At 69.4% G+C, this 55,436-nt stretch carries 53 protein-coding genes and 3 pseudogenes (1 of these 56 running past the window's edge); 35 read left to right on the forward strand and 21 right to left on the reverse strand.

The annotated features are described in order from the left end of the window. Window positions 1–77: 77 nt before the first annotated feature. Together G5B31_RS14785 and G5B31_RS14790 are read right to left on the reverse strand one after the other, a co-directional pair. Window positions 78–587, reverse strand: coding sequence for a GNAT family N-acetyltransferase (locus G5B31_RS14785; protein WP_205911958.1), 510 nt, complete (start codon window positions 585–587; stop codon window positions 78–80). Window positions 588–590: 3 nt separating this feature from the next. Then, a complete protein-coding gene (locus tag G5B31_RS14790) occupies window positions 591–893 on the reverse strand; it encodes a DUF1778 domain-containing protein (RefSeq protein ID WP_165018972.1) in 303 nt (100 codons plus the stop codon). 277 nt (window positions 894–1,170) lie between these two features. Between G5B31_RS14790 and G5B31_RS14795 the strand changes: the two are divergent. Beyond that, window positions 1,171–1,530 (forward strand): annotated as a pseudogene (locus tag G5B31_RS14795) (ArdC-like ssDNA-binding domain-containing protein); the annotation flags it as partial. Beyond that, window positions 1,527–1,835: pseudogene (gene radC, locus G5B31_RS14800) on the forward strand (DNA repair protein RadC); the annotation flags it as partial. The pseudogenes G5B31_RS14795 and radC, both read left to right, overlap by 4 nt. Window positions 1,836–2,077: 242 nt before the next feature. Here the strand turns inward: radC and G5B31_RS21525 are convergent. Next, window positions 2,078–2,320, reverse strand: a pseudogene (locus tag G5B31_RS21525) (hypothetical protein); the annotation flags it as partial. Beyond that, entirely contained in the window at window positions 2,272–2,469 is a 198-nt protein-coding gene (locus G5B31_RS14810; protein WP_165018974.1) for a hypothetical protein, read from the reverse strand. The gene G5B31_RS14810 and the pseudogene G5B31_RS21525, both read right to left, overlap by 49 nt. Window positions 2,470–2,768: 299 nt before the next feature. Between G5B31_RS14810 and G5B31_RS14815 the strand changes: the two genes are divergently transcribed. Both G5B31_RS14815 and G5B31_RS14820 read left to right on the forward strand, forming a co-directional pair. After that, window positions 2,769–3,023: an antitoxin gene (locus G5B31_RS14815; RefSeq protein WP_165018975.1), complete on the forward strand. Its 255-nt coding sequence runs from the start codon at window positions 2,769–2,771 to the stop codon at window positions 3,021–3,023. Continuing rightward, on the forward strand, window positions 3,020–3,343 hold the full coding sequence (locus G5B31_RS14820; RefSeq protein WP_165018976.1) for a type II toxin-antitoxin system RelE/ParE family toxin: 324 nt from the start codon (window positions 3,020–3,022) through the stop codon (window positions 3,341–3,343). The genes G5B31_RS14815 and G5B31_RS14820 overlap by 4 nt, the downstream gene beginning before the upstream one ends. Window positions 3,344–3,837: 494 nt before the next feature. On the opposite strand, the gene G5B31_RS21240 is transcribed toward G5B31_RS14820, so the two are convergent. After that, the gene (locus G5B31_RS21240; protein ID WP_240904434.1) at window positions 3,838–4,158 is read right to left on the reverse strand and encodes a hypothetical protein; all 321 of its coding nucleotides are present in this window, start codon (window positions 4,156–4,158) and stop codon (window positions 3,838–3,840) included. Between G5B31_RS21240 and dusA the strand changes: the two genes are divergently transcribed. The 3 genes from dusA (at window position 4,144) to G5B31_RS14840 (ending at window position 7,194) form a co-directional block, all read left to right on the forward strand. Then, window positions 4,144–5,139, forward strand: a complete 996-nt coding sequence (gene dusA / locus G5B31_RS14830) for a tRNA dihydrouridine(20/20a) synthase DusA (RefSeq protein WP_165018977.1) — start codon at window positions 4,144–4,146, stop codon at window positions 5,137–5,139. The two genes, G5B31_RS21240 and dusA, sit on opposite strands and share 15 nt — an antisense overlap. 487 nt (window positions 5,140–5,626) lie before the next feature. Then, a complete protein-coding gene (locus G5B31_RS14835) occupies window positions 5,627–6,442 on the forward strand; it encodes a sulfite exporter TauE/SafE family protein (RefSeq protein WP_165018978.1) in 816 nt (271 codons plus the stop codon). Next, complete coding sequence (locus G5B31_RS14840) at window positions 6,436–7,194, forward strand: hypothetical protein (RefSeq protein WP_165018979.1); 759 nt, start codon at window positions 6,436–6,438, stop codon at window positions 7,192–7,194. The genes G5B31_RS14835 and G5B31_RS14840 overlap by 7 nt, the downstream gene beginning before the upstream one ends. A gap of 65 nt (window positions 7,195–7,259) precedes the next feature. Here the strand turns inward: G5B31_RS14840 and G5B31_RS14845 are convergent, their stop codons facing one another. The 3 genes from G5B31_RS14845 to ccmI are packed head-to-tail and all read right to left on the reverse strand — an operon-like array spanning window position 7,260 to window position 9,189. After that, a complete protein-coding gene (locus G5B31_RS14845; RefSeq protein WP_165018980.1) occupies window positions 7,260–7,502 on the reverse strand; it encodes a DUF1289 domain-containing protein in 243 nt (80 codons plus the stop codon). Then, complete coding sequence (ruvX, locus tag G5B31_RS14850) at window positions 7,499–7,975, reverse strand: Holliday junction resolvase RuvX (RefSeq protein ID WP_165018981.1); 477 nt, start codon at window positions 7,973–7,975, stop codon at window positions 7,499–7,501. Before ruvX ends, G5B31_RS14845 begins: the two co-directional genes overlap by 4 nt. After that, window positions 7,972–9,189, reverse strand: coding sequence for a c-type cytochrome biogenesis protein CcmI (ccmI, locus tag G5B31_RS14855; protein WP_165018982.1), 1,218 nt, complete (start codon window positions 9,187–9,189; stop codon window positions 7,972–7,974). The genes ruvX and ccmI overlap by 4 nt, the downstream gene beginning before the upstream one ends. 204 nt (window positions 9,190–9,393) lie before the next feature. Here ccmI and G5B31_RS14860 point away from each other — a divergent pair, with 204 nt between their 5' ends. The 7 genes from G5B31_RS14860 to G5B31_RS14890 all read left to right on the forward strand — a co-directional run bounded on the left by G5B31_RS14860 (window position 9,394) and on the right by G5B31_RS14890 (window position 16,892). Then, window positions 9,394–10,641 (forward strand): sarcosine oxidase subunit beta family protein, encoded by a 1,248-nt coding sequence (locus tag G5B31_RS14860; RefSeq protein ID WP_165018983.1) that lies wholly within the window; start codon window positions 9,394–9,396, stop codon window positions 10,639–10,641. A gap of 205 nt (window positions 10,642–10,846) precedes the next feature. Continuing rightward, window positions 10,847–11,191, forward strand: coding sequence for a hypothetical protein (locus G5B31_RS14865; RefSeq protein ID WP_165018984.1), 345 nt, complete (start codon window positions 10,847–10,849; stop codon window positions 11,189–11,191). A gap of 122 nt (window positions 11,192–11,313) precedes the next feature. Further along, a complete protein-coding gene (locus G5B31_RS14870) occupies window positions 11,314–11,637 on the forward strand; it encodes a sarcosine oxidase subunit delta (protein WP_165018985.1) in 324 nt (107 codons plus the stop codon). Continuing rightward, window positions 11,634–14,645: a sarcosine oxidase subunit alpha family protein gene (locus tag G5B31_RS14875; protein ID WP_165018986.1), complete on the forward strand. Its 3,012-nt coding sequence runs from the start codon at window positions 11,634–11,636 to the stop codon at window positions 14,643–14,645. The genes G5B31_RS14870 and G5B31_RS14875 overlap by 4 nt, the downstream gene beginning before the upstream one ends. Beyond that, entirely contained in the window at window positions 14,638–15,213 is a 576-nt protein-coding gene (locus tag G5B31_RS14880) for a sarcosine oxidase subunit gamma (protein WP_165018987.1), read from the forward strand. Before G5B31_RS14875 ends, G5B31_RS14880 begins: the two co-directional genes overlap by 8 nt. A 135-nt stretch (window positions 15,214–15,348) precedes the next feature. After that, window positions 15,349–15,951 carry a superoxide dismutase gene (locus G5B31_RS14885; protein ID WP_165018988.1) on the forward strand — a complete coding sequence of 201 codons (603 nt, stop codon included), beginning with the start codon at window positions 15,349–15,351 and terminating at the stop codon, window positions 15,949–15,951. A 155-nt stretch (window positions 15,952–16,106) separates the two neighbouring features. Then, complete coding sequence (locus tag G5B31_RS14890; protein WP_165018989.1) at window positions 16,107–16,892, forward strand: class I SAM-dependent methyltransferase; 786 nt, start codon at window positions 16,107–16,109, stop codon at window positions 16,890–16,892. Between the two features lie 4 nt (window positions 16,893–16,896). On the opposite strand, the gene G5B31_RS14895 is transcribed toward G5B31_RS14890, so the two are convergent. After that, window positions 16,897–17,448 carry a TIGR00730 family Rossman fold protein gene (locus tag G5B31_RS14895; RefSeq protein ID WP_165018990.1) on the reverse strand — a complete coding sequence of 184 codons (552 nt, stop codon included), beginning with the start codon at window positions 17,446–17,448 and terminating at the stop codon, window positions 16,897–16,899. Window positions 17,449–17,551: 103 nt separating this feature from the next. Between G5B31_RS14895 and G5B31_RS14900 the strand changes: the two genes are divergently transcribed. Then, window positions 17,552–19,030 (forward strand): LysM peptidoglycan-binding domain-containing protein, encoded by a 1,479-nt coding sequence (locus G5B31_RS14900; RefSeq protein ID WP_240904436.1) that lies wholly within the window; start codon window positions 17,552–17,554, stop codon window positions 19,028–19,030. Between the two features lie 279 nt (window positions 19,031–19,309). Here G5B31_RS14900 and G5B31_RS14905 read toward each other — a convergent pair whose 3' ends face one another. Beyond that, a complete protein-coding gene (locus tag G5B31_RS14905) occupies window positions 19,310–19,660 on the reverse strand; it encodes a helix-turn-helix transcriptional regulator (RefSeq protein ID WP_165018991.1) in 351 nt (116 codons plus the stop codon). 92 nt (window positions 19,661–19,752) lie between these two features. Here G5B31_RS14905 and G5B31_RS14910 point away from each other — a divergent pair, with 92 nt between their 5' ends. The 5 genes from G5B31_RS14910 (at window position 19,753) to der (ending at window position 29,186) form a co-directional block, all read left to right on the forward strand. Beyond that, complete coding sequence (locus G5B31_RS14910) at window positions 19,753–21,600, forward strand: ABC transporter ATP-binding protein/permease (RefSeq protein ID WP_240904437.1); 1,848 nt, start codon at window positions 19,753–19,755, stop codon at window positions 21,598–21,600. A 437-nt stretch (window positions 21,601–22,037) separates the two neighbouring features. Beyond that, window positions 22,038–25,409 carry a caspase family protein gene (locus G5B31_RS14915; protein WP_165018992.1) on the forward strand — a complete coding sequence of 1,124 codons (3,372 nt, stop codon included), beginning with the start codon at window positions 22,038–22,040 and terminating at the stop codon, window positions 25,407–25,409. Window positions 25,410–25,553: 144 nt separating this feature from the next. Beyond that, on the forward strand, window positions 25,554–26,255 hold the full coding sequence (locus tag G5B31_RS14920) for a hypothetical protein (protein ID WP_165018993.1): 702 nt from the start codon (window positions 25,554–25,556) through the stop codon (window positions 26,253–26,255). Window positions 26,256–26,292: 37 nt separating this feature from the next. Next, the gene (locus G5B31_RS14925) at window positions 26,293–27,666 is read left to right on the forward strand and encodes a PQQ-binding-like beta-propeller repeat protein (protein ID WP_165018994.1); all 1,374 of its coding nucleotides are present in this window, start codon (window positions 26,293–26,295) and stop codon (window positions 27,664–27,666) included. A 47-nt stretch (window positions 27,667–27,713) separates the two neighbouring features. Then, on the forward strand, window positions 27,714–29,186 hold the full coding sequence (gene der / locus G5B31_RS14930; protein ID WP_165018995.1) for a ribosome biogenesis GTPase Der: 1,473 nt from the start codon (window positions 27,714–27,716) through the stop codon (window positions 29,184–29,186). A 54-nt stretch (window positions 29,187–29,240) separates the two neighbouring features. Here der and serS read toward each other — a convergent pair whose 3' ends face one another. Then, window positions 29,241–30,533 carry a serine--tRNA ligase gene (gene serS / locus G5B31_RS14935; RefSeq protein ID WP_165018996.1) on the reverse strand — a complete coding sequence of 431 codons (1,293 nt, stop codon included), beginning with the start codon at window positions 30,531–30,533 and terminating at the stop codon, window positions 29,241–29,243. 183 nt (window positions 30,534–30,716) lie between these two features. On the opposite strand from serS, the gene G5B31_RS14940 reads away from it, so the two are divergent. The 11 genes from G5B31_RS14940 (at window position 30,717) to G5B31_RS14990 (ending at window position 38,706) form a co-directional block, all read left to right on the forward strand. After that, window positions 30,717–31,667, forward strand: coding sequence for an acyltransferase (locus G5B31_RS14940; RefSeq protein WP_165018997.1), 951 nt, complete (start codon window positions 30,717–30,719; stop codon window positions 31,665–31,667). A 363-nt stretch (window positions 31,668–32,030) separates the two neighbouring features. Beyond that, window positions 32,031–32,363, forward strand: a complete 333-nt coding sequence (gene yajC, locus G5B31_RS14945) for a preprotein translocase subunit YajC (protein WP_165018998.1) — start codon at window positions 32,031–32,033, stop codon at window positions 32,361–32,363. Between the two features lie 73 nt (window positions 32,364–32,436). Further along, the gene (gene secD / locus G5B31_RS14950) at window positions 32,437–34,104 is read left to right on the forward strand and encodes a protein translocase subunit SecD (protein ID WP_165018999.1); all 1,668 of its coding nucleotides are present in this window, start codon (window positions 32,437–32,439) and stop codon (window positions 34,102–34,104) included. 13 nt (window positions 34,105–34,117) lie between these two features. Further along, window positions 34,118–35,086, forward strand: a complete 969-nt coding sequence (gene secF, locus G5B31_RS14955) for a protein translocase subunit SecF (protein WP_165019000.1) — start codon at window positions 34,118–34,120, stop codon at window positions 35,084–35,086. A gap of 3 nt (window positions 35,087–35,089) precedes the next feature. Then, window positions 35,090–35,446 carry an Mth938-like domain-containing protein gene (locus G5B31_RS14960; RefSeq protein WP_165019001.1) on the forward strand — a complete coding sequence of 119 codons (357 nt, stop codon included), beginning with the start codon at window positions 35,090–35,092 and terminating at the stop codon, window positions 35,444–35,446. 103 nt (window positions 35,447–35,549) lie between these two features. Then, window positions 35,550–36,176 (forward strand): heme ABC exporter ATP-binding protein CcmA, encoded by a 627-nt coding sequence (gene ccmA, locus G5B31_RS14965; RefSeq protein WP_165019002.1) that lies wholly within the window; start codon window positions 35,550–35,552, stop codon window positions 36,174–36,176. Then, complete coding sequence (gene ccmB / locus G5B31_RS14970; RefSeq protein WP_165019003.1) at window positions 36,173–36,829, forward strand: heme exporter protein CcmB; 657 nt, start codon at window positions 36,173–36,175, stop codon at window positions 36,827–36,829. The genes ccmA and ccmB overlap by 4 nt, the downstream gene beginning before the upstream one ends. Window positions 36,830–36,883: 54 nt before the next feature. Further along, window positions 36,884–37,612 carry a heme ABC transporter permease gene (locus G5B31_RS14975; RefSeq protein WP_165019004.1) on the forward strand — a complete coding sequence of 243 codons (729 nt, stop codon included), beginning with the start codon at window positions 36,884–36,886 and terminating at the stop codon, window positions 37,610–37,612. Next, window positions 37,609–37,770, forward strand: a complete 162-nt coding sequence (gene ccmD / locus G5B31_RS14980; RefSeq protein WP_165019005.1) for a heme exporter protein CcmD — start codon at window positions 37,609–37,611, stop codon at window positions 37,768–37,770. Before G5B31_RS14975 ends, ccmD begins: the two co-directional genes overlap by 4 nt. Continuing rightward, window positions 37,763–38,293 carry a DsbE family thiol:disulfide interchange protein gene (locus G5B31_RS14985; protein ID WP_240904438.1) on the forward strand — a complete coding sequence of 177 codons (531 nt, stop codon included), beginning with the start codon at window positions 37,763–37,765 and terminating at the stop codon, window positions 38,291–38,293. The genes ccmD and G5B31_RS14985 overlap by 8 nt, the downstream gene beginning before the upstream one ends. Beyond that, window positions 38,290–38,706, forward strand: a complete 417-nt coding sequence (locus G5B31_RS14990; protein ID WP_165019006.1) for a hypothetical protein — start codon at window positions 38,290–38,292, stop codon at window positions 38,704–38,706. The genes G5B31_RS14985 and G5B31_RS14990 overlap by 4 nt, the downstream gene beginning before the upstream one ends. Window positions 38,707–38,855: 149 nt before the next feature. On the opposite strand, the gene G5B31_RS21405 is transcribed toward G5B31_RS14990, so the two are convergent. The 3 genes from G5B31_RS21405 to acnA all read right to left on the reverse strand — a co-directional run bounded on the left by G5B31_RS21405 (window position 38,856) and on the right by acnA (window position 42,286). Beyond that, the gene (locus G5B31_RS21405; protein ID WP_276616191.1) at window positions 38,856–38,984 is read right to left on the reverse strand and encodes a hypothetical protein; all 129 of its coding nucleotides are present in this window, start codon (window positions 38,982–38,984) and stop codon (window positions 38,856–38,858) included. Window positions 38,985–39,078: 94 nt separating this feature from the next. Then, the gene (locus tag G5B31_RS14995) at window positions 39,079–39,396 is read right to left on the reverse strand and encodes a TM2 domain-containing protein (protein WP_205911961.1); all 318 of its coding nucleotides are present in this window, start codon (window positions 39,394–39,396) and stop codon (window positions 39,079–39,081) included. A 136-nt stretch (window positions 39,397–39,532) separates the two neighbouring features. Next, window positions 39,533–42,286 carry an aconitate hydratase AcnA gene (gene acnA / locus G5B31_RS15000; RefSeq protein WP_165019007.1) on the reverse strand — a complete coding sequence of 918 codons (2,754 nt, stop codon included), beginning with the start codon at window positions 42,284–42,286 and terminating at the stop codon, window positions 39,533–39,535. A gap of 319 nt (window positions 42,287–42,605) precedes the next feature. Here acnA and G5B31_RS15005 point away from each other — a divergent pair, with 319 nt between their 5' ends. Beyond that, complete coding sequence (locus G5B31_RS15005; RefSeq protein WP_165019008.1) at window positions 42,606–43,301, forward strand: thioredoxin family protein; 696 nt, start codon at window positions 42,606–42,608, stop codon at window positions 43,299–43,301. Between the two features lie 324 nt (window positions 43,302–43,625). On the opposite strand, the gene G5B31_RS15010 is transcribed toward G5B31_RS15005, so the two are convergent. Then, window positions 43,626–44,534 carry a lysophospholipid acyltransferase family protein gene (locus tag G5B31_RS15010; RefSeq protein WP_165019009.1) on the reverse strand — a complete coding sequence of 303 codons (909 nt, stop codon included), beginning with the start codon at window positions 44,532–44,534 and terminating at the stop codon, window positions 43,626–43,628. Further along, window positions 44,534–45,415, reverse strand: a complete 882-nt coding sequence (locus G5B31_RS15015) for a DMT family transporter (protein ID WP_165019010.1) — start codon at window positions 45,413–45,415, stop codon at window positions 44,534–44,536. Before G5B31_RS15015 ends, G5B31_RS15010 begins: the two co-directional genes overlap by 1 nt. Window positions 45,416–45,544: 129 nt before the next feature. Between G5B31_RS15015 and G5B31_RS15020 the strand changes: the two genes are divergently transcribed. Further along, entirely contained in the window at window positions 45,545–46,525 is a 981-nt protein-coding gene (locus G5B31_RS15020) for a M23 family metallopeptidase (RefSeq protein WP_205911962.1), read from the forward strand. Between the two features lie 426 nt (window positions 46,526–46,951). On the opposite strand, the gene G5B31_RS15025 is transcribed toward G5B31_RS15020, so the two are convergent. The 3 genes from G5B31_RS15025 to purB form a co-directional block, all read right to left on the reverse strand. Continuing rightward, entirely contained in the window at window positions 46,952–48,031 is a 1,080-nt protein-coding gene (locus G5B31_RS15025) for a FliG C-terminal domain-containing protein (RefSeq protein WP_240904443.1), read from the reverse strand. 67 nt (window positions 48,032–48,098) lie between these two features. Further along, window positions 48,099–48,260: a hypothetical protein gene (locus G5B31_RS15030; protein ID WP_165019012.1), complete on the reverse strand. Its 162-nt coding sequence runs from the start codon at window positions 48,258–48,260 to the stop codon at window positions 48,099–48,101. A 478-nt stretch (window positions 48,261–48,738) separates the two neighbouring features. Beyond that, entirely contained in the window at window positions 48,739–50,040 is a 1,302-nt protein-coding gene (gene purB / locus G5B31_RS15035; protein WP_165019013.1) for an adenylosuccinate lyase, read from the reverse strand. Between the two features lie 187 nt (window positions 50,041–50,227). Between purB and G5B31_RS15040 the strand changes: the two genes are divergently transcribed. Together G5B31_RS15040 and G5B31_RS15045 are read left to right on the forward strand one after the other, a co-directional pair. Beyond that, the gene (locus G5B31_RS15040) at window positions 50,228–50,839 is read left to right on the forward strand and encodes a TetR/AcrR family transcriptional regulator (protein WP_165019014.1); all 612 of its coding nucleotides are present in this window, start codon (window positions 50,228–50,230) and stop codon (window positions 50,837–50,839) included. Beyond that, the gene (locus tag G5B31_RS15045) at window positions 50,836–51,705 is read left to right on the forward strand and encodes an endonuclease/exonuclease/phosphatase family protein (RefSeq protein ID WP_165019015.1); all 870 of its coding nucleotides are present in this window, start codon (window positions 50,836–50,838) and stop codon (window positions 51,703–51,705) included. The genes G5B31_RS15040 and G5B31_RS15045 overlap by 4 nt, the downstream gene beginning before the upstream one ends. Before the next feature lie 411 nt (window positions 51,706–52,116). Here the strand turns inward: G5B31_RS15045 and dddP are convergent, their stop codons facing one another. Together dddP and G5B31_RS15055 are read right to left on the reverse strand one after the other, a co-directional pair. Then, on the reverse strand, window positions 52,117–53,457 hold the full coding sequence (dddP, locus tag G5B31_RS15050; RefSeq protein WP_165019016.1) for a dimethylsulfonioproprionate lyase DddP: 1,341 nt from the start codon (window positions 53,455–53,457) through the stop codon (window positions 52,117–52,119). A gap of 151 nt (window positions 53,458–53,608) precedes the next feature. Beyond that, window positions 53,609–55,436, reverse strand: partial view of an elongation factor G gene (locus G5B31_RS15055; RefSeq protein ID WP_165019017.1) — the 3' portion only. It continues 215 nt past the right edge of the window; the window shows 1,828 of its 2,043 coding nt (coding positions 216–2,043); its start codon lies off the right edge, out of view; the stop codon is at window positions 53,609–53,611.

The raw sequence follows: 55,436 nt of genomic DNA on the forward strand, positions 1-55,436 counted from the left end.
CATCAATCACCTGACCGGAGATAGGAAGGGCAAGGCTCCCACTGGCCGGGCCGGGCTGCTGCGGCCGGAAATCTCCTTCACCTGAACAACGCCTCGATATCGGACATCGGCCGGAACAGCTTCATCGGCTGGTCCAGAAACGGCAGGAAGCTCTCGCGCTCGTAGAAGCGCTTCGCATTCTCGTCCTTGGCGTTCACGATCACTGCGAAGGATGCGATCTCGCTGCGCAGGGACCGATAGAGTGCATCCGCGAGCAGAAACCGGCCGTAACCTCTGCCCTGGTAGCGCTGATCGACCGCAAGGCGCCCCAGCAAGATCGCCGGGATCAGAGGATAGCGTGGCAGTTTGCGGACCACGGTCTCCGGCAGTTCGGGAAGCTGCACCGCGGTCGACGAGAGCGTATAGTATCCGGCGATGCCGCCATCCTGCAGCACAAGGATGAAGCACGCCGCCATCTTCTTCCGGGCGTCCTGTCCGGCCTGCATCCGGAAGTAACGATCGAGCGGCTCTACACCGCTTGCGAACCCTGATCGGTCATGTTGCGGGCCGAGAAGCTCGACCCGCAGGATATCATCCGTTCCCCCCACGCGTCAGACGCCTGTTCTCTCGCGATAGCGGCGAACGGTGTCGCGCAGCCGCGCGTTGACCGGCTGCGGTTCGATCAGGGCCTGGACGAATGCTTGGCTGTCCCGCAGCGAAAGCTCCATATGCTGATGTTCCTCGATGGCCCGACGTGCAGCGTCCTGGACGCTGGTCAGGACGAAATCCGTCAAGGATCGGCCCTGCAGGGCGGCGGCATGTTCGATCAGACGCTTCTGGTCGGCGGTTACGCGTGTCTCGAGGCGTTCACCCCGGACGCGGCCGGTCGTTGACCTCTTTGCTGCTTCGGCCATTTTTGATCTCCGATCTATCGGGAATATGTACGGCCAATGGCCGGAGAAATCAAGATGCGGGCCAGCCAGAGAACTAGGTAGATTTCGTTGATCGGCTAGTGGTCACGTCGGTGGGGAAAGCTTTCCCCCTGGGCCGGCGCTGCGTTGCCGGTACACCCCCTTCTGCGGGGAGGACCCCGGCAACGCCCCCCCCTTAGAGGCAGAGTGCGGGCCGGGTTTGCCGTGACGGGTTGAGGGCTGGAGAGCGGGTCTCCGGCGCCCGTCGCGGAGAACCGCGATGTCGAGACATGACCGCAGCCTAGGCTTCGGCTCCGACCGGACCAGCCTCTATAACGAGATCACCGGCAGGATCATCGCCGAGCTGGAGGCCGGGCGTTTTCCCTGGGTCCAGCCTTGGGGCAAGGCCGCTGCCGTGGCACCCCTCGGCCTGCCGCGGAACGCCAGCACCGGCCGCAGCTACAGCGGCATCAACATCCTGATCCTCTGGGGCGCCATGGTCCAGCATGGCTATCCCGGCCAAGGCTGGTTCACCTTCCGCCAGGCGCAGTCGCTCGGCGGCTCTGTCCGCAAGGGTGAGCGCGGCACCACTGTCGTCTATGCCGACCGCTTCACCCCCGAGGAGGAGAAGCGCCGCGCTTCCATGTCCTCTATCTCGACCGGAAGAACCGGCTGGTCTCGGATGAATGCCTCGCCATCGGCACGGTCGATCACGTTCCGGTCTATCCGAGGGAAGTGCTGAAGCGCAGCCTCGCGCTCGGCGCCATGGCGCTGATCCTCGTCCACAATCACCCCGCCGGGGATCCGGAACCCTCCGCCGCCGATCTGGCGATGACGAGGGACATCGAGAAGGGATGCAGGATCCCCGGCATCACCTTGCATGACCATATCATCACCGGCGCGGGCCGGGAGGTCAGCCTGCGCCAGCGCGGCGATCTGGGGTGACGGGTTGGCAGGTCAGTCGGCTCGCCCCGCGGGAAGCCCGCGATACCCCGCAGGCCAGAAAGAGGAGGGCTGGGAGGTCTGCGACGGGTCAGGGGGCGAGAGTGGGTCTCGGCCGCCCGTCGCGGAGAACCGACATGGCAAATGCCGTTCAGAAGATCACCCTCGCGACCTCGCGCGACATTCCCTTCAACAAGCTGCGCGGTCCAAAGGCGCGGGGTTTCTTCGACCGGCAGCAGAAGCTCGTAGCCGAGTTCGCCGGTAAACCCCAGGCGGCTAACCTGCATCGGGATACCGGCGATGGAGACATCGGTGCGGAAGGAATAATAGGGCAGCGCAGCGTTGGAGAAATCTTCCCCCGTCAGCCCCTGCAGCAGCGCTCGCGACTTCGGCCCCTGCACCGAGATTTGGGCATAGTCCGACCGGCACTCGCGAACGGTCACACCCGATCCGGCAGCACGCTGCGCGAGAAGACCCGGTCGACGCATTCGGTAGCGCCTGGGCCGGTGACATCGTATTTCAGCAGCATCGAGAATTCGATCACCGCGACATCGTTGCGGATGGCGAAATACTCGGCCGCCGGATCGCCCCAGGTCACCGGGATGACGAAGCCGAAGACATCCATCCATTCGACCACGCCCTACGGCTTTGCCTTAGAGCGATGGTCGGCGGGCGTGCTCGCCTATTATGACGCTTTGTTCGGGTGCCTCCCGGCCAAGCTGGAACCGGGCTCTGGTCCTGCGGACGGGAGCCTGCAGTGCAGTTTACCCCCATGCGGGCAACGATCTCTGGCGCGGGCCGATTTCTCCGCCGAACGGGTGGTCTTGGTGTTCGACCGACATCCTGCGAATATGTGTGAAACCGCCATTGCGGCGCGGTTGGCTGGGATGCCACTATGTGCTAATGTGGGTTTGTGGGCAACCCGAGGAGCTTCGCATGAGTCGTCTCACCATCGACATGACCGAGCAGCAGCACCAGAGCCTGAAGGCCCTGGCGGCGCTGGAGGGCAAGACGATCAAGCAATATGCGATCGAGCGGCTGTTTCCTGGGGACGAAGATGCCGACCGGGCCTGGCAGGACCTGCGGGATCTGCTGAAGACCCGCGTTCAGAACGGCCTGGCCGGGAAGGTCACCTCGAAAGGCATTGCTGATCTTCTCGGCGAAGACCTGGCCGGAGGCGGCCGGGGTTGAGCCGCATCTACATCCTGACGGAGGATGCTGCCGAGGATATCCGGGGCATCATCCGCTATACGAGAGAGACCTGGGGAACCGCCCAGGCCAGCCGCTATATGGCCGATCTGGAAGAGGGCATCATCCGGCTGGCTGGCAATCCCACGAGGTTCCGGGACATGAGCGCACTCTATCCGGCGTTGCGCATGGCGCATTGCGAGCACCACTATGTCTTCTGCCTGCCACGGGACGACGCACCAGCCCTGATCGTCGCGGTTCTGCACGAACGGATGGATCTGATGGTCCGGCTCGCCGACCGCCTGAACAGGCCCGAGAACTAGCCCCGGCTCCGCGCAATCGGCCGTGGATTCCTGTTGTTGGCTTCACCCCCTGCACTGCGGGCGTGGCCAGATGGGCATTGGCTCTCTCCTTTCTCGCCGGAATATGGCGCTGGAGAGCGGTGCCCCATGCTCGGACCGTCTTCATGGCCCTGATCCTTGCGGTCGCGGATCAGCAACATGCGGCGGTCGACGTCGAGGCGGTTGCGACCGCGAACTGCACGATGCGCGACATGGGCAGCGTCAGACGTGCATTGCCGTCAAAGCACCGGAAGAGGCGGTTCAATTCGGCCATCGTCGGACGTCGGTCCCGCTCGACACCCTTGCCGATCAACCCGAGGCGCTTCAGCGCAACGCGGGCCAGATCGACTGGCTCCGGTGAAATCTCCAGCCCATGGACGGCAGCGGCATGGTCAGGATCATCTTGATCACGCCGATGTCGATGTCCAACGTCAACGAACCGGCCCCCTGGTCCGCACGCTTGCGGCCGTAGTCGATCAGCTTGTGGCGAGGTGACCGATCTTCTCCTTGCCGAGATCACCCTTCAGAGTTGCGAGGGTGGCGGCCTTGCTCCTGCGGGGTGGTTTCCCTACGGCGCAGATATCGGCTATATGAAGGTCGACCAGATCACCGAAGGTGTGCAGGCGGGCGACGGGCGATCGGTTGGGCGGCAGTCCCTGATCGACCAGGGTTTCGGCTTGACGGGTCCATTTGCGGGCATCGTCGCGGCGAAGGAATGTCTCGCTCGCGATCTGGGGAATTTCGGGGATATCGGGGCGCAGTTCGGCGAAGATACTATAAAAATGCAGGAAAATCAATCATATAAACTGTCCGTCGCCCCGATGATGGACTGGACCGACCGGCATTGCCGGGTCTTCCACCGGCGGATGACCCGCCGGGCGATGCTCTATACCGAGATGGTGACGGCCCCGGCGGTGATCCATGGGCCGAAGGCGCGGCTGCTGGATTTCGGCGCGGAGGAGCATCCGGTGGCGTTGCAGCTCGGCGGCTCGGACCCGGGGGAGCTGGCGCGGGCGACGGGGATCGCGCGGGACTGGGGCTATGACGAGATCAACCTGAACTGCGGCTGCCCCTCGGACCGAGTGCAGTCGGGCTGTTTCGGCGCGGTGCTGATGGAGCGGCCGGCGCTGGTGGCCGACTGCGTCGCGGCGATGCGGGGGGAAAGCGACGTGCCGGTGACGGTGAAATGCCGGATCGGCGTGGACGAGCAGGACCCGCAGGAGGTGCTGCCGCGGTTCCTGGAGACCGTCGCGGCGGCGGGCGTCAGGCATTTCATCGTCCATGCCCGCAAGGCCTGGCTGCAGGGCCTGTCGCCGAAGGAGAACCGCGAGATTCCGCCGCTGGACCACCCGCTGGTGCTGCGGATGAAGCGGGAATTCCCCGAGCTGACCATCTGCCTGAACGGCGGGGTGACCTCGCTGGAGCAGGCCCGCGACCTGCTGGCGCAGGGGCTGGACGGGGTGATGATCGGCCGGGCGGCCTATCACGACCCGGGCCATGTGCTGATCGGGGCGGACGGCCTTTGGGGTATGGACCATGCGCCTGCACGGGAAGAGGTGGTGCGCGCCATGCTGCCCTATATCGAGGCGCATCTGGCGGGCGGCGGGCGGCTGCATCAGGTGACGCGGCACATGCTGGGGCTGTTCCACGGCCTGCCCGGCGCGCGCGGCTGGCGGCAGGTGCTGTCGGCCGAGGCCGGCCGGGGCGGCGCCGGCGTGGAGGTGGTGGAACGTGCGCTGGCCCGGGTGACGGGCGAGACGGAGCGGCTGGCGGGGTAGGGGGGCCTCCCTGCGGCCGGTCGCGACCGATGGTGCAGCTTGGTCTGCGGTTCTTGGGCGGTTCGTCCTCCCGCACGATACAGGTTCTGGCCGTGTCCACGCTCGGTCGGGCGGGATCAGGCGAGGCGCTGCCTCGCCCCCGCCCGTGCGAAAGGGTTGCACCCGGAGACGGTGGCGACACGAGACCGGGAGAGGCCAGCGCCCGACCGGGCGGGCGTGAAGCGCCCGCCAAAAGGCGGGCGGGCGCTGGCCGGGCCTTTGGGGCCCGGCCGGACAAGGGGAAGCGTCGTGCTGTGGCGAAGGCACGCGCCTTCGCCAAAAAAAAGCCCGCGGAGGTGAGGAGCCCTCTGACCAGCTCACCGTCCCGCCGCTCCGTTGCGCATGGAACTCCTACCCGAAGCCCGACCCCTCGCCCCCGGCATTTTCCGTCCCCCTCTGGCCCCCGGCGCGCCGGGCGGCTAAGCAGGGGCAACCCGGAGGTGCCGCGATGACCGAGCTGTCCACCCTGCTGCCGATGCTGCTGGCGCTGATCGTGATCGGCGGCTTCGCCGGGGTGGTCGGCGGCCTTCTCGGCGTCGGCGGCGGCATCGTGCTGGTGCCGGCCTTCTTCTACGCCTTCACCGCGCTCGGCTACGGCGGCGGGCAGGTGATGCAGGTCTGCGTCGCCACCTCGCTGGCCACCATCGTCGTCACCTCGATCCGCTCGGTCTCGGCGCATCACCGCAAGGGGGCGGTGGACTGGACGGTGCTGAAGAGCTGGGGGCCCTGGCTGGTGGCCTCCTCCGCCGTGGGGGTCTTCGTGGCGTCCCGGGTGCCCTCGGCCGCCCTGCAGGCGGTGTTCGGGGTGCTGGCGGGGCTGGCCGGGCTGTGGATGGCCTTCGGGCGCGACTCGGCCCGGCTGGGGCAGACGATGCCGGGCGAGCCCCTGCGCGGGGCGATGGCCTCCGGCGTCGGCTTCTTCTCGGCGCTGATGGGGATCGGCGGCGGCACCTTCGGGGTGCCGCTGATGACGCTGTTCGGGATGCCGATCCACCGGGCGGTGGCGACGGCCTCGGGCTTCGGCGTGCTGATCGCGGTGCCGGCGGTGCTGGGGTTCCTGATGGTCCGGGCCGAGGGCGCGCCGCCCTGGACGCTGGGGGCGGTGAACGGGCCGGCCTTCCTGGTGGTGATCGGCACCACGCTGATGACCACGCCCTGGGGGGTGCGGCTGGCCCATGCGATGAACCCGAAGCCGCTGAAGCGCGCCTTCGCGGTGTTTCTGACGCTGGTGGCGCTGAACATGCTGCGGAAGGTGCTGTGGTAGCCGGGATCGGCCCGGCGGGCTGGCGGAGGATCGGCCCCGACCCGCGGATCGCCGCCTGGGCCGCGGCGGCGCTGCCGGTGGCGCGGGCGGCGCTGGCGGCAAGCGCCGAGCCCTGGCGCTGCGGCGGCACCTGGTTCGTCGGCGTCGATGCGCTGCCGAACGGGCCGGATGGGCGCATGGGCGAGACGGCCTTCCCCTGGGGCGCCTTGCCGCTGGAGCCGCTGCCGCTGCACCGGGCGCAGTTGTCGACCGTCCGGCCCGGCTATCCGCAGCCCTCGGCCGAGGAGGATGCGGCGGCCTGGGGCTTCCGCCTGCGCCGGGACGCGGCGCATCTGGACGGGCTGTTGCCGGTGGGGCCGCGGCGGCAGCGAATGGTGAAGGAACCGCACGGCTGGATCCTCGGTCTGCCGCTGAACGCCTGCGCGCCGGGCGCCGCGCCGCTGGTGGTCTGGGAGGGCAGCCACGAGATCGTGCGCCGGGCGCTGGCGGCGGCCTTTTCCGGGCATCCGCCGGAAGGCTGGGGCGATCTGGACCTGACGGCGGCCTACAAGGCGGCGCGGGCCGAGGTGTTCCGGCGCTGCCCCCGGGTGGAACTGCCCTCCGCCCCGGGACAGGCGGTGTTGCTGCACCGCCACCTGATCCACGGCGTCGCCCCCTGGGCCGAGGAGGAGGAGGCGCCGGAGGAGGGCCGGATGGTGGCCTATTTCCGGCCGCTGCTGGGATCGGTGGCGGAGTGGATGCGGCTGCCCTGACACACGGGAAGATTCGATTTTTCGGCGAAAAATCGGGGTGTCCGGCGGGTGCATAAGGAAGGGGGCTACTCCGCCGCGCGGGGCAGGCGGGCGCTGCGGCCGCCGCGGCGTTTCGCCAGGCGGGGGGCGCGGGCGGGAAGCTCGGCCATCACCGCGGCGCGTTCCGCGGCCGTCATCCGCGACCAGCCGGAGATTTCGGCGATGGAACGATAGCAGCCGACGCAGATGCGTTCTTCCGGGTGGACGACGCAAAGCTTGATGCAGGGCGACTGGATCTCGTCGCGTTTCCAGACATCCTCGTCCTTCACGACCCGTTTCCTTGCCATGCCATGCGGTCCAGCGCTCCTTGCAGGATATATCCTGCCGCCACCGCATCGATCACCTCTTTGCGACGTTTTCGAGACGCATCCGCCTCCAGAAGCGCCCTTTCGGCGGCGACGGTGGAAAGCCGCTCGTCCCAGAAGGCGATGGGAAGGTCGGTCAGCCGCGTCAGGTTGCGGGCGAAGGCCTGGGTCGATTGCACCCGCGGACCGGCGGTGCCGTCCATGTTCAGCGGCAGGCCGAGCACCAGGCCGCGGATCTCGCGCTCGGCCAGGATCTGCATCAGCCGGGCGGCGTCTTCGGTGAATTTCACCCGGCGGAGGATGGTGGTCGGCGTGGCGACCCGGCGGCGCAGGTCCGAGATGGCGATGCCGATGGTCTTGTCGCCGTAGTCCAGCCCGGCGATGGCGCCGGAAGCGGGCAGGGCGGCCGCGAAACCGGCGATGTCGTCGCAGATCACGGCGCCAGCCCCGCGGCGGCGGCGGCCTCGGCCAGCGCGGCGAGGTCGCCCTCGCGGCCCGCGAACCGCGTCTTCGCCTCGTCGTAGATCGCCTGCGCCTGGTCCCTGCGGTCCAGCGTGGCAAGCGCCGCGATCAGCCGCGCCCATTCCGCAGCGCTGCCGCCCTCGGTCGTCAGCCGCTCCTGCAGCTGCGCCACCATGCCCTCGACCATCTGCTGCCGCTCTTCCGGCGTCATTCCGGCGGCGGCCTCCATGTCCTCGATGGTCGGGCCGGAGGCGGCATCGGGCAGCTGGTAGGGGATGCCGGCGCGCATCGCCACATCCTCGATCTGGGCGCGGATCGGCCCGACCCAGGGCGCGCCGGGCGGGCTTTCCTCCAGCAAGGGCCGCCAGAAGGCGAAGGCGCGGTCGAAGCGGCCCCCTTGCGCGAACATCAGGCCGGAGAAATAGCGCGCCATGCCGTCGCGCGGGTCGCGCTCCAGCGCCGCGATCAGCGCCTGCTCGGCCTCGGGCGAGATATAGCCGCCGGCGGCGAGGATCATCATCTCGGCCAGGGTGGCGTAATCCTCGGCGGTGGCCTCTTCGCCCTTCACCTCCACCAGCCGGGCCTGTGCCGCCTTGGCGGCGATGAAATTGCCCAGCGTGGCCTCGTTCCGCGCCAGCAGGTCCAGCCCGCGCAGGTCGGTGGCGGTGGCCGGATCGACGGCGGCGCGCAGCTTCTCCATCAGCGCCAGGAACTCGGCATCCGGCTGGGCGGGCGGCGGCGGCGCGGCGGCGGCTTCGGCCTCGGCCTGCGAGGGGCGGCCGGCCATCGCCGCATCGGCCATGGCGAGGCGCTCGCGGATCGGCAGGTCGGGATACCAGGGCACGCCGACGCGGGAATAAAGCGCCAGCGCCGCGGCCATCGCCGCCAGCACCAGCGCCATCGCCGCCCATGGCATCCGCGCGGGCGCGCCGGGGGCGGCGGCGCTCAGCGCACGGTCGGCCTCCAGCAGGCGGCGGGCGATCTCGGTCTTCACCCGTGCGGCCTCGGCCTCGGTCAGGGTGCCGCGGGCGAGGTCGCGGTCGGCCTCGGCCAGCTGGTCGCGGTAGACCTGGATGTCCTGCGCCGCCGCCGGCGCGGCCGCATCGCCGCGCATCAGGCCGCGGACCAGCCAAGCGGCGACCAGCACCGCCATCGCCGCCGCCACCGTCCAGAACCAGAAAGTCTCCATCCGCCCGCCCGCGCCTTGCCCGTTTCCCGCCCGATGTAGCCCTTCGGCGACGCCGGCAAAAGGGTCCTGGTGCCGCAGGGGCGGCGCGGCTTTCGGCCCCCGATCCGCCCCATGTCGCAATTTTCCCGATTGTGCCGCTGGAGGGAGGGGATAAAGCTTTGCCCCGTTCCATGACAAAGCCAGATCCTGCACCGGGAGACGCATATGAGACGCTATTCGGTTTTCGCCATCGCCCGTGAGGCCATGCGCTACCACACGGGCTGGGAAAAGGCCTGGGCCGCGCCCGAGCCGAAGGCGAAATACGACGCGGTGATCGTCGGTGCGGGCGGCCACGGGCTGGCGACGGCCTATTACCTGGGCAAGAACCACGGCATCCGCAACGTGGCGATCATCGAGAAGGGCTGGCTCGGCGGCGGCAACACCGGGCGGAACACCACCATCATCCGCTCGAACTACCTGCAGGACCCTTCGGCGGCGATCTACGACAAGGCGCTGCAGCTTTACGAGACGCTGAGCCAGGACCTGAACTACAACGTGATGTTCAGCCCCCGCGGCCTTCTGATGCTGGCGCAGACCCATCACGAGGTCCGCGGCTACATGCGCACCGTCCATGCCAACCTCCTGCAAGGGGTGGAGACGAAGTGGATCACCCCGGACGAGGTGAAGAAGCTGGTGCCGATCATGAACATCGGCGGGCCGCGCTATCCGGTGCTCGGCGCGCTCTACCAGCCGCGCGGCGGAACCGGCCGGCATGACGCGGTGGCCTGGGGCTATGCCCGGGCGTGCAGCGACATGGGAATGCACATCATCCAGAACTGCGAGGTGAAGGGGGTCCGGTCGGAAAACGGCGTGGTGACCGGGGTCGACACCACCAAGGGCTTCATCGGCTGCAGCAAGCTGGGCATGGTCGTCGCCGGCCATTCCGGCCAGCTGGCCGAGATGGCGGGCTTCCGGCTGCCGATCGAGGCGGTGGCCCTGCAGGCGCTGGTCTCCGAGCCGATCAAGCCCTGCATGGACGTGGTCGTCATGGCCAACACCGTGCACGGCTACATGAGCCAGTCCGACAAGGGCGAGATGGTGATCGGCGGCGGCACCGACGGCTTCAACAACTACACGCAGCGCGGGTCCTGGCACCATATCGAGGAAACCCTGCGCGCGCTGGTCGAGACCTTCCCGATGCTCAGCCGGCTGAAGATGCTGCGGCAATGGGGCGGCATCGTCGACATGACCGGCGACCGTTCGCCGCTGATCTCGAAGACGCCGCTGGGGAACTGCTTCATCAACTGCGGCTGGGGGACGGGGGGCTTCAAGGCCATTCCCGGCTCCGGCTGGGCGATGGCCGAGCTGATGGCGAAGGGAGAGCCCGGGCCTCTGGCTGCCGAATTCAACATGTGGCGCTTCAAGGAAGGCAAGTTCATCGACGAGTCGGTGGCCGCCGGGGTGGCGCATTGATGCGGAACTCCGATTTTTCGACGAAAAATCGCGGGCTCCGGGTTTTCGGTGAAACCTCGGGGGCGGGCCGTCGCGGCCTGCGCGCGCGGTTTTCCGCGGACGGGCGGCCGCCGGATCGCCGGATTTCCGCCGGTCCCGCCGCCGGGCGGAACCATCCCTTCCGCGCAGCCGTTCCTTCATCGTCCGCAACAACGGAGATGAAGCAATGGCCTACGAACAAGATCGCATCACCGGCAGGCCGGGCGAATACCGCGAGGTGCGCACCACCGACACCAGCAACGGCGGTCTCATCGCCGCTCTGGTCGTTATCGTCGCCATCGTCATCGGCGCCATCGCCCTGTTCTCGGGGAACCAGCCTGCCACCGTGCCGGCAACGCCCGAACCGGCGACCCAGCCGCTGGCAACCGAGCCGGCGCAGCCGGTGGTGCCTGACGCCGTGCCGTCGACGCCCGCTCCCGATGCCGGTGCCCCGGCTGACGGCGCCGGCAGCGATGTCGGCGACCCGGCTGTTCCCGGCGTTCCCGCCGAGGACGCGGCTCCTGCCGACTGACCTGTCCCGCAAGGGACCGACCGTCCATCCGGGCCGGGGGGCTTCGCGCCTCCCGGCCCTTCTTCGTGCGCAAATGCAGGGCCGGATTTTCGGCGAAAATCCGGAAGGAAAAGGAGGCCGCGTTGCTGCTGCTTGAATGTCCCTATTGCGGCGTCAAGGCCGAGGAGACCGAGCTTGCCCCGGGCGGCGAGGCGCATCTGAAGCGCTTCGGCCCCGGCTCGGCCCCGGAGGAATTCGAGGCCTACATGTTCGCCCGGAAGAACCCCAAGGGCGTGCATTTCGAGCGCTGGCGCCATGCCTATGGCTGCGGCAAGTGGTTCCTCGCCGCGCGCGACACCGCGACGCTGGAGGTCTTCGGCACCTATCCGGCGCAGACCAGCGAACCCCCCGCCGACCTGGTGGAGAAGATCCGGGCCAGGCGGCCTGACTGGAAGGGCTACAAATGAGCACGCGGCTTTCCAAGGGCGGGCGGCTGATCGACCGCACGGCGGCGATGGAGTTCAGCTTCAACGGCAAGCGGATGCGCGGGTTCCGCGGCGACACGCTGGCCGCGGCGCTGCTGGCCAACGATCAGATGCTGGTCGGGCGGTCGTTCAAGTATCACCGCCCGCGCGGCATCGTCGCCTCCGGCGCCGAGGAGCCGAACGCGCTGGTGAACATGGGTGCGGGCGGCCGGTTCGAGCCGAACCAGCGCACGACCACGACCGAGTTGTTCGACGGGCTGGCCGCCACCAGCCAGAACCACTTCCCCAGCCTGGACTTCGACGTGGGGGTGGTGAACAACTACGCCGCGCGCTTCCTGCCGGCGGGGTTCTACTACAAGACCTTCATGCACCCGCGGCCGTTCTGGAAACATGTGTTCGAGCCCATCGTCCGCCAGTCCGCCGGTCTCGGCAAGGCGCCGAAGGAGCGGGACGAGGACCGCTACGAGCAGGCCTATGCCTTCTGCGACCTGCTGGTCGTCGGCGGCGGCATCGCCGGGCTGCAGGCGGCGCTGATCGCCGGGGCGGCCGGGGCGCGGGTGATCCTGCTGGAGCAGACGCCGCATTGGGGCGGCCGCGCGCCGGTGGACGGCGACGTCATCGACGGGGCGCCGGCAGAAGCGTGGATCGACGCCACGCTGGAAGCGCTTGGAAAGATGGAGAATGTCACGCTGAAGGCCCGGACGATGGCTTTCGGCTCCTACGACCACGGCTATGTGCTGGCCGAGGAGCGGGTGGCAGACCATACCCCCGGCGACGGGCGGCCGAAGAAGCGGCTCTGGCGCATCCGGGCGGCCAAGGTGCTGTCGGCGCAAGGTGCGATCGAGCGGCCGCTGTCCTTCGCCGGCAACGACATTCCCGGCGTCATGCTGGCCTCCGCCGTGCGCGACTATGTGGTGAACTGGGCGGTCTCGCCCGGCGACCGCACCGTGGTCGTCACCAACAACGACGACGCCTACCGCACCGTCCTCGCCTTGAAGGGGGCGGGGCTGGAGGTTGCGGCGGTGGTGGATGCAAGGGCGCAGGTCACCGGCGCGCTGCCGGCGCAGGCGCGGGCCATGGGCATCCGCATCGAAACGGGGCGCGGCGTGGTCAAGGTCAAGGGCGGCAAGCGCGTGACCGGCGTCTGCATCGGGTTGCAGGCCGGCGAGGGCGCGGTGCTGGACGAGATCGCTTGCGATGCCGTCGCCATGTCCGGCGGCTGGTCGCCGGTGGTGCATCTGTGGAGCCATTGCGGCGGCAAGCTGCACTGGGACCGCCGCCACCACATGTTCCGCCCCGATCCCGCCCGTCCGCCAATCACCCATGACGGCAGCCCGATGGTCATCCCGGCCGGGGCCGCCAATGGCGCGCTTTCCGCGGCCGAGGCGCTGTCCGATGCGGCCGAGCAGGGCGTGGCGGCGGTGAAGGCCCTGGGTCTGAAGGGCAGGACCACGCCGCTCGGCAAGGCCGATCCGGTGGAAGAGGCGGCGATGGAGCCGGTCTGGATCATGCCGCAGGGCGCCGGGCCGAAGCTGAAGATGAAGATGTGGCTGGACTACCAGAACGACGTGAAGGTGTCGGACGTGCAGCTGGCCGCGCGCGAGGGCTATACCTCGGTCGAACACACCAAGCGCTACACCACGCTCGGCATGGCGACGGATCAGGGGAAGCTCAGCAATATCAACGGTCTGGCCGTTCTTGCTGATGCTTTGCATGAAGACATCCCGGCCGTCGGCACCACCACCTTCCGCCCGCCCTACACGCCCGTCACCATCGGCGCGCTGGCCGGCGAGTCGCGGGGCGAGATCTTCCAGCCGCTGCGCCGCAGCCCAATGCACGAATGGCACGAGGCGCAGGGCGCCTATATGGAGCCCGTGGGCCTCTGGCGCCGGCCCTATTGCTACCCGCGCGCCGGCGAGACGCATGAACAGGCGGTGCATCGGGAAATCCTGAACACCCGGGCGAAGGTGGGGATGTTGGACGCCTCCACCCTCGGCAAGATCGTGGTCCGGGGGCCGGATGCCGGCCGCTTCCTCGACATGCTCTACACCAACGTCATGTCCACTTTGCCGGTGGGCAAGTGCCGCTATGGCCTGATGTGCAACGAGCAGGGGTTCCTGTCGGACGACGGCGTGGTGGTCCGGCTGGCCGAGGACACCTGGCTCTGCCACACCACCTCGGGCGGCGCCGACCGCATCCATGGCTGGATGGAGGACTGGCTGCAATGCGAATGGTGGGACTGGCAGGTCTTCACCGCCAATGTCACCGAGCAATACGCCCAGATCGCCGTCGCCGGCCCCGACGCCCGCAAGGTGCTGGAGAAGCTCGGCGGCATGGACGTCTCGAAGGAGGCGCTGCCCTTCATGACCTTCGTCGAGGGGCATCTGGGCGGCCTTCCGGCGCGGGTGCACCGGATCAGCTTCTCGGGCGAGCTTTCCTATGAGATCGCCGTCCCCGCCAGCCACGGCCTTGCGCTGTGGCAGGCGCTGATCGCGGCCGGCGCCGACTACGGCGTGATGCCCTACGGCACCGAGGCGATGCACATCATGCGGGCCGAAAAGGGCTTCATCATGATCGGCGACGAGACCGACGGCACGGTGATCCCGCAGGACCTGGGCCTCGACTGGGCGATCTCGAAGAAGAAGGCCGATTTCCTCGGCAAGCGCGGACAGGAGCGCAGCTTCCTCGCCAGCCCCGACCGCTGGAAGCTGGTCGGCTTCGAGACTCTGGACGGTTCCGTCATCGAGGACGGCGCCTATGTCCCGGAAGAAGGCGTCAACGGCAACGGCCAGCGCAACGTGCAGGGCCGGGTGACCTCCACCTACTACAGCCCGACGCTGAAGAAGGGAATCGCCATGGGCCTGTTGAAGAACGGCCCGGCGCGGATGGACGAGGTGGTGGAGTTCACCCGCATGTCGGGCGGCACCACCAAGGCGCGGGTGGTGAACCCGGTGTTCCTGGATCCGAAAGGGGAGAAGCAGGATGTCTGATCTTTCCGCGAAACCCGTCTCCGCCCTCGGCGGCGCTTCGTTCGACGGCTTTGCGAAAGTGCGCGAGATCGGCCCCCTGGGCATGATCACGCTGCGCGCCAAGCCCGGCACCAAGGGGCTGGACCAGGCGGTCAAGGCCGCGGTCGGCACCGGCCTTCCCGCCGTCCGGCGGATGGAATGGTCCGGCCCGGCCGATACCGGCCGCGGCTGCGGCTGGATGAGCCCGGACGAATTCCTGCTGATCCTGCCCTATGCCGAGGTCTCCACCGCCCTGGCCGCGCTGGAACAGGCGCTGAAGGGCGAGCACGCCCTCGCCGTCGACGTCTCCGACGCCCGCGCGGTCTTCCGCATCGAGGGCGAGAAGGCCGGCCAGGTGCTGGCCAAGCTCTGCCCCGCCGACATCGACAGGCTGGAGCCGGGCGAGCTGCGCCGCACCCGCGTGGCGCAGGTGGCGGGCGCCTTCTGGGCCGGCGAGGGCGGCTATACCCTGGTCTCCTTCCGCTCGGTCGCGGGCTATGTCATGGGGCTGCTCAGCCATTCCGCCATGGCGGGCAGCGAACTGGGCTGAGGGCGGAACCGCAGCCTGCCCCTGTGCGTTGGCGCAGAGGGCAGGTCCGCGCCGCATTCCGTGTGCGGGCTTGACCTTGCCGCCCGTTGCGCCTGTATTCCCAAGGCAACGCAATCCCGAACAGGAGTGAGTCCCATGGCTTTCACGCTTCCCGATCTTCCCTATGCGCATGACGCGCTGGCCCCCCTCGGCATGTCGAAGGAGACGCTGGAGTTTCACCACGACATCCACCACAAGGCCTATGTCGACAACGGCAACAAGCTGATCGCCGGGACCGAGTGGGAATCGAAGTCGCTGGAAGAAATCGTCAAGGGCACCTACCAGGCCGGCGCCGTGGCGCAGAACGGCATCTTCAACAACGCCAGCCAGCACTGGAACCACAACCTGTTCTGGGAAGTGATGGGCCCGGGCGAGGGCAAGAAGATCCCCGGCGCGCTGGAGAAGGCGCTGACCGAAGGCTTCGGCTCGGTCGAGAAGTTCAAGGAAGACTTCTCGGCGGCCGGCGCGGGCCAGTTCGGCTCCGGCTGGGCCTGGCTGGTGAAGGACAAGGACGGGTCGCTGAAGGTGACCAAGACCGAGAACGGGGTGAACCCGCTCTGCTTCGGCCAGACCGCACTTCTGGGCTGCGACGTGTGGGAGCATTCCTACTACATCGACTTCCGCAACAAGCGCCCGGCCTATCTGACCAACTTCCTGGAGAAGCTGGTGAACTGGGAAGCCGTCGCCGCGCGGCTGTAAGGTCGGCGGAACCTCAGGATGCGGGCCCGCGGAGCGATCCGCGGGCCTTTTCCTTATGGGCCGCAGCCGCGAAACGGGATTGACCTTCCCCTGCACGCGCGGGAAGAATCGGCAGGCAAGGCAGCCGGGCAAGGCGGCCGGGCGCAGGAGGCGATATGGCGACGAAATCCGCGGTGAAGAGTGCAGCGAAGGGCAAGATGACGAGTGAGGCGGCTGCGGCGGCCGGACCGGAGGCTACAAGCGGCGGCAAGGCCGAGAAGGCGGGCCAGACCGGGCTCTACCGCCAGGCGACCGAGGAGGCCGAGCGCATCGGCAAGCCCGAGCGCAAGGAAGGCGCGGGCTATGTCCTGCACGAATACCCCAGCTACGAGACCTATGTCGAAGTGCAGACCGCCGGCAACAAGGCCAAGCTGCGCCGCCAGTTCGTCAAGCGCAGCCATGTCGACCGACTGGCGGCCTATCTGCGCGAACGGGGGGTGGCGGTGACGGCGGGGATCTGCCACGGCACCCGCGCCGGGCGCGAGCAGCGCTGGTTCCGCAAGGCACTGGCCTGCGACGGGATCTTCGGCACCGAGATTTCGGAGACCGCAACCGGGTTTCCCTTCACCGTGCAATGGGATTTCCATGACGTGAACCCCGAGTGGGTGGGGCGGTTCGACTTCGTCTATTCCAACTCCTGGGACCATGCCTTCGACCCGCAGCGGGCCTTCGCCGCCTGGCTGGGGCAGTTGCGTCCGGGCGGGCTCCTGATGCTGGACTACACCCGCGGCCAGGCTCCGTCGGCGGCCAATGCGCTGGACCCGTTCGGGGCCGAGCTGCCGGCGCTGGTGGAGATGCTGGAGGGCCTCGGCCGCACCGAGGGGGCGGAACTGCTGGAGGTGCTGGACTGCCGCGATAATGCCGAATACCGGGCGCAGGTCCTGGTGATGGCGAAGCGCTAGCGGATCAGCCCAGCAGGGCCTGAAGCTCCGCCTCGGCGGCGGCCACGTCGGGGACGGTGCGGAACAGCTCCAGCGTGGCGGCGCCGGCGAAACCCTCGGCCACGATGTGATCGAGAAGGGCGATCAGCGGCTGCCAGTAGCCCTGGATGTCCACCAGCAGGATCGGCTTGCGGTGCAGGCCGATCTGCGCCCAGGTCAGCACCTCGAAAAACTCGTCCAGGGACCCCGCGCCCCCGGGCAGCACCACGATGGCGTCGGAGTTCATGAACATCACCTTCTTGCGCTCGTGCATGTCCTCGGTGACGACGAAGGTGGTCAGGTCGCGCTTGCCCTTCTCCAGCCCCAGGAGATGGGTCGGGATCACCCCCATGCAGCGGGCGCCGGCGGTCTGCGCGGCGCGGGCGACCTCTCCCATCAGCCCCACGTCGCCGGCGCCGTAGACCAGCCGCCAGCCGCGGCGGGCGATGGTCTCGCCGAAGGCGCGGGCAGCCTCGGCATGGGCGGGATTGCGGCCGGGGCGGGCGCCGCAGAAGACGCAGATCGAGGGGGCGGGCATGGAAGGGTCCTCAAATCTGTTGCCAAGCCCGCTGTAACCCTGTTCCCATGCGAGGGAAAGCCGGGAAGGGGACGGTTCCGGGAAGGACGGGGGAAGGCGACGGATGGGGTTCTGGGCGGGCTTGGGCGCGGGCGGGCGCGCGGCGGTGATGGCGGCAGGCGGCGTGGCGGTGGCCGGCGGCGGCTACGGGCTGTGGCGGCTGTCGCAGCCCGCGCCGGTCGCGGAGCCTGCGGCCCTGGTGCCGGAGGTGGCGCCGGAGCCGGAGACGGCGGCTTCGGTCGAGGCGGAAGCGGCGGCCGAACCCGAGGCGGCCGCCGAAGCGGCGGAGGCGGCGGCTCCGGTTGAGGCCGAAGTTGCGCCGGAGGCGGCGGCAGAGCCCGAAGTGCCAGTCGAGGTGCCGGAGGCGGCCCCTGCGCCCGAGGTGACGGTGGACACCTGGCGGGTGGCGGCGGATGGCGCGGCCACGGTGGCCGGGCGGACCGCGCCCGAGGCGCTGGTGCGGATCCTGGTCGACGGCGTGGTGGTGGCCGAGGCCAGGGCCGGCGCCGGCGGCGAGTTCGCGGCGCTGTTCACCCTGCCGCCCAACCCCGCGCCCTCGCTGATGACGCTGGTCGCGGTGCTGGCGGACGGGGCGGAGGTGGCGACCAAGGCCGCCATCGCCCTCGGCCCCATCGCCGGGCCGCAGGTCGCCGCGGCGGAGCCGGCGGAGGAGCCGGTGGCGGTGATGCTGACCGAGGAGGGCGCCGCGGTGGTGCAGGCGCCGGAACCGGAACCGGAGCCGGTGGCCGAGGCTGCGCCGGAGCCGGCCGCGGTGGCCGGGGTCAGCATCGACACCATCAGCTACACCGCCTCGGGCGCGGTGCAACTGGGCGGGCGCGGGCAGCCGGGGGCCTTCCTGCGCTTCTACCTCGACAACGCGCCGTTGCAGACCGTGCTGATCCCGGACGGCGGCCAGTGGTTCACCACGCTGAAGGAGGTGCCGCCGGGCCTCTACGTGCTGCGGGCCGACCAGCTGGACGATGCCGGCAAGGTGACCGGCCGCTTCGAGACGCCGTTCAAGCGCGAGACGCTGGAGGCTCTGGCCGCCGCGGCGGCAAGCCCGCGGGTGACCGAGGCCGCGCCGGAGGCGACACCGGCGGCGGAAGCGGAGGCGGCGCCGGAAGGGGCGGTGGCGGTGGCCGATGCCGGGGAGGCCGGGGTGCGGCCGGAACAGGCGGAGACGCCCGCCGAGGCCGCGCCGGAGCAGCCGGAAGTCGCGGAGGCGGAACCTGCGGAGGCCGCGCCCCCGCCGGAGGAGCCGGAGCCGCCGCAAACCGCCGAGGCCGCGCCGACCCCGGAGCCCGCGCCGGAGACCGTGGCGATCTCCGAACCGGAACCGGCGCCGGAGCCCGTCACTGCGCCCCCGCCGCCTGCGCCCGTCACGGTGACGGTGCAGCCCGGTCACACCCTCTGGGCCATCGCCAAGGGCGAACTCGGCGAGGGCATCCTCTATGTCCAGGTCTACGAGGCCAACCGCGACGCCATCCGCGACCCGGACCTGATCTATCCGGGACAGGTGTTCACCATCCCCTCGGGCGGTTAGAGGTCCCATCTCGGACAGCGGACTGGCGAAGGCCATCGCCTTCGCCACAGTGCACCATTTCAACCAGACCGGCCGGGACCATAAGTCCCGGCCAGCGCCCGCCCCGCCCTCGGCGGGCGCTTCTCGCCCGCCGGGTCGGGCGCTGGCCTCGCGTGGTTTAGCGCTGCCACCGTCTCCGGGCGATATATCACGCACGGGCGGGGGCGAGGCAGTGCCTCGCCTTTCCCCGCCCGCCCGGCCGGCGTCGGGGTAGGGCGGGGTTCACCCCGCCGATCCGTCTTACAGGACCGGCGTCTCCGCTTCGGCCTCTTCCCGGCCATGGCGGCAGCAGGCCACCACTTCGGGATGCGCCATGCAGCAATCGCTCAGCAGCCAGCCGATCGCCCCGCCGATCCCCGCCGCATCGACGGCGTAGAACACGTTGCGCGCCACCCGGCGCGAGGTCAGCAGCCCGGCCCCCTCCATCGCCGACAGATGGAAGGACAGCCGCGAGGACGACAGTCCCAGCCGCCGGGCGATCTCGCCCGCGGGCAGGCCCTCGGGGCCTTGCGGCACCAGAAGGCGGATCAGGTCCAGCCGCGCTTCGTGGGAAAGCGCCGAGAAGGCGGCGAGGGCTTTACTCCGGTTCATGGTTCAACTACTCATGCAGCGTTGAAATGGACCCTAGACCACCGGGCGGGGCCGATCAATCCGCAAATCCGTGATCCAGACGAAGGCCCGCCATGCGCCGCACCACCGCATCCGCACCGAACAGCGATACCGCCCCGCCGGCTTCGGGCTGGCAGACCATGGCGCGGATGCTGCCCTATCTCTGGCCGCAGGGGCAGGCCTGGGTGAAGCGGCGGGTGGCGGCGGCGCTGCTGCTGCTGCTGGCGGCCAAGGCGGTGTCGATCATCACACCCTGGATCTACAAGCTGGCGGTGGACGCGCTGACCGCCCGGACCGGCGGCGACCCCGCCGCGACGCTGGCGCTCGGCGCGGTCGGGCTGACGGTGGCCTACGGGCTGGCCCGGCTCGGCTCGGTCGCTTTCGGGGAATTGCGCGATGCGGTCTTCGTCCGCGTCGGCCAGCGGGCGCTGCGGCGGTTGGCGCTGGAGACCTTCACCCATATCCACCGGCTGTCCCTGCGCTACCACATCACCCGCAAGACCGGCGGCCTCAGCCGCATCATCGAGCGGGGGGTGAAGGGCGTCGATTTCCTGCTGCGCTTCATGCTCTTCTCCATCGGGCCGCTGGTGATCGAGCTGACGCTGGTCTCGGTGATCTTCGCGGTCTGGTTCGGCTGGACCTATGCCGCGGTGGTCGTCGTCACCATCGCGCTTTACGTCGCCTTCACCTTCAAGGTCACCGAATGGCGGGTGAAGATCCGGCAGGAGATGAACGACCTCGACACCGATGCCAACCAGAAGGCCATCGACAGCCTGCTGAACTACGAGACGGTGAAGTATTTCAACGCCGAGGCGCGCGAGGCCGGCCGCTACGATTCCGCCATGCGCGGCTACGAGGCGGCGGCGGTGCGCACCGGCATCTCGCTGGCCTTCCTGAACATGGGCCAGACCTTCCTGATCACCTCCGGGCTGGTGGGGGTGATGGTGCTGGCGGCGCGGGGCGTGCAGGCCGGGGAACTGACCGTGGGCGACTTCGTCATGGTCAATGCCTATATGCTGCAGATCACCATGCCGCTGAACTTCCTCGGCACCGTCTACCGGGAAATCCGCCAGGCGCTGGTCGACATGGGGCAGATGTTCGGCCTTCTCGCCCAGCCGGCCGAGGTGGTGGACGCGCCCGACGCCAGGCCGCTGGCGGTGACGGGCGGCGAGATCGTGTTCGAGGAGGTCCGCTTCTCCTACGAGCCGGGGCGCGAGATCCTGAAGGGGCTGTCGTTCCGCGTCGGCCCGGGGCAGAAACTGGCGCTGGTCGGCCATTCCGGCAGCGGCAAGTCCACGGTGGGGCGGCTTCTGTTCCGCTTCTACGACGTGACCGGCGGCGCGATCCGCATCGACGGGCAGGACATCCGCGAGGTGGCGCAGGCCAGCCTGCACGCGCAGATCGGCGTGGTGCCGCAGGACACCGTGCTGTTCAACGACACCATCCGCTACAACATCGCCTATGGCCGCGACGAGGCCGACGAGGCCGATGTGGTGGCGGCGGCGAAGGCGGCGCGCATCCATGATTTCATCATGTCGCTGCCCGACGGCTACGACACCACGGTGGGCGAGCGCGGGCTGAAGCTCTCGGGCGGCGAGAAGCAGCGGGTGGGTATCGCCCGGACGCTCTTGAAGAACCCGCCGATCCTGATCCTGGACGAGGCGACCTCGGCGCTGGACACCCAGACCGAGCGGTCGATCCAGGACTCCCTGGCCGAGATGGGGCAGGGCCGCAGCGTCATCGTCATCGCCCACCGGCTGTCCACCATCGCCGACGCCGACCGCATCCTGGTGCTGGAGGCGGGCCGGGTGATCGAGGAGGGCACCCACGACGAGTTGCTGGAGACCGGCGGCCGCTATGCCGCGATGTGGGCCCAGCAGATCGCCGAGGAGGAAGAGGACGAGGCGGTGGCGGCGGAGTAGGGGCTGCGGTTTGGGGCGCGGCGGGGTGAAACCTGCGGCCACGGCCGGCCATTGCCCGCTGGACTGATGGGAAACGGTTCCCGTAAGGCGGGGTTCACCCCGCCGATCCGACGATGCAATGGCGAAGGCGCGTGCCTTCGCCACGGCGCACCATCTCAACCGGACCGGCCGGGCCCCAAAGGCCCGGCCAGCGCCCGCCCCGCCCTTGGGCCAGGCGCTTCTCGCCCGCTGGGTCGGGCGCTGGCCTCTCCGGGCCTCGTGCCGCATCGTCTCCGGTTGAACCGTCGCGCACGGGCGGGGGCGAGGCAGTGCCTCGCCTTGTCCCGCCCGGCCGGCAGGGGGATGCACGGGTCAGGAATGCCCGAGACCGGCGTTTTCCCTTTGACCGCGGCGGCCCGTCGCGCCAAGATCGCCGTCAAAGCTTTTGGACCAAGGCGATGCTGCGCCGTGTTTTATTCGCCCTTTGCCTGCTGCTGGCGACCGTCTCGGCGGCCTTCGCCGAAAGGCGGGTGGCGCTGGTGCTGGCGACCGAGGACTACAAGTCCATCCGCAAGCTGGACAACCCGGTCAACGACGCGCGGGCGATGGAGACGCTGCTCGAATCCCTCGGCTTCGAGGTCTGGCTGGAGACCGACCGCGACCTGAAGCGGATGCGCCGGGCGCTGGAGGATTTCAAGACCGATGCCGCCGGCGCCGATGTGGCGCTGGTGTTCTATGCCGGCCACGGCGTGGCGCTGGACGGGGTGAACTACCTCTTGCCGACCGATGCCGATGCCACCTCCTCGGCCGCGCTGGCGGCCAGCGGCCTGCCGCTGGAGGAGGTCCGCGACGTGCTGGACGAGGTGGCGCCGATGGCGATCATGCTGCTGGACGCCTGCCGCGACGATCCCTTCGCCCAGGGCGCGACGGGGGACGGGCGCGGCGCCGTGCCGCTGTCGGGCGATCCGCCGGAGAAGAAGCCGCCCACCCCCGGGCTGGGGCGGATCGGCCGGGCCGACGGCGTCCTCTTCGCCTTCGCCGCCGCCCCCGGCGAGACCGCGGCGGACGGCAACGACGGCAACTCCCCCTTCACCTCGGCGCTCCTGCGCCATTTCGGCACCAAGGGGGTGGAGTTGAAATCGGCGCTGACGCTGGTGCAGCAGGATGTCTACGACCGCTCGCGCGGCAAGCAGCTGCCCTATATCGAAAGCGGCCTGGCCGAGTTGGTCTTCATCTCCGGCGAGGGCGATCTGCCCGAACGCGACCAGCTGCTGATGGCGATGGCCAGCATCACCCCCGAGCTGCGGCAGGAGGTGGAGGCGGTCGCGGCGGCGCATGACATGCCGCTGGCCCCGCTTTACGCGGCGCTGATCTCGGCCGACCTCGGCAGCCAGACCGCCGAGGACCGCCAGCGCCTGCTGCAGGAAGCGGCGGCCTCCTACGCGCAGTTCCAGCAGGGCCTGGTGAAATATGCCTCCAGCGACCCGCGGGTGGCCGAGCTGCGGGCCAAGGCCGAGGAGCAGCTGGCCCTCGGCGCCACCGCCGCCGCGCGCGAGCTGATCACCGAGGCCGCGGCCATCGACGCGCAGGCGCGGGAATCCCTGCAGGAGAACATCGCCGAGCTGACCGCGAACCTGGTGGAGCGGACGGTGTCCGAAGCCACCTCGCATGTGCTGAACGCCAATGCGGCCAAAACCGACCTGCGCTACGACCTGGCCATCGAGGACCTGACCAAGGCGGCCGAGCTTTATGCCTCGGTCAAGGACGGACTGGCCGACCGCGATACGAAATTCGCCTACAACGACGTTCTGCGCGATCTGGGCGATCTGCAGGTGCTGGCCGGCAACACCAATGCCGCCCTGGGCATCTACCTGACCCGCTCGGAATTCGCCGAGGCGCAGGTGGCGGCGAATCCGGCCGATTTCGGCTGGTCGCGCGAGCTGGTCTGGGCGATGAACTCGGTCGGCGTGGTGTTGCAGCAGCAGGGCTATCTGCGCGAGGCCGAAGAGGCCTATACCCGCGCCTACGAGGTGACGGCGAAGCAGAACGTCGACACGCCGAACGACCTGCTGCTGATGCGCGACCTGGAGGTGGCGCTGAACAAGCTGGGCGACGTGCGCTTCGCGCTGAACGACCTGAACGGCGCGCTGCTGGCCTATCAGGAGGGGCTGGGGATCAGCCAGTCGCTGCTGGACCAGGACCCGGAAAGCATCCTCTACAACCAGGACGTCTCGATCAGCCACGAGAGGATCGGCGACGTGCTGGTGGCGATGGGCGACCGGGCGGCGGCGCGCGACGCCTTCGACGTGTCGCTGATGATCTCGAAGAAGCTGGCCGACAAATATCCCGACGACATGGAGATCCGCCGCAACCTCTCGGTCTCCTACGAACGGCTGGGCGACACCATGCAGGCCGAGGGCGACCTGGACGCGGCGCTGGCGGCCTTCCTGGAGGCGCAGAAGATCCGCGACGACCTGCTGGCGCAGGACCCCGGCAACGCCACCCGCAAGCGCGACGCCGCGCTGATCTACGAGCGTGTGGGCGAGGTCTACAACCGCATGGGCGACGCCGGTTCGGCGCTGATGAACCAAGAGGCGGCGCGGGGGATGCGGGCCGAGCTGGTGGCGCTGGACCCGTCGAACATGCTCTGGGCCCGCGATCTGTCGGTCAGCCACGAGAAGGTGGGGATGATCTACCAGCAGGAAGGCGAATTCGCCGGCGCGCTGGAGGCCTTCTCCGCCTGCCGCGACCTGCGGCTGGCGATCGCCGCGGTGGACCCGGGCAACCTGTCGGCGCAGCGCGACCTGGCGATCTGCATCCACAAATGGGCGCAGGCCGAAGAGGGCTCGGGCGATCCGCAGGGCGCGCTTTCGGCGCACCGGACCGCGCTGGACATCCGCCGCGGCAATGCGGCGGCGGACCCGGAGAACAAGATCTACCAGCTGGACCTGACCTTCTCGCTGTCGGCCATGGGCAAGCTGAGCTGGACGCTCGGCGACCTCGACGCGGCGATGGGGTCCTATGACGAGACCATCCGCATCCTGCAGGCCATCGTGGCGCATGAGCCGGGCGACCTGCCCAGCCACTACGACCTGATGGTCTACAGCACCGACATGGCCGATGTGCTGTTGCAGCGCGGCGACCTGGAGGCCGCGGCCGGCTATGCGCAGCTGTCGATGGCGGCGGCCGATGCGCTGCTGGCGGCCGATCCGAAGCTCTGGGACTACCGCCACGGCAAGCTGGTGGCGGCCAACCGCCTGGGCGATGCCAAGGCGCGGCTGCAGGATGCCGCCGGGGCGCTGGAAGGCTACCGGGTGATGGCCGAGATCGGCTACCAGCTGGCCTCCGAGGACCCCTACAACACCGGCGCGGCCTGGGATTACGCGCTGGCGATGCTGCGGTCGGGCGAGCAGAAGCTGGCGTTGCAGGACTATCCCGGCGCGCGGGCCGACCTGGAGGTCGCGGTGTCGATGCGGCGCTGGCTGGCCGGGCAGGACCCGGCGGCGGTGCAGCCGCAGCGCGAGCTGGGATGGGCCTTGCAGAAACTGGCCGACAGCCATTTCTACGAGCAGAACTACGACACCGGCCGCCCGCTGGAGGAGGAGGCGCTGGCCATCTTCCGCTGGGTGGACACGCAGGAGCCGGGGCAGGTCTGGAACATCGTCGACCTGGCGACGGCGCTGGACCGCGCCTCCAGCTACTACGGCGATCCGGCGCCCTACCTGCGGGAATCGCTGGCGCTGCTGGAAGGCCTGCAGGCGCAGGGCACGCTGCCCGAGGGCTATCAGAGCTGGATCGACAATTACCGCAGCAAGCTGGGCGGCAATTGACCGGCGGGCCGCGTCCGGGCGGGAGCGGAGTCGGGGGCGGAGTCGGGGGGCCGGGGCTTGGCAAGTCCGGCGCTTTGCCTGTAAGACGGGCCGAGGCAAGCGGCCCCGCCCGGCGAAGGGCGGCGCGGAAGGAAGGGCGGACGGGTGAGCACTCCTGACAGTTTCATCGAGGAAGTGACCGAGGAAGTCCGCCGCGACCGGCTTTTCCGGCTGTTCCGCAAATACGGCTGGATCGGCGTGGTGCTGATCCTGGCCATCGTCATCGGCACCGCGGTGGTGGAATGGCGCAAGGCCCGGGCCGAGACGCGGGCCGAAGCCTTCGGCGACGCGGTGCTGGAGGCCTATGACCTCGGCAGCGCCGAGGAGCGGCGGGCGGCACTGGCCGGCATTGCCGCCGACGGCGAGCAGAAGACGCTGCTGGCGCTGATCGAGGCCTCGGACCCGGCCGAGGACCGCGCGGCGACGCTGGCCGCGCTGGACCGGCTGATCGCCGATGCCGCGCTGGCCCCGGTCTACCGCGACCTCGCGGTGCTGAAGCGGGTGCTGGTGGCGGGAGCGGAGATGCCGCTGGCCGACCGCCGCGCCGCGCTGGAGCCGCTGGCGGTGCCGGGCCGGCCCTATCGCCTGCTGGCGCAGGAGCAGCTGGCCTATCTGCTGGTCGAGGAAGGCAAGGCCGGGGACGCCATCGCCGCGCTGCAGGGCCTGATCCAGGAGCAGGGGGTTTCCTCCTCGCTGCGCGACCGGGCGGGGCAGATGATCATGGTATTGGGCGGCAAGCCGGTGGAACCCGCGGCGGCCGAAGCGCCGGCGCCGGACGAGGACATGGAGGCCGGGGCGGAGGACTGACCCCGCGGGGCAGGGACCGGAACCGGACGGAAACAGGATGAGGGCAGGCAAGGTGGCATTGGTGCATAGGCTGGGGCTTTTGGCGGGAGGGACCGCGCTGGCGCTGCTGGCCGCCTGCGGCGAGCGCGAGGTGATCCTGCCGGGCGAACGCTTCCCGGTGCGCGCGCCCCTGGAAGACAGCATCCCGACCGAGGACAATCCCAAGCCGCGGGCGCCTGCCGCGGCGGTGGCGGCGGAAAGCCGGCCGATCAGCCTGCCCGCGGCGCAGGCCAATGCCGACTGGGGCCAGCGCGCCGGCAACGCCCGCCACGCCGCGCCCCATGCCGCGCTGTCGAAGGCGCCGGTCGCGGTCTGGTCGGCCAATATCGGTGCCGGCAACAGCCGAAGGAACCGCATCTCCGCAGCGCCGGTGGTGGCTGGCGGCCGGGTCTTCGCCATGGACGCCGGCGCCACCGTCACCGCGCTGTCGACCGGCGGCGGCCTGCTCTGGCAGGCCGACCTGACCGCGGCCTTCGACAAGGGCGGCGGCGTCTCGGGCGGCGGGCTGGCGGCCGATGGCGCCCGGGTCTTCGCCGCCACCGCCTATGGCGAGGTGGTGGCGCTGGACGCGAAATCCGGCGGCGTGATCTGGCGGCAGCGCATCGACGCCCCCGCCATCGGCGCGCCGGCCATCGAGGGCGGCCGGGTCTATGTCTCGGGCCGCGACGGCAGCGCCTGGGCGCTGGACGCAGGCACGGGCAAGGTGGTCTGGCAGGTCTTCGGCGCCCCGGGCAAGTCCGGCTGGCTGGGCGCCGCCGCGCCGACCGTGGGCGACCGGGTGGTCTATTTCCCGTCGAACGCCGGCGACCTGATGGCGGTCTTGAAGCCCGGCGGCGGCACGCCGGTGTGGCATTCCTCGGCCGCGGGCAAGCGGCTCGGCCGGGCCTATGCCGGCAGCTTCGACATCACCGGCGACGCGGCGCTGGTCGGCGGCACGCTTTACGCCGGCACCGGTGCCGGGCGCACCGTGGCGATCGACGCCGGATCGGGCCAGCAGCTCTGGGGCGTGAACGAGGGCGCTATGGGACCGCTGGCGGTCGCCGGCGGCTCGGTCTTCCTGGTCAACGACGAGGCCCGGCTGGTGCGGCTGGATGCGGCCGACGGCTCGGCGATCTGGTCGGTCGAGATGCCCTATTTCGAGGCCCAGAAGATCAAGAAGCGCAAGGCCATCGTCGCGCATTACGGGCCGGTGCTGGCCGGCGGGCGGCTCTGGGTGGCGTCCTCGGACGGCCGGCTTTCGGCCTTCTCGCCCACCGATGGCGGGCTGGTCTACCAGACCGAGATCCCGGGCGGCGCGGCCGGGCAGCCGGCGGTGGCGGGCGGTGTCCTCTACGTCGTCACCACCAAGGGGCAGGTTGTGGCTTTCCGTTGAGGCTTTCCCCGTGTAAGGGGGGCGCTTCGACATGACGGACGCATGAGATGAGCTTTACCCTCGCCATCGTGGGCCGCCCCAATGTGGGCAAATCGACGCTGTTCAACCGGCTTGTGGGCCGCAAGCTGGCGCTGGTGGACGACACCCCCGGCGTGACCCGCGACCTGCGCGAGGGCGAGGCGCGGCTCTTCGACCTGCGCTTCACGGTGATCGACACCGCCGGGCTGGAGGAGGTCACCGACGACAGCCTTCAGGGGCGGATGCGCCGGCTGACCGAACGCGCGGTGGACATGGCCGATGTCTGCCTGTTCCTGCTGGACGGGCGGGCCGGCGTCACGCCCTCGGACGAGGTGTTTGCCGACATCCTGCGCAAGAAGGGCGCAAGGGTGATCCTCGGGGTGAACAAGGCCGAGGGCAGGGCAGGGGAATCCGGCGCGCTGGAGGCTTATTCCCTTGGGCTTGGGGAGCCTTTGCGGCTGTCGGCCGAGCATGGCGAGGGCATGGATGACCTCTACGCCGTGCTGCGCCCGCTGGAGGGCGAGTTCGCCGCCCGCGAGGCCGAGATCGCCCCCGAGGTCGAGGTCGAGCTGACCGAGGAAGAGGCCGAGCAGGAGGCGGATGAATTCGCCCACCGGCCGACCGCGAAGAAGCCCTTGCAGATCGCGGTGATCGGCCGGCCGAATGCCGGGAAATCGACGCTGATCAACCGCATCCTCGGGCAGGACCGGCTGCTGACCGGGCCGGAGGCCGGGATCACCCGCGACGCCATCTCGGTCAAGGCCGACTGGATGGGCACGCCGATCCGCATCTGGGACACCGCCGGGATGCGCAAGAAGGCCCGCGTGGTCGAGAAGCTGGAGAAGCTGTCGGTCGCCGACGGCCTGCGGGCGGTGCGCTTCGCCGAGGTGGTGGTCGTCCTTCTCGACGTGGAAATCCCCTTCGAGACCCAGGACCTGCGCATCGCCGACTTCGCCGAGACCGAGGGCCGCGCGGTGGTGGTCGCCGTCAACAAATGGGACCTGGAGGACGACAAGCAGGAAAAGCTGGCCGAACTGAAGGAGATGTTCGACCGACTGCTGCCGCAGCTGCGCGGGGCGCCCCTGATCACCGTCTCGGGCAAGACCGGCCGCGGGCTGGACCGGCTGCACGACGCCATCATCCGCGCCCATGATGTGTGGAACCGCCGGGTGCCGACCGCCCGGCTGAACACCTGGCTCGGCGCGATGACCGAGGCGCATCCGCCGCCCGCCCCGGGCGGCCACCGGATCAAGCTGCGCTACATCACCCAGGCCAAGACCCGGCCGCCGGGCTTCGTGGTGAAATGCTCCCGCCCCGAGGAACTGCCGGAAAGCTACAAGCGCTATCTGGTCAACGGCTTGCGCGAGCATTTCGACATGCCCGGCACGCCGATCCGTCTCTATTTCCGCGGCCAGGGCGACGAGAATCCCTGGAAGGTGCGCAAGTTCAACACGCCGTCGCGGCTTAGGAAGCACAAGGACAAGATGAAGCCGAAGGGGTAGCGATCTCCGCGCGGAAATCGCACCGGAATTCGCGCGAATTCCGGTGCCTTCGGGTCAGGCCAGTTCGCCGGTCGCCGAGATGCGGGTCTTGCCGCCGAGGTAGGGGTGCAGCACCGCCGGCAGCTCGACCGAGCCGTCGGCCTGCTGGCCGTTCTCCAGCACCGCGATCAGGCAGCGGCCGACGGCGAGGCCCGATCCGTTCAGCGTGGCGACGAATTCCGGCTTGCCGCCGCCCGCCGGGCGGTAGCGGGCATTCATCCGCCGGGCCTGGAAGGTGCCGCAGGTCGAGCAGCTGGAAATCTCGCGGTAGCGGTTCTGGCCGGGCAGCCAGACCTCCAGGTCGTAGGTCTTCTGCGACCCGAAGCCCATGTCGCCGGTGCAAAGGACGATGGTGCGATAGGGCAGGCCGAGCTTTTCGAGGATCGCCTCGGCGCATTTCGTCATCCGCTCGTGCTCGGCCAGCGCGGTGTCGGGGGTGCAGATCGTCACCATCTCGACCTTCTCGAACTGGTGCTGGCGCAGCATTCCGGTGGTGTCCTTGCCCGCCGACCCGGCCTCGGAGCGGAAGCACTGGGTATGGGCGGTCATCCGCAGCGGCAGGGTGCTGCCCTCGACGATCTCGCCCGCGACGACGTTGGTCAGCGTCACCTCGGAGGTGGGCACCAGCCACCAGCCGTTGGTGGTCTGGTAGCTGTCCTCGGCGAACTTGGGCAGGTTGCCGGTGCCATACATCATCTCGGGCTTCACCAGCACCGGGGTCCAGGTCTCGGCAAGCCCGTGTTCGGTGATGTGGGTGTCCAGCATGAACTGCGCCAGGGCCCGGTGGACACGGATGACGGCGCCCTTCAGCACCACGAAGCGGCTGCCGGAGAGTTTCGCGGCGGTCTCGAAATCCATCCCGGGCTTCACCCCGGGGATGTCGAAATGCTCCCGCGGCTGGAAGTTGAAGCTGCGCGGGGTGCCCCAGCGGCGGACCTCGACATTGTCGTCCTCGTCGCGGCCCTCGGGCACCTCGTCCAGCGGCAGGTTGGGGATCACCTCCAGCGCCGCCTTCAGCCGGGCATCCTCGGCGGCGGCCTCCTCGGTCAGCCGCGCCACCTCGGCCTTCTTCTCGGCCACCAGCGCGCGCAGCCGCTCGAACTCCGCATCGTCGCCGCGGGCTTTGGCGGCGCCCACCTCTTTCGAGGCGCGGTTCTGCTCGGCGGTGGCGGTCTCGGCGGCGAGGATCTTCGCCCGCCGCCCCTCGTCCAGCGCCAGCAGGTCCGGGGACATGGGCGCCAGTCCCCGGCGGGCGAGGGCCGCGTCGAAGGCGGCGGGGTTTTCCCGGATGGCGCGGATGTCGTGCATTTTGGCCTCTCGTCGCTGGTCTTCGCGCGCGCTTATGCCAGATCGGCCGGGGCGGGGAAAGGGCGGGGCAGGGCGGCGGCGAAGACACTGTCGCGGGGCAAGAAACGCTCCGTTGCGCAGCCGCCCATTGATCCGGGGCGGTCCTCCGGTCTACCGCGGGGGCGGGGCGAAGGAAGGGCAAGCATGGCGGAGGACGGAGGGGCGAAGGCCCGGGCCAAGGGGGCGGAGTATCGCCGCGCGATCGACCTGCTGCGATTCCTGGCCGCCGCCGGCATCGTGCTGGACCATGCGCTGGCCTGGGGCTTCGTCGGCTATCCCGCGCTCGGGCTGTTCCTGATCCTGACCTCGTATTTCGGTGTCGGCACCTACCGGCGGTCGATGACGGGCGGCGCCGGCGCGGCAGGGTTCTGGGCGGCACGGGCGAAGCGCATCCTCGTCCCCTGGCTCTTCTGGTGCGCCTTCTACCGGGTGGTCTGGGAGGTGGTCTCGGACGAGCCGTTCCATCTCCTCTCCAACCCCTTCACCCTGCTGATCGGCCCCTCGATCCACCTGTGGTTCCTGCCCTTCGCCGCGGTGGCGCTGATCTTCATCCCGGCCATCGCCCGGGATGTCGAGACCGGGCGGCAGCTGGCCTGGGCATCGGCGGCGCTGATTCCCTTTTCCATCGCGCTCGGCCTGATCCATGCAAAATCGGGGCTGGAGGGCTGGCAGATCGCCGGCAGCCCGATCCCGCAGCCGGTGCCGCAATGGGCCTTCTCGCTGCCGATCTACATCTGGGGGGCGCTGGCGGCGGTGTCGCACCGGCTGCGGGCGCCCGGGGTGACGCTGGGGGCGGCGGCGGTTTCCAGCGGCATCATGCTGGCGCTGGACTGGGACGTGGCCAGCATCCAGATGCTGCTCTGCGCCGTGGTGTTCGAGATCTTCTACCGCCTGCCCTGGAAGGGCGAGTGGATGACGAAGCTGGCGGGCTATGCCTTCGGCATCTACCTGATGCACCCGTTCTTCCTGCTGGTGGGCTACAAGCTTTTCGGGGCGCAGATGGACAAGGCGCTCGGCTTCGGCATCGCTTTCTTCGGGGCCTGGGCGGGAACCTGGGCGTTCAAGCGGCTGCCGGTGCTGAAGGGGATGGTCTGAGCGGAGCGTCCCTCGGCCAGTCCATGGCGAAGGCCATTGCCTTCGCCACGGCGCGACGCTTCCCCTTGTCCCGGCCGGGCCCCAAAGGCCCGGCCAGCGCCCGCCCGCCCCTCGGCGGGCGCTTCACGCCCGCCCGGTCGGGCGCTGGCCTCTCCCGGTCTCGTGTCGCCACCGTCTCCGGGTGCAACCCTTTCGCACGGGCGGGGGCGAGGCAGTGCCTCGCCTGATCCCGCCCGGCCCGCAGTCCGCGAAGGCCCCACACGCCCGCTTGACCCGCTGCCCTCTGGCATCGCCGCCGAAAACCCCTTACATGGGCCGCAACGCGCCGGAACCGGCGCCTCTGTCCATCAGGAAAGGATGCCCATGTTCGCAACCCCCGCCTTCGCGCAATCCGCAGGCGACGCCGGTGCCACCGGCGTCCTCGGCTCGATGCTGATCCCGATGGTCCTGGTCTTCGGGATCATGTATCTGCTGATCATCCGGCCGCAGCAGAAGCAGGCCAAGACCCACAAGGCGATGATCGAGGCCCTGCGCCGCGGCGACCAGGTGGTGACCCAGGGCGGCATCGTCGGCAAGGTCTCGAAGGTGCAGGAAGACGGCATGGTCGAGGTCGAGATCGCCGAGGGCGTCAAGGTCAAGGTCCTGCGCCACACCATCACCACGGTGCTGAACAAGACCGAACCCGCGGCCGGCTGAGACCGGAGGCCAGCCGCCACCCCCGGGGCCGGGTCCCGGGAAACCCCGCGAAAGAAAAGACCGAGGCCCCGCGATGACCCCTACGGCGCTGTGGAAACGTGCCCTGATCCTGATCTTCTGCCTCTGGGGGCTGCTGGCGGCGATGCCGAACGGCTTCTATCCCAGGGTCGAGGCGCATAACGACGCCGTGACCGAGATCGAGAAGGCCGAAGGCGTGGCGACGCCCGAGCAGGAGGCGGCGCGGGCCGGCTGGCCCTCGTTCCTGCCGTCGGCGCTGATGAACCTCGGCCTCGATCTGCGCGGCGGGGCGCATCTGCTGGCGCGGGTGGAACTGGCCGATGTCTACAAGAGCCGGATGGACGGGCTCTGGCCCGAGGTGCGCGACGCGCTGCGCGGCATCCGCGACCAGGTCGGCGCCGTGCGCCGCGCGCCCTCGCCCGACGGCGTGCTGCGGGTGACGATCTCCAACCCCGAGGCGATGCCCGCCGCGCTGGCCGCGGTGCAGGCGCTGGCGACGCCGGTCACCTCGCTGACCGGGGTGGGCCATACCGACATCGAGGTCACCTCGGACGGCGCCGACATCGTGGTGCAGCTGTCCGAGGCCGAGAAGCGCGCCACCGACGACCGCACCATGCAGCAGAGCCTGGAGATCATCCGCAACCGGGTCGACCAGGCCGGCACCCGCGAGCCGACGATCCAGCGCCAGGGTTCGGACCGCATCCTGATCCAGGTGCCGGGCATCGGCTCGGCCGCCGAGCTGAAATCGCTGATCGGCACCACGGCGAAGCTGACCTTCCACCCGGTGGTCGGCCGCACCGACAATGCCGGCGCCAGCCCGGGCGCGCGCAACCTGCTCTTGCCCTCGCTGGACGAGAAGGGCATCTACTACATCATCGAGGAAAGCCCGGTGGTCACCGGCGAGGAACTGCGCGACGCGCAGCCCGCCTTCGACCAGAACTCCAACCCCGCGGTCAGCTTCCGCTTCGACGGCGTGGGCGCCCGTAAGTTCGGCGACTACACGACGAACAACGTCGGCAAGCTTTTCGCCATCGTGCTGGACGACACCGTGATCTCGGCCCCGCGGATCAACCAGCCGATCCCCGGCGGATCCGGCATCATCACCGGCAGCTTCACCATCGAGGAAGCCACGCAGCTGGCCGTGCTGCTGCGCGCCGGCGCGCTGCCCGCGAAGATGGAATTCCTGGAGGAACGCACCATCGGCCCGGAACTCGGCGCCGATTCCATCGAGGCCGGCAAGAAGGCCGCCATCATCGGCGCCATCGCCGTCATCGCCTACATGGTGCTCAGCTACGGCATGTTCGGCTGGTTCGCCAATATCGCGCTGATCCTGAACGTGGTGATCATGATCGCGGTGCTGTCCACCATCGGCGCCACGCTGACGCTGCCCGGCATCGCCGGGATCGTGCTGACCATGGGGATGGCGGTGGATGCCAACGTGCTGATCTTCGAGCGGATACGCGAGGAATTGCGCGCCGGGCTCAGTCCGGCCAAGGCCTGCGAGGCGGGGTTCGACCGTGCCTTCTCGGCGATCATGGACGCCAACATCACCGGGCTGCTGACCGGGATCATCATGTATTGGGTCGGCTCCGGCCCGGTGCGCGGCTTCGCGGTGACCTTCACGCTGGGGATCATCACCTCGATGTTCACCGCGGTCTATGTCACCCGGCTGGTGATCGAGCTTTACCTGAACTGGAAACGGCCGAAGGCCATCGTGGTCTGAGGGAGGAACGGCAATGGCATTCCGTCTGAAACTGGTCCCCGCCGAGACCAACATCGACTTCTTCCGCGTCCAGTGGCTGACCTTCGGCCTGTCGATCGTGCTGATCGTGCTTTCGATCGGCATCGTCGCGGTGAAGGGGCTGAACTTCGGCGTCGACTTCCTGGGCGGCACCACCATCCGCACCGAATCCACCACCCCGGTGGATGTCGGCGCCTACCGCGACGCCCTGCAGCCGCTGGACCTGGGCGACGTGACCATCACCGAGGTCAACGACCCCGGTTTCCGCGACGACCAGCATGTCGCGCAGGTCCGCATCGGCGCCCGCGAGGGCGAGGAGGCGGTCACCCCCGAGGTGATCACCGAGGTCGAGGCGGCCTTGCAGGCGGTGGACCCGGCCATCGTCTTCGCCGCGGTCGAATCGGTCGGCCCCAAGGTCTCGGGCGAGCTGATCTGGTGGGCGATCATCGCCGTCACCGCCGGCTCGGTCGGCATCCTGATCTACATCTGGATGCGGTTCGAATGGCAGATGGCGGTCGGCACCGTCGCGGCGATGCTGCACGACGTGATCGTCACCCTGGGGATCTGGTCGCTGTTCGGGCTGAAGTTCGATCTGTCCATCGTGGCGGCGCTGCTGACCATCCTCGGCTATTCGGTCAACGACACCGTGGTGATCTTCGACCGGCTGCGCGAGAACCTGGCGAAATACAAGACCATGCCGCTGCGCGAGATGATGAACCTGACCGCGAACGAGACGCTGAGCCGCACGGTGATGACCGCCTCGACCACGCTGATCTCGCTGATCGTGCTGATCGTCTGGGGCGGCGACGTGATCCGCGGCTTCGTCTTCGCGATGATCCTCGGCGTGTTGCTGGGCACCTATTCCACCCTCTACATGGCGAAGAACATTGTGTTGTTTCTCGGCGTCGACCGCGGCGACAAGCCGAAGAAGAGCGCCAGCGAATTCGCCGATGTCGAGGCCTGAGTCTTGCGCCTGACCGAGATCAGCTACGGCTCGGCCCAACCCGTGCAGGGCTACGGGCCGGGCTTCTTCCGCATCGGCGGCCATGTGCTGCGCGGGGCGGCGCTGATCACGCCCTGGGACGCCGGCCCCTGGGGCGGGCTGGAGGATCTGGAGGCGCCGCTGTCGCTGCAGGGGCGGATCGATGTGCTTCTGCTCGGCATGGGGGCCGAGATCGCCCATCCGCCCGCCGCCTTCCGCGAGGCGCTGGAGGCGGCCGGGATCGGGGTGGAGGTGATGACCTCCCCCGCCGCCTGCCGCACCTACAATGTGCTGTTGAGCGAAGGCCGCCGCATCGCTGCGGCGCTGCTGCCGGTGGGCTGAACGGGTTTTCGCCGAAAACCCGAAACCACGATTTTTCGACGAAAAATCGGCCTGCGGCAGTTGGGCGCTTTTGCGCCGCCGGCTCTTGCGCTAGGGCTGGCCCATGGAAATGCGCGTCTCCGATCTGGCGGTGCAGCGCGGCGGCATCGTCGTGCTGGAGGGCCTTTCGTTCACCCTGCCGCCCGGCCGGGCGCTGGTGCTGCGCGGGCCGAACGGCGTGGGCAAGACCACGCTCCTGCGGACGCTGGCCGGGTTGCAGCCGGCGGTGGCGGGCGAGGTCTCGATCCCCGCGGAAAGCCTGGCCTATGCCAGCCATGCCGACGGGCTGAAGGCCACGCTGACGGTGGCGGAGAACCTGGCCTTCTGGGCCGCCGTCTACGGCACCGGGCTGGTGGAGGATGCGCTGGCGGGGATGAACCTGCGCGAGTTGCGCAACCGTTGGGCGGCCAGCCTCTCGGCCGGGCAGAAGCGGCGGCTGGGGCTGGCGCGTCTGCTGGTCTCCGGCCGGCCGATCTGGGTGCTGGACGAGCCCACCGTCAGCCTCGACGCCGCCTCGGTGGCGCTGTTCGCCGCGGTGGTGCGGGCGCATCTGGCGGCGGGGGGATCGGCGCTGCTGGCCACCCATATCGACCTCGGCCTCGACGAGGCCGAGGTGCTGGACCTGACGCCCTTCCGCGCCACCTCGCGCGCCGCGCGGCAGGATGCCGGCTTCCAGGAGGCCTTCCTGTGACCGCGCTTCTGATCCGCGACCTGCGGCTGGCGGTCCGCGCCGGCGGCGGCTTCGGCCTCGGCCTCGCCTTCTTCCTGCTGGTGGCGGTGCTGGTGCCGCTCGGCGTCGGGCCGGAGGGAGGAACCTTGGGCAAGATCGCCCCCGGCATCCTCTGGGTCGGGGCGCTGCTCTCCTGCCTCCTCTCGCTCGACCGCATCTTCGCTCTGGATTTCGAGGACGGCTCGCTGGACCTGCTGGCGACCTCGCCCCTGCCGATGGAGGGGGCGGTGGCGGTGAAGGCCCTGGCGCACTGGCTGGTGACCGGCCTGCCGCTGACGCTGGCCGCGCCGGTCCTGGGCGTCCTGCTCTACCTGCCCGCCAGCGGCTACGGCTGGCTGGTGGTCTCGCTGCTGATCGGCACCCCGGCGCTGTCGGTGATCGGCGCCTTCGGCGCGGCGCTGACCGTGGGGGTCAAGCGCGGCGGGCTCCTGCTCAGCCTGCTGGTGCTGCCGCTCTACGTGCCGACGCTGATCTTCGGCGCCGAGGTGGTGAAGCGCGGCGCGGCGGGGATGGAGATCGCCACGCCGCTGGCGCTTTTGGCGGCGATCACCGCCGGGGCGGCGGCGCTCTTGCCCTTCGCCTCGGCTGCGGCAATCCGCGTCAACCTGCGCTAGAGCGATACGTGATAGTGACTTGAGCCGACGCGCCCGGGGATTTAACCAAGCACCATGTCGATCTGGGAATATGCCAATCCGAAGAAGTTCATGGCCCTGTCGGGCCGGGTCCTGCCCTGGGTGGCGGGGCTGGCGGCGCTGACGCTGGCGGCCGGGCTGGTCTGGGGGTTCTTCCTGACGCCCGACGACTACAAGCAGGGCTCCACCGTCAAGATCATCTACATCCATGTCCCCGCGGCCTCGGCGGCGATCAACGCCTGGGCGGTGATGCTGATCGCCTCGCTGGTCTGGATCGTCCGCCGCCACCATGTCTCGGCGCTGGTCGCCAAGGCGGCGGCGCCGGTGGGGCTGACCTTCACCCTGATCGCGCTGGTGACCGGGGCCTTCTGGGGCCAGCCGATGTGGGGCACCTGGTGGGCCTGGGACCCGCGGCTGACCAATTTCCTGATCTTCGCGCTCTTTTACCTCGGCTATATCGCGCTGTGGGAGGCGGTGGAGAACCCCGACACCGCCGCCGACCTGACCGGCGTGCTCTGCATCGTCGGCTCGGTCTTCGCGCTGCTTTCCCGCTATGCGGTGCTGTTCTGGAACCAGGGCTTGCACCAGGGTGCCAGCCTGTCGATGGACGCGCAGGAGAACGTCTCGGACGTCTACTGGATCCCGCTGGTGATCTGCATCGCCGGGTTCGAGCTTCTGTTCCTGGCGCTGGTGCTGGTGCGGGCGCGGACCGAGATCCGCACGCGGCGGGCGCAGGCGCTGATGGCGCGGGAGAGGCTGGCATGATGCCCGATCTGGGGAAATACGCCTTCGCGGTGCTGGGGTCCTACGGGGTGACGGCGCTGCTGCTGGCGGGCCTTCTGGTGCTGACGCTGGTGCAGCGGGCGCGGGCCAAGCGGCTGCTGGCCGAGGCCGAGGCGCGGATGGAGAAGGCCGATGGCTAGATGGGCAATGGCGGTGCCGCCGGTGATCTTCGCCGGGCTGGCGGCGATGTTCTGGCTGGGCATGGACGGGCGCAACCCGCAGGACCTGCCCTCGACCTTCATCGGCAAGCCGGCGCCGGCGGTGCCGCCGACCGGCCTGCCCGGAGTGGCGCAGCTGACCGACGCCGACCTGCGCACGGGCGAGGTGACGGTGGTCAATTTCTGGGCCAGCTGGTGCCCGCCCTGCCGGGCCGAGCATCCGGTGCTGACCGAGATGGCCGGGCGTGGCATCCGCGTTGCCGGCATCGACATGATGGACGCCGAGAAGGACGCGCTGGCCTATCTTTCGCGCGAGGGCAATCCGTTCTTCGCGCTCGCCACCGATCCGCAGGGCCGCAACCGGGTGGAATGGGGTGTGACCAACCCGCCGGAGACCTTCATCATCGGCGGCGACGGCACGGTGCTGTTCAAGTTCGTCGGCCCGCTGGTGGGCACGGACTACGAGACCCGCTTCAAGCCGGCGCTGGAAGAGGCGCTGAAGTGAGGGCGGCGCTGGTCCTGACGCTCTGCGCCGGGGCGGCAGGGGCTGAGGGGCGGCCCGATCCATCCTTCTTCACCGGGATCTATGAGCGGGTCGGCCGCGACGGCACCGATCCGCCCGGGCTGCTGGACGACCTTCTGCGCATCCAGCCGACGGTGCAGGGCTGGGGGCTGCTGGTCACCCGCTGCGACGGGCCGGGCGAGTTGAGCTGGCCGCTGGAACTGCGGCCGAGCAGCTATGACGAAGTGCCGAACATCCTGGTGGCCGGGGGCGGTCCTCCCGATCTCTGGTGCCAGTATTTCACCGACCACAGCAACTATCCGATCCTGACCTGCGAGGCGGCGAGCGGCGCGCGCTTCACCCTCTGGGCGGTGACGGACGACCGGGCGGCGGATTGCGGCGCGGGTTTGCCCTGAGCCGCCGATTTCTTCGCAGAAATCGGGCCGGAGCCTTCGAAGGCTCCGTCGCGGAATTCGCGCGAATTCCGCTGCCCTGCCTCCCGCTCTGCTTGTCCGGCCGGGGCCATGCGCTCCTTCCGCAGCGGATTGGCGGGGTGAACCCCGCCCTACATCCCCGCCAGCACCGCAATCGCCAGCGTGGCGAGCATCAGCTCTCCCCAGGGCAGCGAGGGCAGGGGGCGGGGCGCGGCGTCGATCCGGCTTTGCGGCAGGAGAGGGGGCAGGCGGGGGTCCATGGCAGCGGCCTTTCCGGTTGGTCCGGGGCCAGCATGGCAGGCTTTCCTGAACGGGAACTTAACAAGAACAAATGGCGCTGCCCACCGCTCCGTTTCAGTCCGCGATCCGCAATGCGCTGTATTCGCCGGCCAATTGCGCCCGCCGGGCCGCGAGGTCGCCGCTTATCATTCCCGGAATGAGGAAGAGATCGACCAGCAGCCAGATGCCCCAGAAGACCAGCGGCACCAGTAGGAAGATACCCGTCAGGAGCAGTAGGATCTGGATGACCGCGGTTCCGGGTCGCCCCAGATAGAATCGATGCGCGCCTAATCCGCCTAGGAAAAACCAGAGCAGATAGGCCACCCCAGTGGATTTGCGCTCATTGGCCAAGCGCGCCTCGATCAGCATGTGCTGCTGGGTGTTCAGTGTCATCGCATCCCTCGTTCCGATGTTCACGGGACGGTAACAGGTCCATGAACAGTTTCAACCCCGAGGGGAGGGGGGGCGAGGCTGCGACATTTTCGCCTGCCGGCAAGGAGGGCCGGCTCGGCCCCCCTTCGTGTTGCGCTTACGACGCCGCGAGGTTGCGCAGCACGTAATGCAGCACGCCGCCGTTCTCGACATATTCGATCTCGATGGCGGTATCGATCCGGCACTTGATCTGGATCGTCCTGGTGGTGCCGTCGGCATAGGCGATGTGGCAGGGCACAAGGCTCAGCGGCTTCAGCCCGCCCGCCAGCCCCTCGATGCTGACCACCTCGTCGCCGGTCAGGCCGAGGGTCTTGCGGTTCTCGCCCGGCAGGAACTCGAAGGGGATCACCCCCATGCCGACGAGGTTGGAGCGGTGGATGCGCTCGAAGCTCTCGGCGATCACCGCCTTCACCCCCAGAAGCGCGGTGCCCTTGGCCGCCCAGTCCCGCGACGACCCGGCACCGTATTCGATGCCGCCGAAGATCACCAGCGGCGTGCCCTGCGCCTGATAGTCCATCGAGGCGTCGAAGATCGAGCACTGCTGCCCGTCCGGCCCCTTGGTGTAGCCGCCCTCCACCCCGTCCAGCATCTCGTTCCTGATGCGGATGTTGGCGAAGGTGCCGCGCATCATCACTTCATGGTTCCCGCGGCGGGCGCCATAGGAGTTGAACTCCGAGACCGGCACCTGCCGTTCGACCAGGTATTTCCCGGCCGGGGTGGTGGGCTTGAAGGAGCCTGCGGGCGAGATGTGGTCGGTGGTGATCATGTCGCCCAGAAGCGCCAGCACCCGCGCGCCGGTGATGTTGCTGATCACCCCCGGCTCCCTGGCCATGCCGCGGAAATAGGGCGGGTTCTGGATATAGGTCGAGGTCGGCGGCCAGTCGTAGGTCTCGCTGTCCGAGACCTCCACCGCCTGCCACTTCTCGTCGCCCTTGAACACGTCGGCATACTTGGCCTGGAAGGCCTCGCGCGTCACCGTGGCATGGACCAGATCGGCGATCTCCTTGTTGGTCGGCCAGATGTCCTTGAGGAACACCTCCTTGCCGTCCCTGGAAATCCCGATCGGGTCCTTGGTCAGGTTGACGTTCAGGTCGCCGGCGATGGCATAGGCCACCACCAGGGGCGGCGAGGCGAGGAAGTTGGCCCGCACGTCGGGTGAAATCCGGCCCTCGAAGTTGCGGTTGCCCGACAGCACCGCGGTCGCCACCAGGTCGTTGTCGTTGATCGCCTTCGAGATCGCCGGGTCGCCCAAGGGCCCCGAGTTGCCGATGCAGGTGGTGCAGCCGTAGCCGACCAGGTTGAAGCCGATGGCGTCGAGGTCCTCCTGCAACCCGGCGGCCTGCAGGTATTCGCCCACCACCTGCGACCCCGGCGCCAGCGAGGTCTTGACCCAGGGCTTGCGGGTCAGGCCGAGCGCGCGGGCCTTGCGCGCCACCAGACCGGCGCCGATCATCACATAGGGGTTCGAGGTGTTGGTGCAGGAGGTGATCGCCGCGATCACCACCGAGCCGTCGCGGATGCTGTAGTCCTTGCCCTCCACCGGCACGGTCTTGCGCGGATCGACCGGCGGGGCCACCGGGGCCGGGCCCTCCGCGGCCATCTCCAGCGCCGGCTGGGTCACGTCGATGCCGCGGTAATCGGCGACGACCTTGTAGAAGCTGCGGGCGGCGTCGGACAGCGGCAGGTAATCCTGCGGCCGCTTCGGCCCCGAGATGGCGGGGACGATCTCGGACATGTCGAGATGCAGGGTGGAGGTGTAGATCGGGTCGTAGTCCGGCCCGCGCCAGAAGCCGTTCTCCTTGGCATAGGCCTCGACCAGGGCGATGCGGGATTCCTCGCGGCCGGTGTTGCGCAGGTAGCGCAGGGTCTCGTCGTCGATGGGGAAGAAGCCGCAGGTCGCGCCGTATTCCGGGGCCATGTTGGCGATGGTGGCGCGGTCGGCCAAGGGCAGGTTGTCCAGCCCCTCGCCGTAGAATTCGACGAACTTGTTGACCACGCCGTGCTTGCGCAGCATGGCGACGACCTTCAGCACCAGGTCGGTGGCGGTGGTGCCCTCGACCATCCGCCCGGTCAGCTTGAAGCCGACGACTTCCGGGATCAGCATCGAGACCGGCTGGCCCAGCATCGCCGCCTCGGCCTCGATCCCGCCGACGCCCCAGCCGAGCACGGCAAGGCCGTTGACCATGGTGGTATGGCTGTCGGTGCCGACCAGCGTGTCGGGGTAGGCGACGAGGTTGCCGTTCTGGTCGGTGTCGGTCCAGATCGTCTGGGCCAGATATTCCAGGTTGACCTGGTGGCAGATGCCGGTGCCGGGCGGCACCACGCGGAAGTTGTTGAAGGCGTTCTGGCCCCATTTCAGGAAGACATAGCGCTCCATGTTCCGCTCGTATTCGCGGTCCACGTTCATCTGGAAGGCGCGGGGGGTGCCGAATTCGTCGATCATCACCGAATGGTCGATGACCAGATCGACCGGGTTCAGCGGGTTGATCTTCTGCGCATCGCCGCCGAGGCCCTTGATCCCGTCGCGCATCGCCGCCAGGTCGACCACCGCCGGCACGCCGGTGAAGTCCTGCATCAGCACCCGGGCCGGGCGGTAGGCGATCTCGATCGGGTTCTTGCCGCCCATCTTGCCCCAGTCCGAGAAGGCGCGGATGTCGTCGACGGAAACCGTCTTGCCGTCCTCGAAGCGCAGCATGTTCTCCAGCACCACCTTCAGGCTGGCGGGCAGGCGCGAGAACTCGCCCAGGCCCGCGGCCTCGGCCGCCGGGATCGAATAGTAGGAAACGGTCTGGCCGCCGGCGGTAAGGGTCTTGCGGGTGTTCTGGCTGTCGTGTCCGACGGTGACGGTCATGCTGCGGGCCTCCTTCACTGGCTGGCGTGCCTTGCGCCCCACATGCCCGCAAGGGGGCTGCGACGCAAGGGAATCATTGGGCTCGGGCGTGATTGTATGCAATTGTATGCCGAAGCGCCAGAGCCTTCGCACGGCTCCTCCGGCGCCTTCGGCTTGTCGTCGCGGACCCTCGTCCCGAGGAGAAGCCGGAGGCGCCGACGAGGACAGGATGGAGCCGAAACGCCATATGTGACGGACAATCGCAATTCCTTGATTGGCACCTGCCCGGCGGCTTGCCTATAACCCCGGGGCAGGGGATCACCAGGACCGGAACGACAGGATGCGACAATTGGTCGGCGCCGCTTGCGGCCTCTGGGCGGCACTCGTCCCGCCCGTTCTGGCCGAACCCGTGGTGGTGGTGGAACTTTTCACCTCGCAGGGCTGTTCCTCCTGCCCGCCGGCGGACGAATTCCTGGAGGCGCTGGTCAAGGACCCGCGGGTGATCCCGCTGTCGCTGCATGTCGACTACTGGGACTACATCGGCTGGGAGGACAGCTTCGCCGATCCGAAGTTTACCGAGCGGCAGAAGGCCTATGCCCGCGCCATCGGCTCGCGGATGATCTACACGCCGCAGATGATCGTCGACGGCGAGGACCGGGTCGAGGGCTATGCCCCCGAGGAGCTGGCGGTGCATCTCGGCGACCATCTGGCGCAGCCGGCCCGGGTGACGCTGACGGTGGAGCGCCGCGGCGATCTGCTGGTGATCCGCGCCGACGCCGACCCGCCGCTGACCGCGCCGGTGCGGGTGCAGCTGGTGCGCTACCGGCCCGAGGAGACGGTGGAGATCCAGCGCGGCGAGAATGCCGGCAAGGTCATCACCTACCGCAACATCGTCACCAGCTGGGACAATCTGGGCGACTGGCCGGGCAATGCGCCGCTGGAACTCTCGGCCCCGGTGCAGGGCGCCGAGCCGGCGGTGGTGATCGTGCAGGAGGAAGGCCCGGCCTCGATCCTGGCGGCGGCAAGGGCGGAATAGGCCGCGACCATTCCCCGGCTTCCTTGGCGAAGGCCATCGCCTTCGCCACAGTGCAACGCTTCCCCTTGTCCCGGCCGGGACCACAAGTCCCGGCCAGCGCCCGCCCCGCCCTCGGCGGGCGCTTCTCGCCCGCCGGGTCGGGCGCTGGCCTCCCGGGGTTATGCGCTGCCATCGTCTCCGGGTGAACCGTCGCGCACGGGCGGGGCGAGGCAGTGCCTCGCCTGTTCCCGCCCGCGGACGGCGGGGGGGCGGCGGGGTGAAACCCCGCCCTACGATGTCGGGTCATCCCGTAGGGCGGGGTTTCACCCCGCCGCCCCAGCCGCCCTAATCGTCCTTCGGCAGGGCCTCCAGCCGCTGCCCGCCCTTCCAGCGGCGGTGGATCCAGAACCACTGGTCCAGGTGCTGCCGCACCAGCGCCTCCAGGCTGTCGTTCAGGGCCTGGGTCATCGCCTCCGGCGGGCCCGGAGGGATCGGCTCCTCCACCAGGATGGTGAAGGACAGCCCGTCCGGCCCGCGGATGCCGTAGATCGGGACCAGCAAGGCGTCGTATTTCAGCGCCAGCTCCGCCGCCGACAGCGCGGTCAGCGCGGTCTTGCCGAAGAAGCGCAGCGGCGCGCCGTGGCCCATGTTCTGGTCGATCACCATCCCCAGCATCCCGCCGCTGCGCAGGTGGCGCACCATCTCGGCCAGCCCCTTCTTGCCGCGCGGGAACAGCGGCCGGCCGATCGAGCCGATGGCGCGCTCGTAATGGGCGTTGAAGAACGGGTTCGCCATCGGCATGTAAAGCGCGCCGACCCGGTAGCCCCTGGCGATCAGCGCCGCCCGGCTGGCGTCGTAATTGCCGAAATGCCCGGTCACCAGGATCACCGGCCGGCCCGCCGCATGGGCGGCCTCCAGCGCCGTCACGCCCTTGCCGGTCAGCGGATGGCTGACGGCATGGGCGACGAACTCGGCGCCGGAATAGATCTCGATCACGGTGCGGCCGACGTTGTCGGCCACGTTGCGCACGATCCGCTCGACCTCCGCCTTCGGCAGGTCGGGCAGCACATGGGCGAGGTTGTCGCGGATGCGCCTGCGGTAGCCCGCCACCGGCGCGACCACATGGGAGACCGCCCAACCGCAAAGCGGCACCCGCCAGCGGTAGGGCAGCAGCATCAGCCCGCCGATCAGGCCGCGCAGGAAGCGGTCCTGAAGCCAGTGGCGGAGGTCGAAGGGCGGTGTCTCGTCAGCCATCAGGATGCCGCGGCGCGGGCCGAAAGGGTTTCGCGGTGCCAGACATAAAGCCCCGCCCCCACGATCACAAGCGCGCCGGCCACCGTCCAGCCGTCGGGCCACTGGCCGAAGAGCACGATCCCCCAGAAGGCGGCGAAGACGATGCCCAGATAGGCGAAGGGGGCGACGATCCCGGCCTCGGTGATCGAGAAGCTGCGGATGATGCAGAGCTGCGCCCCGGTGCCGAGGCAGCCGATCAGGGCGAATTTCCACAGATCGGCGGCGGCGATCGGTTGCCAGACGAAGGGCAGGGCGGCGCCGGCCAGGATCGTGCCGAACAGCGCGGCATAGATCATCGAGCCCCAGACCGGCTCCTGCGCGCCGATCCGGCGGGTCAAGAGCGCGCTGCCGGCATAGGAGAGCGCGCAGAGAAGCGGCAGCACCGCCCACCAGCTGAAGACGCCGGCGCCCGGCCGGATCACGATCAGCGCGCCGACCAGAGCGACGGCGACCCCGGCGATGCGGCGTGGCCCCAGCCTTTCGCCCAGGAACAGCGCCGCGCCGAGAGTGATCAGCACCGGGTTGATGTCGGTGATCGCGGTGGCCTCGGCCAAGCCGATATGCGGCAGCGACAGGAAGAAGAAGGTGGTCGCCCCGAACTGGAAGGCCGAGCGCCAGAAATGCAGCAGCGGAAACCGCGTCCGCAGCATCGGCCCCAGCCTGGGCCCGAGGATCAGGAGGACCAGCAGCAACTGCCCGGCAAAGCGCGTCCAGACCACCAGCGGCGCCGGATAGCGCGCGATCAGCCCCTTGGCGGTGGCGTCCATCGCGGTGAACAGCAGGATCGCCAGGATCATCAGCAGGATGCCGCGGGTCGGGCTGGAAGGGGGCAGGGCTGTCATGGCCGCGCGACCCTAGGGGCGGGAAGGGGCGGGGGCAAGGGGGGCAGGTTGACCGGCAGGGGCGAGGGTGCGACCCTTGCGGCAGGCTTTGGGGGCCCGCCCGCGGCGCCCCGCCGGAAGGGAATGGCGATGAAACGCTGGATAGCCTGGATCCTCGGCCTGATTCAGGCCGCCGCCCTCTCCGCGCAGGCGGAGCCGCTTTCGACCGGGCAGCACCTGGCCGAAACCTTCCTGCGCGGCAATGTGGAGGAGATCTGGACCGCCTCGACCGCGGAGATGCGCGCGGCCTTCGGCTCGGTCGATGCCCTGGCGGCGCTGCGCGAAGACCTGGACGGCTTCGGCACGGAAGAGGCGGTGCTGTCCGAAAGCGTGGAGCGGCAGGCGGGCCATGACGTCTTCACCCGGCGGTCGCGCTGGTCCGGCTCCGCCGCGCCGCTGGAGCTTGTCATCGCGCTGGACGGGGAGGAGCGGATCGCCGGCTTCTTCATCCGGCCGCAGCCGGTTGCCGCGCCCAGTCCGCATCTGGACTACCGGACCCGGGCCAGGCTGCGCCTGCCGGTCGAGGGCGAGTGGTTCGTCTACTGGGGCGGGCGCGAGATCGAGGACAATTATCACGCCGCCGATGCCGGGCAGCGCTTCGCCCTCGACCTGCTGGTCCTGCGCGACGGGCAGAGCCATGCCGGCGACCCCTCGGCGCTGGACAGCTATCATTGCTGGGGGCGCCCGATCCTCGCCCCGGCGGAGGGCGTGGTGGTGGCGGCCGTCGACGGGCTGCCGGACCAGCCCATCGGCAGCGCCGACCCGGCAAACCCGGCGGGAAACCATGTGGTGATCGACTTCGGCAACGGCGAATACGGCTTCCTGGCCCATCTGCGGCGGAACAGCCTGCGCGTCGCCGTGGACGACCGCGTTGCCGCGGGGCAGGAGATCGGAAGCTGCCGCAACAGCGGCAACACCTCAGAGCCGCACCTGCATTTCCATCTGCAGACCAGCCCCCGGCTCGGCACCGGCGAGGGCCTGCCGGCGCAATTCACCGGCTATCTGGCGAACGGCGTGCCGGTCGAGCGGGGAGAGCCGCGGAAAGGGGAAACCATCCGCTCCGCCGATTGACGGTTGCGCGCCGCCTCAGGATGGGGGCGTCCGGTGGGCGGCGGTCCCTCTCCGCCTCAGCCCAAGGGAAGCGGTTCGGCAAGGAGGATTCCGACCCGCGCCACCGCGGTCCGCCCGGCTGCGACGGCTTCACTCCGAGTTGCCGCCTCAGGCCAAGCGTGTCGACCTATGCGAAGGCGAGGATACCGACCCGCGCCGCCGCCTCGGACCAAAGGGGCGTCATGCGGACTGGAAGTTGACCGGCCCATGAAGGCGAACTCTGTCCCTTCTCCGCTGTTCCGCGACACCGCAGGCGGCACTCCGGCCGGTCATCGGGGCGGGACGCCCTCACTCCTCCTCGGTCACCTTTGCCAGTCGCCCTTGCACTCCGGTTCCTCCGCCGCTGCCGCATGTCGCCGCAGCGCGTATTCCAATCGGACCACCCCCTCACTCCTCCTCCTCGACCACCATCACCACCTCGCCCGAGGCCTCCAGCTCGCGGATCGCGCCGATGATCAGGTTCATCGCCTCCTCTCCCTCCTTCTCCTTGACCTTGCCGCGGGCCGCCACCTCCTCGCGCAGGCCCTGCGCCATGCGCTGCGAGATGTTGGAGAGGATGAACTCGGTCGTCTCCTCCATCCCGGGCTTGCCGGCGGCGAAGGCCATGGCGGCGACCAGCCGCACCTGATCGACCATGCGGATGATCTTCGGCACGTCGCGCGGCGGGATGCGGGCAGGGATGTGGACCCAGGTGAAGATCGCACGGCGCACCTTCTCGGCGAAGCCGGCATCCTCGGCCTCCAGCCCCTGCAGCACCTCCTCGCGCGTCAGCGCGGGGGAGACGTTGAGGATCGCCCCCACCCGCTCCACCGGGCCGGTGTCGAAGGCCCTCGGCGGCTGGCTGTCGATCTGGGCGAGGATGGCAAGGCCGATCCGGCGCACGGTTTCCGGGTCGATGTTGCCGGTCAGCGAAACGGCGAAGGCAATGCGGCGCGCCCTCTCGCCCGGCAGGCGGCCCAGCATGTCGGCGGCCTTGGCCACCGGCAGCTTGGACATCACCACGGCGGCGACCTCGACCGCTTCTTCCTCGATCACCGCCAGAAGCTGGGGCACCGGCAGGGCGGTCAGCCGCTCCCAAGGGTCGGTGCCGGCACTCACCCCGGCCTTGCGGCGCAGCCGGCTGGCGGCGGATTGCGAGATATGGCCGTCCATCACCGAAAGCACCCCCTCGATCCCGCCGGGGAAGGCGAGGCCGACCGAATCCAGTTCGGCCAGGAATTCGGCCACCACCGCATCCAGCGTCTGCCGGTCGACCAGCCGCATCGCGCCCATCTGCTCGGCCAGCGCCTGCTGCATGTGGTCGGGCAGCTGCGCCAGCGGGATCTTCGCGCCCTCGGCGATCAGATAACGCACGATCACCGCCGCCTTCTGCCGCGCCGAGAGGACGCGGGGCAGGGGCGCCTCGCCGGCCAGCGTCATCATCCGCCGGGCGGGCGTGATGCGCGCCAGCGCCTGGCCTTCCTCCATCATCCGCGCCTCCGAATCTGCCTCTGCGGCAGCTTCGCAGGCGGGGCTTAACAAGCCCTTGCCGGGATCAGCTGGAGGGCTGCAGCACGCAGGCCCCTTTCACCGAATCCCAGACATGCCCCTCAATGCAGGAAGAGGCGGAGGTGGAGCTGTGGCCCGGGCAATCCGCCAGGCCGAATGTGGGGATCAGCGCCAGGGCGAGCGCTGCGAAGCTGAGGCGTATCGTCATGCTGCATCCTTTCCTTGGCTCGGGCCCGCAGGGGCCATACGGAGGCATGGTCCATACGGGCGCAGGGAAAGGATAGCACGAAATCCCCGCGTCCCGGGTGTGTTTTCCGCGCGACCGGGCAGGGCGGCGGAAATCCCCATGGAGGCTGACGGGGAGATCCGATGCCTGCCGGGTCACATTCGGCTTTCTCGCGCGTTCTGTCTGGCGAAGGCCATCGCCTTCGCCACCGTGCAATGGTTCGACCAAGACCGGCCGGGTGCCTCAAGCACCCGGCCAGCGCCCGCCCCGCCCCCGGCGGGCGCTTCTCGCCCGCCGGGTCGGGCGCCGGCCTCTCGGGGTTAGGGCTGCCACCGTCTCCGGGTGATGCGCTGCGCACGGGCGGGGACGAGGCAGTGCCTCGCCTTCTCCCGCCCGGCCGGAGCGGTGCAACATTCGGGCGCCTGCCAAGGCGTCGGCTCAACCGTGGAGGTCGCTCGCCCTAGCCGAACACCCGCGCGAAGATCGTGTCGACGTGCTTGGTGTGGTAGCCGAGGTCGAACTTCTCCTCGATCTCGGCGGGGGTCAGGGCGGCGGTGACCTCGGGGTCGGCCAGCAGCTCGGTCCTGAAATCCGCCCCCTTCTCCCAGACCTTCATCGCGTTCCGCTGCACCAGCCGATAGGCATCTTCGCGCGACACCCCCGCCTGGGTCAGCGCCAGCAGCACCCGCTGGCTCATCACCAGCCCCTTGAACTTGTTCAGGTTCTTCAGCATGTTCTCGGGGTAGATCACCAGCTTCTCCACCACCCCGGCCAGCCGGTGCAGCGCGAAGTCCAGCGTGATGGTGGCGTCCGGGCCGATCATCCGCTCCACCGAGGAATGCGAGATGTCGCGCTCGTGCCAGAGCGCCACGTTCTCCAGCGCCGGCACCACCGCCATGCGGACGAGGCGGGCGAGGCCGGTGAGGTTTTCGGTCAGCACCGGGTTCCTTTTGTGCGGCATGGCCGAGCTGCCCTTCTGGCCGGGCGAGAAAAACTCCTCCGCCTCCAGCACCTCGGTCCGCTGCATGTGGCGGATCTCGATGGCGATGTTCTCGATGCTGGACGCGATCACGCCCAGGGTGGCGAAGAACATCGCGTGGCGGTCGCGCGGGATCACCTGGGTGGAAATCGGCTCCGGCGCCAGCCCCAGCATCTTGCAGACATGTTCTTCCACCGCCGGGTCGATGTTGGCGAAGGTGCCGACCGCGCCGGAGATCGCGCCGGTGGCGACTTCTTTCCTTGCGTTTTCGAGACGTTCCCGGCCGCGCTTCATCTCGGCATAGAAGCGGGCGAAGGTCAGGCCCATCGTCGTCGGTTCGGCATGGATGCCGTGGCTGCGGCCGATCCGCACCGTATCCTTGTGCTCGAAAGCCCGCGCCTTCAGGGCGGCCAGCACCCGGTCCATCCCCGCCAGCAACAGGTCCGCCGCCCGCACCAGCTGGATGTTCAGCGTGGTGTCCAGCACGTCCGAGGAGGTCATGCCCTGATGGACGAAGCGCGCCTCGTCGTTGCCGATGATCTCGGCCAGATGGGTCAGGAAGGCGATCACGTCGTGCTTGGTCACCGCCTCGATCTCGTCGATGCGGGCGACGTCGAACTCCACGTCCTTCGCCCGCCAGACCGCCGCGGCATTCTCCTTCGGGATCACGCCGAGCATCGCCTGGGCGTCGCACGCATGGGCCTCGATCTCGAACCAGATGCGGAAGCGGGTCTCGGGCGACCAGTTCTTCACCATCTCGGGGCGGGAATAGCGCGGGATCATCGGGGCCTCCGGGCGTTCGGGATGCGGCCCCCTTACGGCGGGGGCCGGGCGGGCGCAAGCGGGTTGGCGTTGGGGTTTGGTTAACCCCTTGCGGGCTAGGGTGCAGGCCGAAGCGGCAGGAGGCGCGGATGGCAGGGCAAGGCGAGGCGGTTGCGGCGGGGCGCGGGCGCGGCTATGGGGACGGGCGATGAACGCGCTCTCGCCGATTTCCCCCGTTGCCGCCCGGGCCAGGCCGAAGCTGGCGCCCTCGGACTGGATCATGGCCGGGTTCCGCGCCCTGGTGGCCGGCGGGCCGGAGGCGGTGCGGGTGGAGGCGCTGGCGCGCGAACTCGGCGCCACCAAGGGCAGTTTCTACTGGCACTTCAAGGATCTGCGCGGGCTTCATGATGCGATGCTCGAAGCCTTCGAGCGGCTGGCGACGTCGGAGATTACCGGCGCCCTCCGCCGCTCCGGCGGCCCGCCGCGGGCGCAGGTGCTGCGGCTGGCGGAACTGGTCTCCACCCAGCCCGAGGCCGAAACCGGCGGTGCCGCGCTGGAGCCCGCCCTGCGCGACTGGGGCCGCACCGATCCGCTGGCCCGCGCCACGCTGGAGCGGGTGGATGCGCAAAGGCTGGCCGATCTCTGCGCCTTCCTCGGCGCGGCGGGGCTGGACAGCGCCCGCGCCGCCGAAGGGGCGGTGCGCTTCTATGCCGCCCTCCTTGGCCTTGAGGCGCTGCGCATCACCTGCGGCATCGAGATGCGCGGGCCGCTGCTGGCGGTGGCCCGGGCGATCCTCGGCGAGGAGGCGGCCGCGGAATGAGGACGGCGCTGACCCTTCTGGCCGGACTGGCGGCCCTGGCGGTGCTCGGCGGCTATCTCGGCGCCGTCCATCCCTTGGGCGATTCGCTGGCGGTGTTCCGGCTGCAGGCGGCGGGCGCTCTGGCGATCCTGTCGGCGCTCGCGCTGCTGGCGGGGGCGCGGCAGGGCGGGCGGCTGGGGATGCTGCTGGCGCTGGTCGCCGGGGTGCCGGTGCTGTGGGCCTATGGCAGCGGGGATGCGGCGATTGTTGACGGCCTGCGGCTCTACCAGAAGAACCTGCTCTACCGGAACGACGATCTTGCCGGGCTGGCGCAGGACATCCGCGCCGCCGCCCCGGATGCGGTGACGCTGCAGGAAGTGTCGGAGGCGAACCTCGCCCTGCTGGCGGCGTTGGAGCCGGAACTGCCGCATCAACTGCACTGTCCCTTCGCCCGCGTCGGCGGCACCGCCATCGCCACCCGGCTGACGCCGGTCGCCGGGACGGGGCTTTGTGCCGACGGGCTGGCGGCGCTGCAGGTGGAGGGGCCGCAGGGCCGGCTCTGGCTGGTCTCGGTGCACCTGCACTGGCCCTGGCCGCAGGGGCAGGCCGCGCAGGTCCGCCGGCTGCTGCCGGTGCTGGAGGGGTTGCAGGGGCCGGTGGTGATGGCGGGCGATTTCAACATGGTGCGCTGGTCGGCGACGGTGGCGGCGATGGCGCAGGCGGCAAGGGTGCAGCCGGCGGGGGCGGTGCATGGCAGCTACACCGGCTTCGCCCCATGGCTGATGCTGCCGATCGACCATGTGCTCGCCCCCGGCGGCGGGACCGTGGAGGTGCGCGGGGGGCTGGGATCGGATCATCTCGGGTTGCTGGCGGAGGTCGGGCTCTAGGCGATGTCCGCGCGGGACAATCGCACCGGAATTCGCGCGAAGTCCGGTGTGCGGAGGGGGCCGTCGTCCGTATCTTCCGTCTGTCTGGCAAGGCCAATCGCCTTCGCCATGACGCAGCGCTTCCCCTTGTACCGGCCGGACCCCCAAGACCCGGGCGCTTCTCGCCCGCCGGGTCGGGCGCAGGCATCCTGGGGGCTTGAGTTGCCAGAGTTTCCGGGAGCTACTGCCACGCACGGGCGGGGGCGAGGCAATGCCTCGCCTGGCCCGGCCCGGCCCGGCGAAACCGGGCGGCGGCGGCCAACCGGAACCATTCCTCCCAGGAAACCGGGCGGCGGGGTGAACCCCGCCCTACGAACCCCGGAGAAACCCCGTAGGGCGGGGTTCACCCCGCCGGATTCGCCCCTCCGCCGTTTACCCCACCAGCCGCGGGTCGAAGGGATACTTGGTCAGGTTCTCGCAGCCGGTCTCGGTGATCAGCACCTGGTCCTCCAGCTTGATCGAGAAATCGCCCCCTTCGGGAGAGACCAGCGCCTCGGTGCAGAGCACCATGCCCGGCTCCAGCGCCACCTCGAAGGCGCCCTCCACCCAGGCGTCGGCATAGGGCACGAAGGGCCATTCGTCGCAGAGCCCGACTCCGTGCATCTTGCAGGAATATTTCTGCTTCCAATACTGGTCTTCCAGCTGGTGCCCGCCGAAGCACAACTCCCTGATCGTCACCCCCGGCTTCAGCCGGGCCTGATGGTCGCGGATGTGGTCGATCCCGTGGTTCATGGCGGAAATCATCGCGTTCGAGGGCCGGGTCTCGCCCACCCACCAGCTGCGCGAGATGTCGATGCAGATGCCGTAGGAGCCGATCAGGTCGGTGTCGAAGGCGACGATCTCCTCCGGCTGCACGATCCGCGGCCCGCATTCCTGGAACCAGGGATTGGTGCGCGGGCCGGAGGCCAGGAGCCGGGTCTCGATCCATTCGCCGCCGCGGCGGATGTTGCCCTTGTGCAGTTCGGCCCAGATGTCGTCCTCGCTGACGCCGCCCTTCGGCACGTTCTCGCGGGTGAAGGCCTCCATCTCGGCGATGGCCGCCTCGCAGGCGTGATGGGCGCAGCGCATCGCCAGGATCTCGTCCGGCCCCTTGATGGCGCGGGTGCGTTCGGTGATCTCCTCGCCCTCCAGCACCTCGAAGCCGATCCGTTCCAGCGCCCGCAGGCCGGCGACCATGATCTTGTCCACCGCCAGCCTGCGGTTGCTGCCGGCGTGCGCCCGCATCACCTCCTCGACCTGGCCGGCGAAGGAGGTGGCGTCGGCGGCAGTCCGGTCGCCCGAGACCATGTAGAAGAACGAGGCGCCGGAGCGGATTTCCTTCACCAGCGGGTTGAAGGTCACCAGGAAGGGCGCCTCCTTGTATTCCCAGATCACCATATGGCCGTCGGCGCAGAGCAGCACGGCGCGGAACGGGTTGTGGCTGTTCCACAGCTGCATGTTGGTGGTGTCGGTGGCGTAGCGGATGTTCAGCGGGTCGAAGAGAAGAAGGCCGCCGACGTCGCGATCCACCAGCGCCTGCGTGAGCCGCCGCCAGCGGAACTCCCGCATTTTCTCCAGGTTCGGCGCCACCAGCCCCGCCGCCTCCCATTCGCGGAAGGCAAGCTGGGTCGGGCCGATCTCCACCCGGTCGTTGTCGTTGGGGGTGCCGTCGGCAAGGCGGTCGGCGCGGCCGGGGTCGATCTTGCGGCGGGTCTGCGAATAGGGCTGGCTCATCGACTTGCTCCTTTTGCGGTCAGGCTGGCCGCAAAGCACCGCAAGGGGTTGCCCGCAGGCGACAGGCGATGTCGCAGGCGGCTCATCGGTCCTTGCAGTCCCTCTTCGCAAGGGCGCACCCCGCGAAGAGGGACCGAAGGGAACCGATGAGCTATCCCTTCAAAGCCGCCGCCCGTGCCGCCACCGCCTGTTCGGCCTCGCGGCCCGAGAGCTGCTCCAGATGGTGGAAGCCGGCGGTGTAGAAACCCACCCCCAGCGTCTGGCTGCGCAGCTCGGTGATCAGCCCCTCCATCTCTGCCGCCGGCATCAGCGCCGAGACCTCGTCCCAGCCCTTCCAGCCCTCTTTCGCGTCGAAGCCCAGAAGCTGCCCGCGGCGCGAGGTGACGATGCGCTGCGCCTTCGGCGTGAACTCTGACGGCACCGAGAGGATCACCTCCATCACCGGCTCCAGCAACACCGGGTTGCAGCCGGGCAGCGCCTCGGCCATCGCCTTGGCGCCGGCCTTCTGGAAGGCGAAGTCGGAGCTGTCCACCGTATGATAGCTGCCGTCGGTCAGCACCACGGCCATGTCCACCACCGGAAAGCCCAGGGGCCCGCGGGAAAGCGCGGTTTCCACCCCCTTCTGCACCGCCGGGATGTATTGCTTCGGCACCACCCCGCCGGTGATCCGGTCGGAGAAGCCGAAGCCCTCGCCGCGGGCGCGGGGGGCGATCTCCAGCACGATGTCGGCGAATTCGCCATGGCCGCCGGATTGTTTCTTGTGCCGCGTGTGGATGGTCGCGGGCTTGCTGATCGTTTCGCGGTAGGAAACGGCGGGCCGGGCGGTCTTCACCGCCAGCCCGGCCTCGGACTTCAGCTGCGACAGCGCCACCGCCAGATGGATGTCGCCCTGTCCGGTCAGCAGCGTCTCGGCGGTCTCGGGCCGCACCTCGACCCGCAGCGCCGGGTCCTCGTCGCAGAGCCGGGCCAGCGCGGCCGACAGCTTGGCCTCGTCCGCCGGATGCTCGGCCCTTATCGCCAGCGCGGCGACCGGGGCAGGGGGGTCGGGCCAGTCCGCCCGGTTGTGCAGCCCCTCGCCGATCAGGTCACCCGCCTTCACCGCCGCCATCCGGCCGAGGACGACGACCTCGCCCTCGCCCGCCGCACCCTTGGCGGTGAACTTGCGCCCCAGGGAGGAGGAGACCGAGCCCACCCGATCCGGGCCGAGGGTCATGCCGTCCCTGACCTCGCCGCGCCAGATGCGGGCGAGGGCGGCGCGCCCGGCCTGGCCGGACTGGAAGGTCTTGATCACCTGCGCCAGCGGCTCTGACGCCGGCAGTCCCAGCCGGGCGGCGGTAGCGGCCGGGAAGGGGCAGTCGTGGCGCAGCGCCTTCCACAGCCGGCGCACGCCGTTCTCCTGCTCGGCGGCGCCGAAGAACACCGGCACCACCAGGTCCTGTTCCAGGTCGCGGGTCAGCGAGGCGTAGATCTCGGCCGGCGCTGGCACCATGTCGGAGAGGACCTGTTCGAGAATGGCATCGTCGAAATCCGCCAGCGCCTCGATCATCGCCGCGCGGGCGGCGCCCTCGTCGCCCTTGGCCGCCTCGGGCAGCGGGATCAGGTCCGAGGGCTTTTGCGGGTTCCACTGCCAGGCCCGTTCCGACACCAGGTCGATCATGCCGGTGACATGGCGGGCGCCATCGCGGATCGGGATCTCGCGCAGGGCCAGCGGCCGGTCGGAAAAGCCCTGCAAGGCGTGGAAGGTTGCCCGCACATGCGCCTCGGGCGCGTCCATGCGGTTGACGAAGACCAGATGCGGGATGCGGCGGTCGTCGAGGAATTTCAGGATCGGCGAGACGGCGAGGACGCGCTCGGGGAAGGGGTCGCAGACCACCACGGCCAAGTCGGCCACCATCAGCGCCGCGCGGGTGTCGGACAGAAGCTCCACCGAGCCGGGGCAGTCGATCAGCGCCCAGTCCTCGTCCATGAAGCGGCAGGAG

The organism is Rhodobacter sp. SGA-6-6 (assembly GCF_011043545.1).
Taxonomy (GTDB): domain Bacteria; phylum Pseudomonadota; class Alphaproteobacteria; order Rhodobacterales; family Rhodobacteraceae; genus Pseudogemmobacter.

Coding starts and splice junctions, on each gene's coding strand:
- purB (WP_165019013.1), bottom strand. CDS start 50,040: ATGATCCCGCGCTATTCCCGCCCCGAGATGGTGAAGAACTGGTCGCCC.
- ccmD (WP_165019005.1), top strand. CDS start 37,609: ATGATGCCCGATCTGGGGAAATACGCCTTCGCGGTGCTGGGGTCCTAC.
- G5B31_RS14995 (WP_205911961.1), bottom strand. CDS start 39,396: ATGACACTGAACACCCAGCAGCACATGCTGATCGAGGCGCGCTTGGCC.
- G5B31_RS14985 (WP_240904438.1), top strand. CDS start 37,763: ATGGCTAGATGGGCAATGGCGGTGCCGCCGGTGATCTTCGCCGGGCTG.
- G5B31_RS15025 (WP_240904443.1), bottom strand. CDS start 48,031: ATGGAGGAAGGCCAGGCGCTGGCGCGCATCACGCCCGCCCGGCGGATG.
- secD (WP_165018999.1), top strand. CDS start 32,437: ATGACCCCTACGGCGCTGTGGAAACGTGCCCTGATCCTGATCTTCTGC.
- G5B31_RS14975 (WP_165019004.1), top strand. CDS start 36,884: ATGTCGATCTGGGAATATGCCAATCCGAAGAAGTTCATGGCCCTGTCG.
- G5B31_RS14905 (WP_165018991.1), bottom strand. CDS start 19,660: ATGAACCGGAGTAAAGCCCTCGCCGCCTTCTCGGCGCTTTCCCACGAA.
- G5B31_RS14815 (WP_165018975.1), top strand. CDS start 2,769: ATGAGTCGTCTCACCATCGACATGACCGAGCAGCAGCACCAGAGCCTG.
- G5B31_RS14910 (WP_240904437.1), top strand. CDS start 19,753: ATGCGCCGCACCACCGCATCCGCACCGAACAGCGATACCGCCCCGCCG.
- G5B31_RS21405 (WP_276616191.1), bottom strand. CDS start 38,984: ATGGACCCCCGCCTGCCCCCTCTCCTGCCGCAAAGCCGGATCGACGCC.
- yajC (WP_165018998.1), top strand. CDS start 32,031: ATGTTCGCAACCCCCGCCTTCGCGCAATCCGCAGGCGACGCCGGTGCC.
- G5B31_RS14875 (WP_165018986.1), top strand. CDS start 11,634: ATGAGCACGCGGCTTTCCAAGGGCGGGCGGCTGATCGACCGCACGGCG.
- ccmI (WP_165018982.1), bottom strand. CDS start 9,189: ATGGAGACTTTCTGGTTCTGGACGGTGGCGGCGGCGATGGCGGTGCTG.
- G5B31_RS14890 (WP_165018989.1), top strand. CDS start 16,107: ATGGCGACGAAATCCGCGGTGAAGAGTGCAGCGAAGGGCAAGATGACG.
- G5B31_RS14860 (WP_165018983.1), top strand. CDS start 9,394: ATGAGACGCTATTCGGTTTTCGCCATCGCCCGTGAGGCCATGCGCTAC.
- der (WP_165018995.1), top strand. CDS start 27,714: ATGAGCTTTACCCTCGCCATCGTGGGCCGCCCCAATGTGGGCAAATCG.
- G5B31_RS15010 (WP_165019009.1), bottom strand. CDS start 44,534: ATGGCTGACGAGACACCGCCCTTCGACCTCCGCCACTGGCTTCAGGAC.
- ccmA (WP_165019002.1), top strand. CDS start 35,550: ATGGAAATGCGCGTCTCCGATCTGGCGGTGCAGCGCGGCGGCATCGTC.
- G5B31_RS15005 (WP_165019008.1), top strand. CDS start 42,606: ATGCGACAATTGGTCGGCGCCGCTTGCGGCCTCTGGGCGGCACTCGTC.
- G5B31_RS14885 (WP_165018988.1), top strand. CDS start 15,349: ATGGCTTTCACGCTTCCCGATCTTCCCTATGCGCATGACGCGCTGGCC.
- acnA (WP_165019007.1), bottom strand. CDS start 42,286: ATGACCGTCACCGTCGGACACGACAGCCAGAACACCCGCAAGACCCTT.
- G5B31_RS15045 (WP_165019015.1), top strand. CDS start 50,836: ATGAGGACGGCGCTGACCCTTCTGGCCGGACTGGCGGCCCTGGCGGTG.
- G5B31_RS15030 (WP_165019012.1), bottom strand. CDS start 48,260: ATGACGATACGCCTCAGCTTCGCAGCGCTCGCCCTGGCGCTGATCCCC.
- G5B31_RS14835 (WP_165018978.1), top strand. CDS start 5,627: ATGACCGAGCTGTCCACCCTGCTGCCGATGCTGCTGGCGCTGATCGTG.
- dusA (WP_165018977.1), top strand. CDS start 4,144: ATGCAGGAAAATCAATCATATAAACTGTCCGTCGCCCCGATGATGGAC.
- G5B31_RS15040 (WP_165019014.1), top strand. CDS start 50,228: ATGAACGCGCTCTCGCCGATTTCCCCCGTTGCCGCCCGGGCCAGGCCG.
- G5B31_RS14895 (WP_165018990.1), bottom strand. CDS start 17,448: ATGCCCGCCCCCTCGATCTGCGTCTTCTGCGGCGCCCGCCCCGGCCGC.
- dddP (WP_165019016.1), bottom strand. CDS start 53,457: ATGAGCCAGCCCTATTCGCAGACCCGCCGCAAGATCGACCCCGGCCGC.
- G5B31_RS14915 (WP_165018992.1), top strand. CDS start 22,038: ATGCTGCGCCGTGTTTTATTCGCCCTTTGCCTGCTGCTGGCGACCGTC.
- G5B31_RS14790 (WP_165018972.1), bottom strand. CDS start 893: ATGGCCGAAGCAGCAAAGAGGTCAACGACCGGCCGCGTCCGGGGTGAA.
- G5B31_RS15020 (WP_205911962.1), top strand. CDS start 45,545: ATGAAACGCTGGATAGCCTGGATCCTCGGCCTGATTCAGGCCGCCGCC.
- secF (WP_165019000.1), top strand. CDS start 34,118: ATGGCATTCCGTCTGAAACTGGTCCCCGCCGAGACCAACATCGACTTC.
- G5B31_RS14880 (WP_165018987.1), top strand. CDS start 14,638: ATGTCTGATCTTTCCGCGAAACCCGTCTCCGCCCTCGGCGGCGCTTCG.
- G5B31_RS14925 (WP_165018994.1), top strand. CDS start 26,293: ATGAGGGCAGGCAAGGTGGCATTGGTGCATAGGCTGGGGCTTTTGGCG.
- G5B31_RS14865 (WP_165018984.1), top strand. CDS start 10,847: ATGGCCTACGAACAAGATCGCATCACCGGCAGGCCGGGCGAATACCGC.
- G5B31_RS14900 (WP_240904436.1), top strand. CDS start 17,552: ATGGGGTTCTGGGCGGGCTTGGGCGCGGGCGGGCGCGCGGCGGTGATG.
- serS (WP_165018996.1), bottom strand. CDS start 30,533: ATGCACGACATCCGCGCCATCCGGGAAAACCCCGCCGCCTTCGACGCG.
- G5B31_RS15015 (WP_165019010.1), bottom strand. CDS start 45,415: ATGACAGCCCTGCCCCCTTCCAGCCCGACCCGCGGCATCCTGCTGATG.
- G5B31_RS14940 (WP_165018997.1), top strand. CDS start 30,717: ATGGCGGAGGACGGAGGGGCGAAGGCCCGGGCCAAGGGGGCGGAGTAT.